The organism is Streptomyces sp. NRRL S-31 (genome assembly GCF_000718775.1).
GTDB lineage: Bacteria > Actinomycetota > Actinomycetes > Streptomycetales > Streptomycetaceae > Streptomyces.
Map to the genome: position 1 here is coordinate 1 of NZ_JOCB01000017.1, position 56,209 is coordinate 56,209.

The 56,209-nt window shown below is 73.7% G+C and carries 49 protein-coding genes and 2 pseudogenes (1 of these 51 cut by a window edge); 27 read left to right on the forward strand and 24 right to left on the reverse strand.

Features of this window, described 5'->3' with window-relative positions; genetic code table 11:
• Nucleotides 1-612: 612 nt before the first annotated feature.
• On the reverse strand, nt 613-1,572 hold the full coding sequence (locus IF37_RS0109550; RefSeq protein WP_253915711.1) for an urea transporter: 960 nt from the start codon (nt 1,570-1,572) through the stop codon (nt 613-615).
• A 333-nt stretch (nt 1,573-1,905) separates the two neighbouring features.
• Between IF37_RS0109550 and IF37_RS0109555 the strand changes: the two genes are divergently transcribed.
• Together IF37_RS0109555 and IF37_RS0109565 are read left to right on the forward strand one after the other, a co-directional pair.
• Complete coding sequence (locus tag IF37_RS0109555) at nt 1,906-2,292, forward strand: STAS domain-containing protein (protein WP_030739257.1); 387 nt, start codon at nt 1,906-1,908, stop codon at nt 2,290-2,292.
• A 342-nt stretch (nt 2,293-2,634) separates the two neighbouring features.
• The gene (locus IF37_RS0109565) at nt 2,635-3,108 is read left to right on the forward strand and encodes a GreA/GreB family elongation factor (protein ID WP_030739260.1); all 474 of its coding nucleotides are present in this window, start codon (nt 2,635-2,637) and stop codon (nt 3,106-3,108) included.
• A gap of 15 nt (nt 3,109-3,123) precedes the next feature.
• On the opposite strand, the gene IF37_RS0109570 is transcribed toward IF37_RS0109565, so the two are convergent.
• From IF37_RS0109570 to IF37_RS0109585, 4 genes are all read right to left on the reverse strand, one after another.
• Nucleotides 3,124-5,628 carry an ATP-dependent Clp protease ATP-binding subunit gene (locus IF37_RS0109570; RefSeq protein WP_030739262.1) on the reverse strand — a complete coding sequence of 835 codons (2,505 nt, stop codon included), beginning with the start codon at nt 5,626-5,628 and terminating at the stop codon, nt 3,124-3,126.
• Nucleotides 5,629-6,251: 623 nt separating this feature from the next.
• On the reverse strand, nt 6,252-6,620 hold the full coding sequence (locus tag IF37_RS0109575) for an NUDIX hydrolase (protein WP_030739265.1): 369 nt from the start codon (nt 6,618-6,620) through the stop codon (nt 6,252-6,254).
• A gap of 110 nt (nt 6,621-6,730) precedes the next feature.
• Nucleotides 6,731-7,612, reverse strand: a complete 882-nt coding sequence (locus tag IF37_RS0109580) for a diacylglycerol kinase family protein (protein WP_030739267.1) — start codon at nt 7,610-7,612, stop codon at nt 6,731-6,733.
• Between the two features lie 36 nt (nt 7,613-7,648).
• Entirely contained in the window at nt 7,649-9,241 is a 1,593-nt protein-coding gene (locus IF37_RS0109585; protein WP_030739268.1) for an FAD-binding oxidoreductase, read from the reverse strand.
• Between the two features lie 148 nt (nt 9,242-9,389).
• On the opposite strand from IF37_RS0109585, the gene IF37_RS0109590 reads away from it, so the two are divergent.
• The gene (locus IF37_RS0109590) at nt 9,390-9,989 is read left to right on the forward strand and encodes a TetR/AcrR family transcriptional regulator (RefSeq protein ID WP_030739270.1); all 600 of its coding nucleotides are present in this window, start codon (nt 9,390-9,392) and stop codon (nt 9,987-9,989) included.
• Nucleotides 9,986-11,569, forward strand: coding sequence for a glycerol-3-phosphate dehydrogenase/oxidase (locus IF37_RS0109595; RefSeq protein WP_030739273.1), 1,584 nt, complete (start codon nt 9,986-9,988; stop codon nt 11,567-11,569). Before IF37_RS0109590 ends, IF37_RS0109595 begins: the two co-directional genes overlap by 4 nt.
• Nucleotides 11,570-11,829: 260 nt before the next feature.
• On the opposite strand, the gene IF37_RS0109600 is transcribed toward IF37_RS0109595, so the two are convergent.
• The 3 genes and pseudogenes from IF37_RS0109600 to IF37_RS0109605 form a co-directional block, all read right to left on the reverse strand.
• Entirely contained in the window at nt 11,830-13,281 is a 1,452-nt protein-coding gene (locus IF37_RS0109600; RefSeq protein ID WP_030739276.1) for a WGR domain-containing protein, read from the reverse strand.
• 356 nt (nt 13,282-13,637) lie between these two features.
• Nucleotides 13,638-13,752: pseudogene (locus IF37_RS41825) on the reverse strand (TetR family transcriptional regulator); the annotation flags it as partial.
• 61 nt (nt 13,753-13,813) lie between these two features.
• Nucleotides 13,814-14,518 (reverse strand): SDR family oxidoreductase, encoded by a 705-nt coding sequence (locus tag IF37_RS0109605; protein ID WP_030739279.1) that lies wholly within the window; start codon nt 14,516-14,518, stop codon nt 13,814-13,816.
• 734 nt (nt 14,519-15,252) lie between these two features.
• Here IF37_RS0109605 and IF37_RS0109610 point away from each other — a divergent pair.
• Both IF37_RS0109610 and IF37_RS0109615 read left to right on the forward strand, forming a co-directional pair.
• Complete coding sequence (locus tag IF37_RS0109610) at nt 15,253-16,050, forward strand: SAM-dependent methyltransferase (protein WP_030739282.1); 798 nt, start codon at nt 15,253-15,255, stop codon at nt 16,048-16,050.
• A 317-nt stretch (nt 16,051-16,367) separates the two neighbouring features.
• A complete protein-coding gene (locus IF37_RS0109615; protein ID WP_030739285.1) occupies nt 16,368-17,846 on the forward strand; it encodes a glutamate-cysteine ligase family protein in 1,479 nt (492 codons plus the stop codon).
• Nucleotides 17,847-18,001: 155 nt separating this feature from the next.
• Here IF37_RS0109615 and IF37_RS0109620 read toward each other — a convergent pair whose 3' ends face one another.
• The gene (locus IF37_RS0109620; RefSeq protein WP_030739288.1) at nt 18,002-18,388 is read right to left on the reverse strand and encodes a helix-turn-helix domain-containing protein; all 387 of its coding nucleotides are present in this window, start codon (nt 18,386-18,388) and stop codon (nt 18,002-18,004) included.
• 128 nt (nt 18,389-18,516) lie between these two features.
• On the opposite strand from IF37_RS0109620, the gene IF37_RS0109625 reads away from it, so the two are divergent.
• Nucleotides 18,517-19,167, forward strand: coding sequence for an FMN-dependent NADH-azoreductase (locus IF37_RS0109625; RefSeq protein WP_030739290.1), 651 nt, complete (start codon nt 18,517-18,519; stop codon nt 19,165-19,167).
• 167 nt (nt 19,168-19,334) lie between these two features.
• On the opposite strand, the gene IF37_RS0109630 is transcribed toward IF37_RS0109625, so the two are convergent.
• Together IF37_RS0109630 and IF37_RS0109635 are read right to left on the reverse strand one after the other, a co-directional pair.
• Nucleotides 19,335-20,096, reverse strand: coding sequence for a cache domain-containing protein (locus IF37_RS0109630; RefSeq protein WP_030739293.1), 762 nt, complete (start codon nt 20,094-20,096; stop codon nt 19,335-19,337).
• A 37-nt stretch (nt 20,097-20,133) separates the two neighbouring features.
• Complete coding sequence (locus IF37_RS0109635; RefSeq protein WP_030739297.1) at nt 20,134-20,874, reverse strand: FadR/GntR family transcriptional regulator; 741 nt, start codon at nt 20,872-20,874, stop codon at nt 20,134-20,136.
• 110 nt (nt 20,875-20,984) lie between these two features.
• On the opposite strand from IF37_RS0109635, the gene IF37_RS0109640 reads away from it, so the two are divergent.
• From IF37_RS0109640 to IF37_RS0109670, 7 genes are all read left to right on the forward strand, one after another.
• On the forward strand, nt 20,985-22,016 hold the full coding sequence (locus IF37_RS0109640) for an ABC transporter ATP-binding protein (RefSeq protein ID WP_030739300.1): 1,032 nt from the start codon (nt 20,985-20,987) through the stop codon (nt 22,014-22,016).
• A gap of 62 nt (nt 22,017-22,078) precedes the next feature.
• Nucleotides 22,079-23,278: an ABC transporter substrate-binding protein gene (locus tag IF37_RS0109645; RefSeq protein WP_030739303.1), complete on the forward strand. Its 1,200-nt coding sequence runs from the start codon at nt 22,079-22,081 to the stop codon at nt 23,276-23,278.
• A 3-nt stretch (nt 23,279-23,281) separates the two neighbouring features.
• Nucleotides 23,282-24,175: an ABC transporter permease gene (locus IF37_RS0109650; RefSeq protein WP_037856129.1), complete on the forward strand. Its 894-nt coding sequence runs from the start codon at nt 23,282-23,284 to the stop codon at nt 24,173-24,175.
• An 11-nt stretch (nt 24,176-24,186) separates the two neighbouring features.
• The gene (locus tag IF37_RS0109655) at nt 24,187-25,002 is read left to right on the forward strand and encodes an ABC transporter permease (protein WP_030739310.1); all 816 of its coding nucleotides are present in this window, start codon (nt 24,187-24,189) and stop codon (nt 25,000-25,002) included.
• Between the two features lie 103 nt (nt 25,003-25,105).
• Nucleotides 25,106-25,786 carry a maleylpyruvate isomerase N-terminal domain-containing protein gene (locus tag IF37_RS0109660; protein ID WP_052845067.1) on the forward strand — a complete coding sequence of 227 codons (681 nt, stop codon included), beginning with the start codon at nt 25,106-25,108 and terminating at the stop codon, nt 25,784-25,786.
• Between the two features lie 105 nt (nt 25,787-25,891).
• Nucleotides 25,892-26,173, forward strand: coding sequence for a hypothetical protein (locus IF37_RS0109665; RefSeq protein ID WP_030739315.1), 282 nt, complete (start codon nt 25,892-25,894; stop codon nt 26,171-26,173).
• 90 nt (nt 26,174-26,263) lie between these two features.
• Complete coding sequence (locus tag IF37_RS0109670) at nt 26,264-27,145, forward strand: DMT family transporter (RefSeq protein ID WP_030739318.1); 882 nt, start codon at nt 26,264-26,266, stop codon at nt 27,143-27,145.
• A gap of 143 nt (nt 27,146-27,288) precedes the next feature.
• Here the strand turns inward: IF37_RS0109670 and IF37_RS0109675 are convergent, their stop codons facing one another.
• From IF37_RS0109675 to IF37_RS0109690, 4 genes are all read right to left on the reverse strand, one after another.
• Complete coding sequence (locus IF37_RS0109675; RefSeq protein ID WP_030739321.1) at nt 27,289-27,771, reverse strand: carboxymuconolactone decarboxylase family protein; 483 nt, start codon at nt 27,769-27,771, stop codon at nt 27,289-27,291.
• An 88-nt stretch (nt 27,772-27,859) separates the two neighbouring features.
• On the reverse strand, nt 27,860-28,201 hold the full coding sequence (locus tag IF37_RS0109680) for a helix-turn-helix domain-containing protein (protein ID WP_037856132.1): 342 nt from the start codon (nt 28,199-28,201) through the stop codon (nt 27,860-27,862).
• A gap of 172 nt (nt 28,202-28,373) precedes the next feature.
• Nucleotides 28,374-29,975, reverse strand: a complete 1,602-nt coding sequence (locus IF37_RS0109685) for an alpha/beta hydrolase (protein ID WP_253915712.1) — start codon at nt 29,973-29,975, stop codon at nt 28,374-28,376.
• Entirely contained in the window at nt 29,972-31,177 is a 1,206-nt protein-coding gene (locus tag IF37_RS0109690; RefSeq protein ID WP_030739328.1) for a serine hydrolase, read from the reverse strand. The genes IF37_RS0109685 and IF37_RS0109690 overlap by 4 nt, the downstream gene beginning before the upstream one ends.
• A gap of 284 nt (nt 31,178-31,461) precedes the next feature.
• Between IF37_RS0109690 and uppS the strand changes: the two genes are divergently transcribed.
• Entirely contained in the window at nt 31,462-32,259 is a 798-nt protein-coding gene (gene uppS / locus IF37_RS0109695; RefSeq protein ID WP_301540315.1) for a polyprenyl diphosphate synthase, read from the forward strand.
• Nucleotides 32,256-33,734 carry an oxygenase MpaB family protein gene (locus IF37_RS0109700; RefSeq protein WP_030739335.1) on the forward strand — a complete coding sequence of 493 codons (1,479 nt, stop codon included), beginning with the start codon at nt 32,256-32,258 and terminating at the stop codon, nt 33,732-33,734. The genes uppS and IF37_RS0109700 overlap by 4 nt, the downstream gene beginning before the upstream one ends.
• A 27-nt stretch (nt 33,735-33,761) precedes the next feature.
• Here the strand turns inward: IF37_RS0109700 and IF37_RS0109705 are convergent, their stop codons facing one another.
• The gene (locus IF37_RS0109705; protein ID WP_030739338.1) at nt 33,762-34,634 is read right to left on the reverse strand and encodes an SGNH/GDSL hydrolase family protein; all 873 of its coding nucleotides are present in this window, start codon (nt 34,632-34,634) and stop codon (nt 33,762-33,764) included.
• A gap of 349 nt (nt 34,635-34,983) precedes the next feature.
• On the opposite strand from IF37_RS0109705, the gene IF37_RS44840 reads away from it, so the two are divergent.
• Together IF37_RS44840 and IF37_RS0109715 are read left to right on the forward strand one after the other, a co-directional pair.
• The gene (locus IF37_RS44840) at nt 34,984-35,139 is read left to right on the forward strand and encodes a DUF6131 family protein (protein WP_173456762.1); all 156 of its coding nucleotides are present in this window, start codon (nt 34,984-34,986) and stop codon (nt 35,137-35,139) included.
• Between the two features lie 400 nt (nt 35,140-35,539).
• Nucleotides 35,540-40,645, forward strand: a complete 5,106-nt coding sequence (locus IF37_RS0109715) for a hypothetical protein (protein ID WP_216725835.1) — start codon at nt 35,540-35,542, stop codon at nt 40,643-40,645.
• A gap of 35 nt (nt 40,646-40,680) precedes the next feature.
• Here IF37_RS0109715 and IF37_RS45625 read toward each other — a convergent pair.
• Nucleotides 40,681-40,758: pseudogene (locus IF37_RS45625) on the reverse strand (DNA mismatch repair protein MutT); the annotation flags it as partial.
• Between the two features lie 178 nt (nt 40,759-40,936).
• On the opposite strand from IF37_RS45625, the gene IF37_RS0109720 reads away from it, so the two are divergent.
• Entirely contained in the window at nt 40,937-41,710 is a 774-nt protein-coding gene (locus tag IF37_RS0109720) for a polysaccharide deacetylase family protein (RefSeq protein ID WP_030739342.1), read from the forward strand.
• A 4-nt stretch (nt 41,711-41,714) separates the two neighbouring features.
• Here IF37_RS0109720 and IF37_RS0109725 read toward each other — a convergent pair whose 3' ends face one another.
• Nucleotides 41,715-42,596: a GNAT family N-acetyltransferase gene (locus tag IF37_RS0109725; RefSeq protein ID WP_030739344.1), complete on the reverse strand. Its 882-nt coding sequence runs from the start codon at nt 42,594-42,596 to the stop codon at nt 41,715-41,717.
• Between the two features lie 208 nt (nt 42,597-42,804).
• On the opposite strand from IF37_RS0109725, the gene IF37_RS0109730 reads away from it, so the two are divergent.
• The 4 genes from IF37_RS0109730 (at nt 42,805) to IF37_RS0109745 (ending at nt 47,073) form a co-directional block, all read left to right on the forward strand.
• Nucleotides 42,805-44,103 (forward strand): extracellular solute-binding protein, encoded by a 1,299-nt coding sequence (locus IF37_RS0109730; protein WP_030739345.1) that lies wholly within the window; start codon nt 42,805-42,807, stop codon nt 44,101-44,103.
• A 5-nt stretch (nt 44,104-44,108) separates the two neighbouring features.
• The gene (locus IF37_RS0109735; RefSeq protein WP_079165644.1) at nt 44,109-45,128 is read left to right on the forward strand and encodes a carbohydrate ABC transporter permease; all 1,020 of its coding nucleotides are present in this window, start codon (nt 44,109-44,111) and stop codon (nt 45,126-45,128) included.
• The gene (locus IF37_RS0109740) at nt 45,125-45,970 is read left to right on the forward strand and encodes a carbohydrate ABC transporter permease (RefSeq protein ID WP_030739349.1); all 846 of its coding nucleotides are present in this window, start codon (nt 45,125-45,127) and stop codon (nt 45,968-45,970) included. The genes IF37_RS0109735 and IF37_RS0109740 overlap by 4 nt, the downstream gene beginning before the upstream one ends.
• Before the next feature lie 92 nt (nt 45,971-46,062).
• Entirely contained in the window at nt 46,063-47,073 is a 1,011-nt protein-coding gene (locus tag IF37_RS0109745) for a phosphotransferase (RefSeq protein ID WP_030739351.1), read from the forward strand.
• A gap of 11 nt (nt 47,074-47,084) precedes the next feature.
• On the opposite strand, the gene IF37_RS0109750 is transcribed toward IF37_RS0109745, so the two are convergent.
• Complete coding sequence (locus IF37_RS0109750; RefSeq protein WP_030739353.1) at nt 47,085-47,975, reverse strand: SDR family oxidoreductase; 891 nt, start codon at nt 47,973-47,975, stop codon at nt 47,085-47,087.
• An 80-nt stretch (nt 47,976-48,055) separates the two neighbouring features.
• Nucleotides 48,056-48,238 (reverse strand): hypothetical protein, encoded by a 183-nt coding sequence (locus IF37_RS0109755; RefSeq protein ID WP_030739354.1) that lies wholly within the window; start codon nt 48,236-48,238, stop codon nt 48,056-48,058.
• 393 nt (nt 48,239-48,631) lie between these two features.
• Between IF37_RS0109755 and IF37_RS0109760 the strand changes: the two genes are divergently transcribed.
• The gene (locus IF37_RS0109760) at nt 48,632-49,033 is read left to right on the forward strand and encodes a VOC family protein (protein ID WP_030739357.1); all 402 of its coding nucleotides are present in this window, start codon (nt 48,632-48,634) and stop codon (nt 49,031-49,033) included.
• A 77-nt stretch (nt 49,034-49,110) separates the two neighbouring features.
• Nucleotides 49,111-49,839 carry a hypothetical protein gene (locus IF37_RS0109765; protein WP_253915713.1) on the forward strand — a complete coding sequence of 243 codons (729 nt, stop codon included), beginning with the start codon at nt 49,111-49,113 and terminating at the stop codon, nt 49,837-49,839.
• Nucleotides 49,840-49,866: 27 nt separating this feature from the next.
• Here the strand turns inward: IF37_RS0109765 and bla are convergent, their stop codons facing one another.
• Nucleotides 49,867-50,820 (reverse strand): class A beta-lactamase, encoded by a 954-nt coding sequence (gene bla, locus IF37_RS0109770; RefSeq protein ID WP_253915714.1) that lies wholly within the window; start codon nt 50,818-50,820, stop codon nt 49,867-49,869.
• A gap of 126 nt (nt 50,821-50,946) precedes the next feature.
• Here bla and IF37_RS0109775 point away from each other — a divergent pair, with 126 nt between their 5' ends.
• On the forward strand, nt 50,947-51,918 hold the full coding sequence (locus tag IF37_RS0109775) for a LysR family transcriptional regulator (protein WP_030739367.1): 972 nt from the start codon (nt 50,947-50,949) through the stop codon (nt 51,916-51,918).
• A complete protein-coding gene (locus IF37_RS0109780) occupies nt 51,915-52,850 on the forward strand; it encodes a serine hydrolase (protein WP_030739370.1) in 936 nt (311 codons plus the stop codon). The genes IF37_RS0109775 and IF37_RS0109780 overlap by 4 nt, the downstream gene beginning before the upstream one ends.
• Nucleotides 52,851-52,922: 72 nt before the next feature.
• Here the strand turns inward: IF37_RS0109780 and IF37_RS0109785 are convergent, their stop codons facing one another.
• From IF37_RS0109785 to katG, 3 genes are all read right to left on the reverse strand, one after another.
• On the reverse strand, nt 52,923-53,576 hold the full coding sequence (locus tag IF37_RS0109785) for a response regulator transcription factor (protein WP_030739373.1): 654 nt from the start codon (nt 53,574-53,576) through the stop codon (nt 52,923-52,925).
• Nucleotides 53,573-54,715 (reverse strand): sensor histidine kinase, encoded by a 1,143-nt coding sequence (locus IF37_RS0109790; protein WP_253915716.1) that lies wholly within the window; start codon nt 54,713-54,715, stop codon nt 53,573-53,575. Before IF37_RS0109790 ends, IF37_RS0109785 begins: the two co-directional genes overlap by 4 nt.
• A 346-nt stretch (nt 54,716-55,061) precedes the next feature.
• Nucleotides 55,062-56,209 carry the 3' portion of a catalase/peroxidase HPI gene (gene katG / locus IF37_RS0109795; protein WP_030739378.1) on the reverse strand. The gene runs 1,078 nt beyond the window's last position, so 1,148 of the gene's 2,226 nt are visible here — the last part of the coding sequence; its start codon lies off the right edge, out of view; the stop codon is at nt 55,062-55,064.

Here is a 56,209-nt window from a genome sequence, read left to right on the forward strand (position 1 = left end):
GGGCCGCGGCCCGGCCGCCCGGCGGCGCCACCCGGTCCGGCTCGGGGTTGCGTGCCCCGGGCACCCGTGTGCCCCGCCCATGCGCGGCCCGGCCGGCCGCCGCGTCCCGCGGGTCGCTCATCTTCCACTCCCCTGAACGGTCGGCTCCGCGCGGCAGCGCTCGCGATGGATGTGTGGTTGCGCAATCTAACAAACGTACGTCCCGGCCAGCCCGGATCCCTAGGGAATTCACAGGTGGAACGGTTGAGTGCGGGGGGCGCGCCCGCCGGGGGCGGGGCCCGCCTGGGGCGGGGAACGGTGGGGCGGGGGGATGGTGGGGCGGCGCGGCGACGGCGGAAAGGCGGGACGGCTGCGCGGCAAGACGGCGGCGCTGCCGGGCGACCGCGGGACGGCGAGACGGCGGAACGGCGGCGTGGCGGCGCGGCGGGAGATCGAGGCCGCGGGACAGCGGCACGGCGGGACTGCGGCGCGGCAGGACAGCGGGACGGCACGGCGGAACGGCGCGGCGGAACGGCACGGCGGGACGGCGCGGCGGAACGGCACGGCGGGACGGCGCGGCGGGACGGCACGGCGGAACGGCGAGGCGACGGTGGTGTGTCTGCCCCGGGGCCTCTACGCGGCCCGGGCGAGCGCGTCCGCCGCCCGGGTTCGGCCGGTCAGCCGGGGGAAGGAGCGGGCGGCGATCAGGAAGCCGAGCGTCGTCAGGACGAAGGGCCAGGTGAAGGCGTGGCCGCCGGAGGGGGCGAGCAGATGGGCGACGGCGGGCGTCACGGCGGTCGCGGTCGCGGCGCCGAGCAGTGCGTACAGCAGGGTGGCCGGGGTCGCCGCCAGGAACACGCCGCACAGGGCGAGGGCGACGAGCACCGCGTTGCAGCCCAGGGTGCCGTCGGCGATCCGGTCCGCCGGCGCGCCGAGCGCCCAGGCGGTGAGGATGCCGGTGGCGCTGCCGGCGCAGGCGACCAGCGCGGCGACCCGGCTCGCCAGCAGCAGGCCCAGGAGCAGTAGCGCCCCCACGTACCACTCGTCCAGGAGGAAGACCTGGGAGACGTTGCGGAAGAACGCCCGCCCCACCTCGCCCGGGTCCGGCGCGGTCGGGCCGGACGTCGCGCGGGGCAGCGCGGCCGGGCCGCCGCCGTGCGGCCTGATCCGCCGGAAGGCGGGCGCGGCGACCGTGACCACACCGGCCAGCAGGCAGTACGGCAGGGTCAGCGGCGGCAGTCCCCACAGCCGCAGCAGCCGGACCACGGCGGCGGTGGCGATGGTGGCCACGACGCAGCCCACGGCGGCGAGCAGCGCCGTGGACACCCGGCCCGCGCCCAGGAAGACCGCGCAGCACAGGGCGAGGAGGCTGGAGTTGCAGCCCTCGAGGCCCTGCTCGACCCGGTCACGGGAGACGTGCAGCAGCCGTGCCGTGCCGGTGCCGAGGGCGGCGCCTCCCAGGGCGTAGCCGCCGTACCGCCAGTCGGCCGTGGCCAGGGCGAGGCAGAAGACGGCGCCCGTGCGCGCGTCCGCCAGGAACATCACCTGGGCCGGACCGCGCAGCAGCCGCCACCCGGAGCCCGCGTCCCGCACCCGACGCCCCCACCGCACACCGCACGGCCGCCGCACGTCCCGCCCCCTCACACCGCGCACCCCATCCCACGATCTTCCGTATTGCGGGATACACCTTCCGGCATACGATAAGGCTTGTCGACACCGCCCGCCAGGGGCATCAAGGAGCGGGTCGGCTCCGCGCGCGACGGTCACCCGGACCGGGACGCGGGCGTGACTCCCGGCGGGGCCGACAGCCCAGCCACTTGGCATGCACCGGACATAAAGAGGAGCGCGGCGAGGCACGACCGGCATCGTCGGCGCGATCCGGGGCAATCGCCCGGTGAGGAAAGCCCTGGGCGAGGATCGGCGAGCGTGGACGAGGAACGCGTGGCAGACACGGCGGAGACGAACGAAGAGGCGGGACCGGACCGGCTGTCGGTCACCCGGTCCACCGTGGACGGGGTCACCATCGTCACGGTGACCGGCGAGGTGGACCACCACACCTCCGGCGCCCTGCGGGACGCCCTCGTCCCCGCGGACCCCGCCGCCGGGGCGCGCACGGTCGCCGACCTGAGCGGGGTGCCGTTCATGGATTCCAGCGGCATCAACGCGCTGATCGCCGGACAGCAGGCGCACGAGCCGCCGGGCTGGCTGCGGCTGGCCGGCCTGCAAAGGCCCGTCCTGCGCACCCTGGAGATCGTCGGCCTCACCCCGATCATCCCCTGCTACCCCGGCGTGCCGGACGCCCTGGCGGACTGAGGGCGGCCCGTGCGGGCCGCCGCGCACGTCAGGACTGCGGGCGCCGCCCGTGGTTGGCCGCGTGCTTGCGGCGCGACTTCTTCTTCCGGCGTCGCTTCGAGGACATGGGCACCTCCCTCCGCCGGGCCGTCGCGGTCGGAGCGGAACCGGCTCCGAAGATCAGGACATAAGCACACTATCCCGGCGTGCCCCTTCCGGCACCCCCGAGCGCCCCACCGCACACCCCGCGCGCACCACGCAAGCAATTGATCCGCTCATGAGAGCAATTGATCCGCTTATGATGCGCAATGCCGGACTCTCCGCCCCGTCCGGCTGCCCGTCGGCCGCGAAGGAGCAGACCCCATGACCGGTGACCCGGAGCCGATCAGCACGCAGGCCCGTCGTGCGCTGGAACAGGAACTGGCCGACCTGCGGGACGAGCGCCGGCTGGTCGCCGGCACCCTCCACGACTCCGCCTCCGTCGGCGACCAGGCCGACCAGGCCGACGAGTTGCGGCGCGTCGACCAGCTGGCCCGCCTGGACCGCCGGATCGAGGACATCACCGAACGGCTGCGCCAGGCGGAGACGGCCGGTCCCGCCCCCACCGACGAGGTCGGCGTGGGCAGCACGGTCACCGTCCGGTTCCCCGACGGCACGGCGGAGACGCTCCAGATCGCGGAGGTGGCCGAGGCCCTGGACCAGACGCTGGTCACCGCCGACAGTCCCCTCGGCCGCGCGCTGCTCGGGCGCCGGCCCGGGGACACCGTCCACTACGACACCCCGGACGGACCGGCGACGGCGGTCCTGGTGTCGATCGGCGAGGCTCCGCCGGCGTGACCGGCCCCGGAACCGTCACTCCGCCGGCGCGCCGGAACCCTTGCCGCGGACCGAGCAGTGCAGCGAGTCGTCCCGCACGTCGGCGACGATGGTGTCGCCGGGCTCGGCGTCGCCGCTGAGCAGCAGGGTGGCGATGCGGTTGTCCAGCTCCGTCTGGATCGTGCGGCGCAGCGGACGCGCCCCGAACTCCGGCTGGTGGCCGTGGGCGATGAGCAGCTTCTTCGCGGCCTCGCTGACCTCCAGGTCCATGCCCTGGGCTCGCACCTTGCGCTTGCTCCGGTCCAGCAGGTGGTCGACGATCCGCGCCAGGTCGTCCTCGGTCAGGCCGTGGAAGATGATGATGTCGTCGATCCGGTTGAGGAACTCGGGCAGGAACCGGGTGCGCAGTTCGTCCATCAACTCGCCCCTGAGGTCGGACACATCGCCCCGGTGGTCCAGGATGCGGCGCGCGCCGATGTTGGAGGTCATGATGACGACGCAGTGCCGGAAGTCGACGGTGCGGCCCTGGGCGTCGGTCAGCCGTCCGTCGTCCAGGATCTGGAGCAGGGTGTTGAAGACGTCGGGGTGGGCCTTCTCCACCTCGTCGAAGAGCACCACGCTGTAGGGGCGGCGGCGGACCTTCTCGGTGAGCTGGCCCGCCTCCTCGTAGCCGACGTATCCGGGAGGCGCGCCGACCAGCCGGGCCACGGTGTGCTTCTCCTGGAACTCGCTCATGTCGAAGCGGATCATGCGGTCCTCGTCGCCGAACAGCAGGGCGGCGAGGGTCTTGGCGAGTTCGGTCTTGCCGACGCCGGTCGGCCCGAGGAAGAGGAAGGACCCGACGGGACGGTTCGGGTCGCCCATGCCGGCGCGGTTGCGGCGTACGGCCTGGGAGACGGCGGTGACCGCCTCGTCCTGGCCGACGATCCGCTCGTGCATCTCCTCCTCCAGCCGCAGCAGCTTCTCCTTCTCGCTGGCGGTGAGCTGGGAGACCGGGATGCCGGTGCGGCGGGAGACGACGTCGGCGATGTCGGCGGCCGTGACGGAGACGACGCCCTCGCGGCGCTCCTCGATGCCGGCCAGCTCGCCCTCCGCCTCGGCGATCTCCCGCTTCAGCTCCGAGGCCTTCTCGAAGTCCTCGGCGGACACCGCCTGTTCGAGTTCCCGCCGCAGCTTGGCGATACGGTCCTCCCGGTCGACGATCTCGGTGGACCGCCCGGCGCTGCGCAATCGCACCCGGGCACCGGCCTGGTCCATCACGTCGATCGCCTTGTCGGGCAGGAACCGGTCGCTGATGTACCGGTCGGACAGCTCGGCCGCGGCGACCAACGCGGCGTCGTCGAAGCGGACCTGGTGGTGTGCCTCGTAGGCGTCGCGCAGCCCCTCCAGGATCTGCACCGTCTCCTCGACGCTGGGCTCGGGGACGAGCACCGGCTGGAAGCGGCGCTCCAGGGCGGCGTCCTTCTCGATGTGCTTGCGGTACTCGTCGATGGTCGTGGCGCCCACGACGTGCAACTCCCCGCGCGCGAGGGCGGGTTTGAGCATGTTGCCCGCGTCCATGGAGCCCTCGCCGGTGGCTCCGGCGCCGACGACCGTGTGCAGTTCGTCGATGAAGAGGATGATGTCGCCGCCGGCCGCCTGGACGTCCTCGATGACCTTCTTCAGCCGCTCCTCGAACTGGCCCCGGTACTGGGCACCGGCCACCATGCCCGACAGGTCCAGCACGACGACCCGCTTGTCCTTCAGGGTGTCGGGGACCTCGCCCGCCACGATGCGCTGGGCGAGCCCTTCCACGATCGCGGTCTTGCCGACACCGGGTTCGCCGATCAGCACGGGGTTGTTCTTGGAGCGCCGCGAGAGGATCTCGACGGTCTGCTCGATCTCCCCGGCCCGCCCGACCACCGGGTCGAGCTTGCCGGCCCTGGCCTCCTCCGTCAGGTCGCGGCCGAACTCGTCGAGGGTGGTGGCCGGCGTCCTGCGCTCGGCGGGGGGCTGCTCGCCGCGCGCCGCCGCCTGTTCGGTGAGGCCGGTCAGGCGCTTGGTGTCCAGGCCCTCGGCGCGCAGCATCCGGGCGGCGCCCGTGTCGCTGTCCCCGATCAGGGCGCTGAGGATGTGCTCGGGACCGATGTAGGACACGCCGGCCGCCTGGGACCGGGCCAGGGCGGCGCCGAGCGTCCGCTTGGCCGCCGGGGTGAGGCCCGGTTGCGCGGAGGGCTCGCCGGACTCGCGGGGCAGCACCTTGGCCAGCTCGGCGGCGAGGGTCTCGGGGTCCACGCCGACCTGGGCGAGCAGCCGGCGCGACGGGTCGACCTGGGTGGCCGCCCAGAGCAGGTGCTCGGTGTCGAGGTCGGAGGTGCCGTCCTCGACGGCCCGCCGGGCGGCCAGGTTGAGCAGTTCCCGCGACGATTCGGTCAGCAGCCGCCCGATGGGGACGCGCTGCACCGCTGGGGGCGATGACGCCGGCGACATACCGAAGAATCGGTTCAGCAGTTCACTGAAAGGGTCCGACGAACCGAACGGTGCACCGAACGACATCGACATGACAGCTCCTGGCGCGCGTGGGGGCGGCGTTCCGCGGCGGGCGTCCGCGAGCGGCGTCCGTGCGGGGGTGTCCGCGTGGAGCACCCCGAGGGGGTCGCGGGCCGGCGGCACGAGGGGTGACAAGACAAAGGCCCGCGAAGGGTCCGTAATCACTGAACCCCGGGGCGGACGGTGCCGCAAGCGGAGGGGGACGGCGGGAGAGCGCCGAGGCCGGTCGGGGACGGCACGGGGAGGAAGCGGGTCCCGTCGTGCCGTACGGCTCGGGGTCGGCCGGCTCGGTGCGGCCGGTCACCCTGTCCCGCTCCTCGACAGGTTCGGTGCGGCCGGTCGCCCTGTCCCGCTCCTCGGCAGTTCCTCACGGGCCCTCGTGCCGGGTGGGTCCTCGCCTCTCGAGACGCGGCTCGGCTCGGCTGCTCGGCTCGGGGATGGCGGCCGAGCCACGCCGGGCGGAGACGTGGTCCGGCAGGGCCCGGGCGCGAAGACCGGTTCGGCCGCGACCGGGGCGCGGGGGGCAGAGCGCACGCGTTTCCGGGCAGCCCGGCGCGTGCACCCGGCCCGTCCGTGTGTCACGGACGGGCCGGGCGGGGGCCGGAAGGCGAGGTGAGAACCTGCGGGCCGCCGGTTCAGACGGGTGTGTGTCCCCGGAGGTACCGGCGCACGCTGCCCGGCAGGGACGCGTCGGCGGTCTCCGCGAGCGGGGCCCAGCGCAGCCGGTCCGGCGCGAAGCGCCCCCCGTCGGACGGCGACTCGCTCAGCAGCTGGCACACCACGGCCGTCTCCTCCGCGGCCGCCCGCGGTTCCAGCGGCTCGGTGCCGTCGACCAGGTAGCCGGTCAGCTCGTAGACGACGCGGGCCGCGGTGGCCTGCGGCGTCTCGGCCGGTTGCGGGGTGCCCGAGGGCAGCCCCCAGCCGTCCGCCTCCGGTACCAGCAGCAGCCGCCCGTCGTACACGACGACCGCCCGCACCACTCCCTCGGCCTGCTCCGATGTCATATGTCCCCCTCCCGGACACCTGTTCCTACCCAGCCTCGATCGGGTGATGCGCCGGGCCGCGCACGAAAGCGCCCTGGGGCACGGGGACCGCGGCGCGGGGTCGCCGGAGTTCAGCAGAGCACCGGCAGGTCGCCGGGCCGGACCCGCAGGGTGACGGGCAGGGTGGCCTCCACCTCGCCGTCGGCGCCGTACGGCACGGGCCGGTCGGCCTCTATGCGCAGTTCCCGGCCGCGCAGGACGCGCACCTCGGGGCGGTGGACGTGGGCGCCGGTGCTCAGCTCGTTCATCAGGGTGAAGAACAGCCGGCGCGGGGCGTCGCGGATCAGCACGACGTCGAGCAGTCCGTCGTCGACCCGCGCGCCGGGGGCGATGAGCCGGCCGGAGCCGTAGTAGGGGGAGTTGGCGGCGACGACCGTGTAGCCGCGGTGGACGTGTTCCGCGCCGTCGACGGTGACCCGGTAGCCGGCGGCCCGCCAGGTGGTGACGGCGCGCAGGCCGCCCGCGTAGTAGGAGGCGGCGCCGCGCAGCAACCGGGCGTTGTTGGCGTGCCGGTTGGCCTCGGCGTCGACGCCGGCGTACACGCTGCCCAGGACCACGGTGCGCGGGTGGACGGCCGACTCGACCTCGATGGTGTCCACGGGCCGGGGCTCGGCGCTCAGCAGGATGCCGGCCAGGGCCTCGGGGTCGGCGGGCAGGTCCAGCGCGCGGGCGAAGTCGTTGCCGCGGCCGGCCGGTACGAGCCCCAGGACGGTACCGGTGCCGCTGAGCGCGCCGCCGATGCCGCCGGCCATGCCGTCGCCGCCCACGGCCAGCACGATCCGGCCGCGTTCGCCGGCCGCTCGGGCGATGTCCCGGGCGTGGGCGAGGCTGTGGCTGTACTCGGTCTCCAGCCCGGCACCGGCCGCGCGGAGCAGACGGGCCAGGTGGAGCAGGGTCGCCGCCCCCGTGGAGCCGCCCGCTGTGGGGTTGACGACGGCGGTGAACTGGCGCATCGGGATGCCTCCGGGGCAGGCGTCGGATCGGGTGGGTCAGTCGGTGGGCAGCAGGACGCCCGGATTGAGCAGGCCGTCCGGGTCCAGGCGGCGCTTGACGGCGCGCAGGGCCGCGACGCCGAGCGGGCCGGCCTCGCGGACGTACCAGTCGCGGTGGTCGGTGCCGACCCCGTGGTGGTGGGAGATGGTGCCGCCGGCGGCCAGCACCGCCTCGTTGGCGGCGTGCTTGGCGGGCGTCCAGTGGGCCACCGGGTCCTCGCCCTGGGCGCTGACGACGGTGAAGTACAGGGAGGCGCCGTTCTCGTAGACGTGGGAGATGTGGCACATCACCAGCGGCGGGGTGCCGGCCCGGGTGAGGGTGTCGGTCAGGGCGGTGCGGACGGCCGTGTACAGGTCGGGGACGCGGGACCAGAAGGCGGCGGTCTCCAGCGTCTCGGCGAAGGCGCCGACGTCCAGCAGGGCGTCGCGCAGGTAGGGCGCGGAGTAGCGGCCGTGCGCCCAGCGTTCGCCGGGTTCGGTGCCGACCGGGGTGCCGCCGCACTCCGTCAGGACGGCCGCCGCCCGCTCGCGGCGGTACGCCGTGTCCTCGGCCGTCCCCTCGTACCCGGTGATCGCCTGGCAACCGGCGCCGCCCTGCGCGAGACCGGCGCCGATCGCGTCGGGCTGGGCGAGGCCGATGAGCGTCTCGGTCTCGTCGGACAGGCGCAGCACGGTCGGCCGGGGCCCGTCCTGGGCGAGCCGGCGCAGTGCTGCGGTGCCCTCCTCGAAGGAGCCGAACCGCCAGCCCTCGTAGACCCGGACCGCGGGCAGCGGGCGGACGCGCACGGTGACGGAGGTGATGACGCCGAAGGCGCCCTCGGAGCCGAGGACGAGCTGGCGCAGGTCGGGACCGGCGGCCGAGCGGGGGGCGCGGCCGGTCTCCAGAGTGCCCTCGGGGGTGGCGAGGGTGAGGCCGAGCACCATCTCGTCGAAGCGGCCGTATCCGGCGGACGCCTGTCCGCTGGAGCGGGCGGCGGCGAAGCCGCCGATGGTGGCCCATTCGAAGGACTGCGGGAAGTGGCCCAGGGTGAAGCCGTGTTCGGCGAGCAGGGCCTCGGCCTCGGGGGCGCGCAGGCCGGGTTGGAGGACGGCGGTGCGGGAGACGGGGTCCAGGTCGAGCAGGCCGTTCATGCGGCGCAGGTCGAGGGCGATGAACGCGCCGCGCCGCGGGGCGAGTCCGCCGACCACCGAGGTGCCGCCGCCGAAGGGGACGACGGCCAGGCCGTGCCCGGCGCAGGCGCGCAGTACGGCGAGGACCTCGTCGTGCGTGGCGGGCAGGACGACGGCCTGGGGTACGTCCGTGACGTCGCCGGCGCGGATGCGCAGCAGGTCGGGGGTGGACTTGCCGCGGGTGTGCCGGATCCGGCTCCCGGGGTCCGTGCGGACGTGCCGTTCGCCGCCGACGGCCTCGGCGAGCGCCGCCAGGGCGGCGGGTCCCGCGGTGGTGGCGGGGAGCCTGAGGTCGTCCGGGCCGAGCGCCGGGGTGGTGCGCGGCTTGACGCCGAGCAGGTCGCGCAGCAGGCCGGTCACCGTGCCGGGGAGCGGAGCCGCCTTGGCCGGGTCGCCCCAGCCGTTCCACAGCATGTCCATTGAACGGTCGTCCTCACAGGTCGGTACGGGTCGGTACGGGTCGGCGTGGGTCGGCGTGGGTCGGTGTGGTCGGCACGCGCGGCTCGGCTGCGGTCCCTCCGGGGCCGGACCACTTCCGTCCCGCCCTCGGGGCGTTACACTGTGACACATGACGCCTATTCGTCACAACGGTTCGGACAGTGATCCCGTGCTCGACGCGGCACGCGACTGTGTGCTGGCCGTCGGCGTACGCCGCACCACCCTCGCCGACGTGGCCCGTCGCGCCGGTGTCTCCCGGATGACGCTGTACCGGCGCTGGCCGGACCTGCGGACCCTGGTGGGCGACCTGATGACCCGGGAGTGGATCGGCGTGGCCACCCGGGCCATACCGGAGCCCGCGCCCGGCGTCGACACCCGCGCCCGGATCGTGGACGGGTTGGTCGCCGGGGTCGAGGCGTTCCGGGCACACCCCCTTTTCGGCAAGATCGTCGACGTCGATCCGGAACTGCTGCTGCCGTACGTGCTCGACCGGCGCGGCGCCAGCCAGGAGGCGCTGCTGGCGCTGCTGGGCGACGCGCTGCGCGAGGGCCACGCGGACGGCTCCGTCCGCCCCGGCCACACCGAACGGCAGGCCCGCGCCCTGCTGCTGACCGTGCAGTCCTTCACCCTGTCCCTGCGCACGATGACCGACGAGGACGATCCGGAACTGGACTCCGCCGCGTTCCTCGGTGAACTGCGCACCCTTCTGGAGAGGACCCTGACGCCATGAGCCACACCGAGGCCGCACCCGGCTCGTCCCTCGACGCACACCGGCGCGGCCGGGAACTGGCCGAGGCCACGGACGGCCGGGTGGCCGACCTCCTGGTCGTCGGGCTCGGCGCCACGGGGGCGGGAGCCGCGCTGGACGCGGCGGCCCGCGGACTGGACGTCGTCGCGGTGGACGCCCACGACCTGGCCTTCGGCACCTCCCGCTGGAGTTCGAAGCTGATCCACGGCGGGCTGCGCTACCTGGCCTCCGCGCAGTTCGACGTCGCCCACGAGAGCGCGGTCGAACGCGGGGTGCTGATGACCCGCACGGCCCCGCACCTGGTGGCCGCCCAGCCGTTCGTGCTGCCGCTGACCCCGCTGGTGTCCCGGGCGCAGGCCTCGCTGGCGTGGGCCGGGTTCCGGGCCGGGGACGTGCTGCGGCTGGCCGCCCGCACCCCGCGTCAGGTGCTGCCCGCGCCGCGGCGGCTGTCGGGGACGGAGGCCCGGCACCTGGCGCCCTCGGTCCGCCCGGCCGGGCTGCGCGGCGGGCTGCTGTCCTGGGACGGCAAGGTGACCGACGACGCCCGTCTGGTGACCGCCCTCGCCCGGACGGCCGCCGCGCACGGCGCCCGGGTGCTGACCCGGATGCGCGCGCTGGAGGTGACCGGCGCGGGCGCCCGCGTCCGGGACGAACTCACCGGCGCGGAAGGCGAGATCAGGGCGCGTGCCGTGATCAACGCCGCCGGGGTGTGGGCGGGCACCCTCGTCGACGGCATCCGCGTGCGCCCGTCCCGGGGCACCCACCTGGTGCTGCGCTCGGAGCGGCTCGGCGCCCTGCCGGCCGGTCTGCACGTCCCGATCCCCGGGGAGACCAACCGCTTCGTGCTGGTCCTGCCCCAGGGGGACGGCCGGGTCTACGTCGGTCTCACCGACGAGCCGGTCGACGGCGGCATCCCGGACGTGCCGGACGTCCCCGAGACGGACATCGGCTTCCTGCTCGACGTGCTCGGCTCGGTGCTGGACACCCCTGTAGCCCGGGACGAGGTCGTCGGCGCCTTCGCCGGGCTGCGTCCCCTGCTGGACACCTCCGGGCACGACGGCCGGGACGGCGGGCCGGCCCGCACCTCCGACATCTCCCGCCGGCACGCGGTGCTCACCTCGCCCGACGGTGTCACCACCGTGGTCGGCGGCAAGCTCACCACCTACCGGCGGATGGCGCAGGACGCCGTGGACGCCGCGGCCGGGGCGGGGGGGCTGCGCACCGGCCCCTCCCCCACCGCCGCGCTGCCGCTGGCCGGTGCCGCGGGCCCCGGCCGGCTGCAAGCGCTGCCCGTGCCCCGCCGTCTCGTCCGGCGCTACGGCAGCGAGGCCGTGGCCGTGCACGCCCTCGCCGCCGGGGATCCCGCCCTGGCCGAGCCCGTCCTGCCCGGCCACCCCGTCACCCGGGCCGAACTGCTCTGGGCGGTCCGGCACGAGGGCGCGCTGGACGAGTCGGACCTGCTGGACCGCCGCACCCGGATCGGCCTGGTCCCGCAGGACCGCGCCGCGGCGCTCCCCGTGGCCCGGGAGATGCTGGAGCGGGCGGCGGCCGTACGTCCCTGATCCGGGCCGCTCCGACACGGGCCGAGGCCACACCGGCCCCGCCGGCCCGCTCCCACACCCGCTCCCCGGGGACGGCCGAGGCCACACCAGCCCCGCCAGCCCGCTCCCCGGGGACGGCCGAGGCCACACCAGCCCCGCCGCCACCCCACTCCCGCACCCGCCCCGGAGTCGGGCGGGGCCGCCGCCCGCGGCGAGGGCGCACCGCCCCTCGCCCGGCGACCGGACGCGCGGCCCCGTCGGAGCAGGCGCCGGATGTCGCCTCAGAGCAGGCGCCGGATGTCGCCGCGGACGCGGTAGAAGCCGCCCGCCGAGGGGTGCAGGGCGTCCACGACGTACCGAGCGCCGGGCTCCCGTATCGCGCGCGGGAACTGGACGTTCCAGGAGGTGTCGTAGCCGTCCGAGACTACGTGCACCCGCAGCCGGCCGCTCTCCTGGACGCACTCGACCACCACCGCCCCGGCGGGCGCACGGTCGACCGTGGCCACCGCGGCGACGGCCGTGGCCGGGGCGTACGTGGGCAGCGCGGCGGCGAGCTTGACGTCCCGCACCGCCGGCACGGTGCCCTGCTGGGCCGCGGAGACGGCCGCCTCGCCGGCGTCGACGCACACCAGGGAACCGTCGGTGGTGACCAGGTACAACCGCTCGTCGCGGTACTGCATCGACAGCGCCGAGCCGCTGCCCGTGCCGAGCTTCCACAGCCGCCGCCCTTCGCGGTCGAAGCAGTAGACCGAGGAGGCCGCGTCCCCGGCGAAGACGAACCGGCCGCCGGGCGAGGTGGCGCACGAGTACACCGGGCCGTCGCAGGCGTACGTCACCTCGATGGCGCCGGTGTCCTTCGACAGCCGCTGGACCACGCGGTGCGCGGTGCCCGCGTACACCGCGTCCCGCTCCTGCCACCCGAAGAGCACCCCGCCCTTGGTGGGGGTGTGCCACAACTCGCCGCCGCCGTCCGGCGCGTAGGCGGTCACGCCCCGGAGGTGCCCGTGGTAGACGGCCCGGTCGTCGGCGCGGACCATCCAGGCGTGCTCGCCCTGGCTGCGGCGGGACCACTGGTGTTCGTCCTCGTGGTCGATGACGGTGAGCCTGCCCTGGCGGTCGGAGACGTCCAGGACGCCCTCGTGGATGTCCAGCCAGAAGATGTCGACGTCGGCGGCGATGTCGTAGGCGGCGAAGGGCAGTTTGGAGGAGAGGTCGTAGACCGTGCCGTTGTCGCAGCCGGCGTAGATCCAGAAGTCGTCGGCGACCAGGCACTTGACGCCGTCCGGCAGGCTGAAGCGGGCCAGGACGGCGCCCTCGTGGTCCAGGGTGTACACGTCACCGGCCTGGTTCCCGACCCAGCAGCGCTCGTCGTCGACATGGATGCCGAACGCGGCGGAGCCGGTGCGGAACCGCCACAGCACCGGTGCAACGGCACGGGCGGTGGACGGGGCCGAACTGACCTGACGGCGGGTCACCGCACGGGGCGCGCGCTGCCCCCGGATGGCCGGCGCGTAGCCCTTGCGGACCTTCTCGCCGACCTTCCTCTCGGCGGCGGCCCGCGCCTTGTCCTCGGTCGCGAACGTCGTCGTCTGCGTCTGCCCGGCGGCGCCGATCCTGCCGTACCGCACCGTCACCACTCGGCCGTCGACCGTGACCTCGTAGAACTTGTGGGCGCCGCCGCCCTCCTGCGACAGCTCCAGGTACGTCGTCGACACCGCGGACACCGTGGACATGGCAGACCCCTCCCCCAGACGGACCCGCGGCCGTTCCGGCGGGCCTCCGACTGCTGATCACCGTAGGGGCACCCACTGACAATCGACCGCGGGAGCGGAGGTTGGACGGTCAGCGGCGGGCGGACGGCCGTGGGCGGGCGGGCCGGGCCACCGCCGGTCCCCTCGTCCGCCGTCCGGCCGCAGGGCGTCCATCCCGCCAGGGAGTCGGCGCGGACAGCCGAGGGCCGGCACGGCCGGGGAGCCCTCGCCCCCGACGCCGGCCTCCGTGGGGGCCCAGGTGTCCGGCGCGATGCGGATGGCTTCCGCAGCCCCGGGAACAGGCCGGCCCCTGGCTCGGCCGCCTCCGGCAGTGCCCGCCACCGGTCGGCGCACGTCCGCGAGCAGCGGGCTCACCGCGTCCTGCCTGGAGCGGAAGTAGCGGTGGACGGTCCGCAGCGCGACGCCCGCGTGGCGGGCGATCTCCTCGGCGGTGGCCGGCGGGCGGCCCCTGGGCGGCGAGCCGGACAGCGGAGCCCAGGTCTCGGGGACGGGCCTAGAGGGACAGCTGGGGGTAGAGCCCTGTGAGGTCCCCGGAGAGGGCCGCCTTGACCCGCCGGCTGACGTCGTCCGCCAGCACCTCGTGGGCCCCGGACTCGACGCCGTCGAGCGCGAGCGCGGCGACGTCCCAGGGCGCGGACTTGGGCGCGTCCACGTCGGCGGCCATCTCGGTGTCGATGTAGCCGACGTGCAGGCCGGTCACCCCGATGCCCCGCGGGGCCAGCTCCAGGCGCAGGGAGTTCGTCTGGGACCACAGGGCCGCCTTGGTGGCGCTGTAGGAGCCGGCGACACCGAGCCAGGAGAGCACGGAGTGGACGTTGAGGAGGTGCCCGCCGCCGTTCGCCTCGACGATCGGCACGAAGGCCCGGGTGACCAGCAGCGGTCCGAAGAAGTTGGTCTCGAACTCGCGGCGTACGTCGTCGAGGGGGGCGTCCAGGAAGGAGTGCGCGCCGAGCGAGACGCCGGCGTTGTTGACCAGGACGGTGACGTCCCGCGCCCGTGCCGCCGCGGCCTGGACGGACCGGGGGTCGGTGACCTCCAGCGCGAGGGGTACGGCGTCGGGGTGCGTGACGGCTCGCGGGTCACGGGCCGTCGCGTACACCTTGGCGGCGCCCCGGGCGTACAGCTCCTCCACCAGCGCCCCGCCCAGCCCGCGGCTGCCGCCGGTGACCAGTGCCACCGAGTTCTTGATCGACGTCATGTCCGCCTCCAGAGGAGAAACCGATCGGTTTACCATCACCGTAGACCGATCGGTTTCCCCGCGGCAAGCGCATGGCGTCCGGACTTTGGCAGGGGCTCGGGGAACGCGGCCACAGGTCCGGCGGGAGCGGGCCGCACCGGCGCCGGGACGCCGCTCGCCACCCGCCGCTCGCCATCCGCCGCTCGCCCGGACGGAGCGGGGCGTCCGGCCGGGGCGTCCGGCCGGCGTCCGACGGAACGGGGAACGGCCCGAGCGCATGGATTGCCGTTCCCCGCCCCGGCCGGTCGGCACGCCGCCGCTCGTGCGGCCGGGGCGGCGTGCCGGTCCATGGGGACGACCGGCGCGCGTACCGCACCACCGGTCCGGTTCCGACCCTCCGGCACCGGCCGGGCGGGGGCCAGCCGGGAGGAGCCGGCCGGGTGAGCCGTACGACGGCCCGCGCCCGCCTCGTCACCGGCCCGGCGCCGCCGGGACCACCGGGGCAGCCGGGACCACCTGGACCACTTGGACCACCGGGGCAGCCGAGGCAGCACGCCGAGCAACGGGGCCCCACCGGCACCCCGCGCTCACCGGCTCCCCCGTGCGCACGGCGGGCTCGGCCCGGTTCCCCGCCCCTCGCCCCGCCCCGGCCGCCCGCCTGCGGGAACTCGTGGCACGATGCGAGAAGTTGATGTGCGAAGCTGTGCCCGGTCGGTGCGGATCGAGGTCGTGCCGGCCGTGGAGAGGAGCTCAGCGTGACAGAGGCCGGCTTCGAGGCCGTGAACATCGACACCAGCAGACCGCACCCCGCCCGCATCTACGACTACCTCCTGGGCGGCAAGGACAACTACGAGGTGGACCAGGAGGCGGGCGACCGGCTCGCCGCCGCGGCGCCCGAGGCGCGGATCGGCGTGCGGGCCAACCGCGCGTTCCTCCAGCGCGCCGTCCGGTACGTCGTGGGCAGCGGGGTCCGGCAGATCCTGGACATCGGCACCGGTCTGCCCACGTCGCCGAACGTGCACGAGGTCGCGCAGCAGGTGGCGCCCGACGTCCGCGTGGCCTACGTCGACAACGACCCGATCGTCGCCGCGCATGGCAACGCCCTGCTCAGCCGGTCCGGTACGACCCGCATCGTCCTCGGCGACCTGCGCGATCCGCGGACCGTCCTGGACCACCCCGACGTCCGGCAGCTCATCGACTTCGAGCAGCCGGTCGCCCTGCTCCTCGTCGCCATCCTGCACTTCCTCTCCGAGGCGGACCGGCCCGCCGAGATCGTCGCCGCCCTGCGCGACGCGCTGCCCGCCGGCAGCTTCCTGGTGCTCTCGCACGCCACGGGCGACTTCGCCGACCGCTCGGACGCCCAGGCCGTCTACACCAACGCGACCGCGTCCCTGAACCTGCGCACCCGCGCCCAGGTGGAGCGGTTCTTCGACGGTTTCGAGCTGGTCGAACCGGGCCTGGCGCAGGTGCCCTTCTGGCGCCCGGACACCCCGCCGCCGCCCCGGTCCGACGAGATCGGCTTCTACGGCGGCGTGGCCCGCAGGACGCCCTGACCGGCCGGCCCACCGTACCGTCCCCGCGGTGCGGCGGGCCTCCCGCGTCCGCCCCCGTCCGCCCCGTCCGCCCTCGTACCGGTGGCCCGCTTCCACAGCGGCCTCCGCACCAGGCTCCCGCCTTGCTGCCGCCTGGCTTCCGCCGGCCCCCGCCGCGCTCCCACCGGATGCCCCTCGGTTCAAGGGGCGGGACGGCGGGACACACCGTCGTCCGGGATGCCGGAGCGCCCCGGCGACGGCGGCCGGCATGGTGGGGTCGCCGTCCGGGTGCGACGCTGGGAGGGAGAGGTGTCCGACGAGGGGACCCAGGAGGGCCGATGGGGCGTGACGTCCCGGCGCTCGTCTTCACCCGCGAGGACCGCCGCCGGTACCGGATCAAGATGCAGGAGTGCCTGGACGCGCTCGCGCAGATGCTGCGCGAGGCGCACTTCGAGTCGGAGCGGCCGCAGGTCGGCCTGGAGATCGAACTCAACCTGGTGGACGACGACGCCGAGCCGGCCATGCGCAACAGCGACGTGCTGGAGGCGATCTCCGACCCCGCCTGGTCCACCGAGCTGGGCCGGTTCAACCTGGAGATCAACGTCCCGCCCCGGCGGCTGATCGCGGGCGGTCCGGACGCCTGGGAGTCGGAGATCCGCGACGCGCTGAACCACGCCGAACAGCGGGCCGGGTCGGTCGGCACCCGGCTGATCATGATCGGGATCCTGCCGACGCTGCGGCAGGAGGACATCGGCGAGGACACGCTGTCGGAGAACCCCCGCTACCGGCTGCTCAACGACCAGGTCTTCGCCGCGCGCGGCGAGGACCTGCGCATCGAGATCGACGGCACCGACCGGCTGCGGACCTACGCGGACACGATCACCCCGGAGGCCGCGTGCACCAGCACGCAGTTCCATCTCCAGGTGTCGCCGGAGGAGTTCGCCGGCTACTGGAACGCGGCGCAGGCGATCGCCGGCGTCCAGGTCGCGCTCGCCGCCAACTCGCCCTTCCTGTTCGGCAAGGAGCTGTGGCACGAGACGCGCATCCCGCTGTTCGAGCAGGCCACCGACACCCGCCCGGAGGAGATCAAGGTGCAGGGGGTACGACCCCGCGTATGGTTCGGCGAACGGTGGATCACCAGCGTCTTCGATCTGTTCGAGGAGAACGTGCGCTACTTCCCCGCGCTCCTCCCGCTGTGCGACGAACAGGACCCGGCCGAGACGCTGGACCGCGGCGACGTCCCCGAACTGTCCGAACTCACCCTGCACAACGGCACGATCTACCGCTGGAACCGGCCGGTCTACGCCATCGCCCACGACCGGCCGCACATCAGGGTGGAGAACCGGGTGCTGCCCGCCGGCCCGACCGTCGCCGACACCCTCGCCAACGGCGCCTTCTACTACGGGCTCACCCGGGCCCTGGTGGAGGAGGACCGGCCGGTGTGGTCGCGGATGTCCTTCTCCGCCGCCCGGGACAATCTGCACGCCGCCGCCCGGCACGGCATCGACGCGCTGGTGTACTGGCCCGGGATGGGCGAGGTGCCGGTGCCCGAGCTGGTGCTGCGGCGGCTGCTGCCGCTGGCGCACCGGGGGCTGGAGCGCTCGGGCATGGACGCGGCATGGCGCGAGCCGCTGCTCGGCGTGATCGAGCAGCGCTGTGTGACGGCGCGCAACGGAGCGGTGTGGCAGAAGGAGATGTTCCGGCATCTGGCCGCCACCACGCACGCCGGGCGGCACGAGGCGCTGCGTCGGATGACCCAGGTGTACATCGACTACATGCACCTGAACGCCCCGGTGCACACCTGGCCGGTCGACTGAGTCGGCGCCGGCGGCGTGCGCGCCGCGTCCGCCCGGGCCACCGGGCGCGTCAGGGGGGGGTGTGCGGGACGGTCCGCGTCAGGCAGGTGTGGAGACGTTCCTCGTCAGGCGGATGGGCGGGACGGCCACGTCAGCGGATGCGCGGGACGGCCGCGTCAGGCGGACGTGCGGGACGGCCGTTCCAGGGAGGCCCCGGGGCAGGACGGCGCGTCCGGCAGGTGGACCTTCGCCCACTCCGCCAGTTCGCGCAGGGCGGGCTCCAGGGCCGCTCCGGCGTCGGTCAGCCGGTAGGACACGCGCAGCGGGGGGCCCTCGTCGACCTCGCGCAGGACGAGGCCGGCCGCGCCGAGTTCGGCGAGCCGGTCGGACAGCATGCGTTCACTGATGCCGGGGACGGCCCGCCGCAGATCGGCGAAGTACGCGGGCTGTTCCACCAGGACGGCCACGATCGGACCGCTCCACCGCTTGCCGAGCAGCTGGAAGACGCGGGTGATGCCAACGTCCACCCGCTTGCAGGCCGCGCTGTCGTGGTTGTCGTCCATGGCCCCAGGGTACTACTCCGCCGTAGGGTGGTGAAAAAAAGTAAGCTCGTATGCTAAAAATAGTCCAGTACGAAACATCAGCCCGAGCCGCGGCGCGGGCCGTCCCTCACCTTTTTCCGGAGTCATCCATGGCCACCCTGCTGCACATCGACTCGTCCCTGTTCCCGACCGAGGCGTCGTCCTCCCGCACCGTGACGGCGGCCTTCGCCAAGCACTGGCAGGAGGAGCACCCGGAGGGCACGGTCGTCTACCGCGACCTGGCGGCGCAGCCCGTCCCGCACATCACCGCCGACGCGCACCTCGCCGGCTTCGCCGACCCGGCCTCCCACACGCCGGAGCAGGCCGCCGCCTTCGCCGGGCGCCTGAAGCTGATCGAGGAGCTGGAGCAGGCCGACGCGGTGCTGATCGGCGCCCCGATGTACAACTACACGATCCCGTCGACCCTCAAGGCGTGGCTGGACAACGTGATCCTGTTCGGCCGCACCGCGGGCGAGAACCCCTCCGCCAAGGGCACCCCGGTCACCGTCGTCGCCAGCCGGGGCGGCTCCTACGCGCCGGGCACCCCGCGCGAGGGTTTCGAGTACGTGCAGAACTACCTCGAGGCCGCCCTCGGCAGCGGCCTCGGCCTGGACGTGGAGTTCATCGTCCCGGAGCTGACCATGGCGTCGCAGAACCCGGCGATGGCCGAGCTGGTCCCGCTGTACGAGGCCTCCCGTGACCGCGCCCTGGAGGACGCCGCCGTCAAGGCCCGCGAGCTCGCCAAGCGTCTCGCGGCCTGAGCACCACGCGGACCCGCACGGCACACCCCGGCGCCGAGCCCGCACGGCGGGCGCCGGTGCCGAGCCCGCACCGCGGACCCCGGACCACCCGCAGGGTGGTCCGGGGTCACGCGCGTTCCCGGGATGCCGTGCGGGCCCGCGCGTCTCCGGGGCATCGCGGGCCGTGCTCAGGCCAGGACCAGCACCAGGGGTACGCCCCCGCACGGCACCAGGCGCAGCCCGTCGTGGGCGCCGGGCCGCGCGTCGGCGAGGAGCGCGCCGAAGTCCGGGCCCCGGGTGAGGGAGCCGGCCGGCTGGGCGGGGTCGGCGGAGGCGGCCACCCGGCCGCGGGCGTTGACCAGCCGGGCCGGGCGGGACAGCCCGCACAGCAGCGGCAGGACCGCCGCCTCGAAGTGCCGCAGATACACATCGGCCGCCGCCACTCCGGCGAACCGCCCCTGGAACAGCACCGGTTCGGACAGCGTGAGGCTGTACTCGGCGGAGCAGAGGTAGTCCACGTACGGTCCGGCCACGGCCCGACGCCCGGTGTCGCGGGGCAGCGTGAACCAGTCCCAGTGGGTGTAGTCGGAGTAGGCCGACCGCTCGGGGTCGAGGTCGGCCAGGAGCGGACGCACGGCGCCGTCGGCACCCGACTGCCACCACTCCAGCCAGCCCGGCACATCGGCCAGCAGCCCCGGCGCCACGACGAAGCCGACGCCGGAGACGAGTTCCCCGCGGTCCAGCCGCAGGTGCAGTCCGGGGCGCAGCGCGGCGAGGTCGCGGCTGGCGGGCCGACGCCCCTCGGCGGCCACCCGGCGCAGCAGGGCCGCGGTGTCGGCGCGGGTGGCGGCGACCGCCTCGAAGACGGCCTCCAGCGCGCCGCCGACCTGAGCGGCGACCCGGGTCTCCGGCTCCGTGGCGACGGTGGCGCGTCCGGGGCTGACGCCCATGGTGTCCTCCAGCGGACGGGAACCGGACGCGGTGCGGTCAGAGGGTGAGGCGCAGGGCGGCGAGCCGCGCCACGGACTCCCTGACGCACCGCTCGGCCAGGGGACCGGCCGTTTCGTCGGCCCCATCCTGCACCGCGGCGATGACACGGCGGTGACGGTCCGCAACTTCTTCACGATATGCGTCCTCGGCCAGGACGAGGCAGACCAGGGCGCCCACCTCGCTCTGGAGGGCGACCTGTTCCCGGGTGAGCCGGGCGGACTGGGCGGCGGCGGCGAGTTCGACGTGGAAGCGGCCGTACAGCCGGCCGCGCGCCGCCGCGTCGTCGGCGCGCTCCAGCTCCCGCGCCGTGCGGAGCAGCGGCTGGAGGTCCTCGGGTCCGGTGCGCCGGGCGGCGAGCCTGGCGGCGGCACCGGACAGGGCGGCCCAGTGGTCGCCGAGGTCGCGCAGTTCCTCGGGGCTCCAGCCGCGCAGCCGGGCCCGGAGCCGGTCGTCGGCCGGGACCTCGGGCAGGGAGACGAAGCTGCCGCCGCCACGACCCCGGCGGGTGGTGACCAGCCCCTGCTGCCGCAGCGCCATGAGCGCCTCGCGCAGGGTGACCGTGGAGACACCGAGCCGTGCGGCGAGGTCGCTCTCGCCGGGGAGCTGCTCGCCGTCGGCGAGGAGGCCCAGCTCGATGGCGTCGCCTATGCGGCGGACGACCGCGTCCACGCGGGCCCGACTGTCCAGCGGGCTGAAGACGGCCCTGCGGGCGCCTGTGCCGGTCTCGTGCTGCCTCACGGCCACCACCTCGTGCGTTGACTCAAGCTTTACCCTAAGGGGCTCTTGAGCTGTGACCTATGAGTTCATAGGTTTGCGGTCAACGTTCAGCGCGCCAGAAAGGTTCCCCCATGGAGGGAAGTGCGATCCGGCTGGAGGGCCTGCGGAAGTCGTTCGGCGGGACCGCGGCCGTGGCCGGTGTCGATCTGGACGTCCGGGACGGCGAGTTCTTCTCGATACTCGGCCCGTCCGGCTCCGGCAAGACGACGGTGCTGCGGCTGGTCGCCGGGTTCGAGACCCCCGACCAGGGCCGGATCGAGCTGGCGGGGCAGGAGGTCACCGGCCTCGCCCCGTTCGAACGGGACGTGCACACCGTCTTCCAGGACTACGCCCTCTTCCCGCACATGACGGTCGAGCAGAACGTCGCGTACGGACTGCGGGTCCGCCGGGTGCCGAAGGCCGAACGGCTGGTCCGCGCCCGCGAGGCGCTCGCCGGGGTCCGTCTCGAAGGCTACGGCCCGCGGCGGCCCGCGCAGTTGTCCGGCGGGCAGCGCCAGCGCGTCGCGCTCGCCCGGGCCCTCGTCGGCCGCCCCCGCGTCCTGCTGCTGGACGAGCCGCTCGGCGCGCTCGACCTGAAGCTGCGCGAGCGGATGCAGGTCGAACTCAAGGCGCTCCAGCGGGAAGTGGGCATCACCTTCGTCCTCGTCACCCACGACCAGGAGGAGGCCCTGACGATGAGCGACCGGATCGCCGTCTTCGACCGGGGCCGCGTCGCCCAGGTCGGCACCCCGGCGGAGATCTACGAACGCCCGGCGACACCGTTCGTCGCCTCCTTCGTCGGCACCTCGAACCTCCTGGAGGGGGACGCGGCCCGGCGGATCACCGGAGCACCGGGCACGTACAACATCCGCCCGGAGAAGATCCGCGTCCTGAAGGAGTCCGCCGAGGCCGACGTACCGGAGCACGCCACCGCCACCGGCACCGTCGCGGAGGTCGTCTACCTCGGCGACGCCACCCGCTTCCTGGTCGACCTGGACGGCGGCGGCCGGCTCACCGCGCTCCAGCAGAACCTGGAGACCTCCTCGGCGGACGTGGCCGCCTACCGCGGCAGCCGGGTCCGCCTCCGGTGGCACCGCCGGCACGCCGTCCCGCTCCCCTCCTGACACCCGGCACCGTCCCCCCTGCCTGGCTCCCCTGACTCCCCCTGACTCCCTTGGAGAACGCCGTGCGTCACACCCGTACCCCGCGCACCGCGGCCATGTGCGCCGCCGCGCTGCTGCTCGCCTCCGCCTGCGATTCCGCGGGCTCCGGCGGCTCACCGGCCACCGGGCTCAACCCGCCCGACCTCAAGGCGCCGACGAAGCTCGGCAGGACGGAGGGCCGGGTCAACCTCATCGCCTGGGCCGGCTACGTCGAGGACGGCTCCGACGACCCCGGCGCGGACTGGGTCAGCGGCTTCGAGAAGCGGACGGGGTGCCAGGTCCGCTCCAAGGTCGCCGCCAGCTCGGACGAGATGGTCAAACTGATGAAGACCGGCGAGTACGACGCCGTGTCCGCCTCCGGCGACGCCTCCCTGCGTCTGATCGCCTCCGGTGACGCGGCCCCCGTCAACACCGCCCTCGTCCCCCACTACAAGGAGGTCTTCAGCGGGCTGAAGAACGGCGCCTGGAACTCCGTCGAGGGCCGGATGTACGGCATCCCGCACGGCCGGGGCGCCAACCTGCTGATGTACGACACCGCGAAGGTCTCGCCCGCGCCCACCTCCTGGTCCGCCGTCTTCAACGACGCCGACCGGTACAAAGGGCACGTCACCGCCTACGACTCGCCGATCTACATCGCCGACGCGGCCCTGTACCTGAAGGCCGCCCGGCCCGAGCTGGGGATCAAGGACCCGTACGCGCTGGACCAGCGGCAGTTCGATGCCGCCGTGGCGCTGCTGAAGAAGCAGAACGCGGACGTCGGCGAGTACTGGAGCGACTACCTGAAGGAGGTCTCCGCCTTCAAGAGCGGTGACTCGGTGATCGGTACGACCTGGCAGGTGATCGCCGGCCTCGCCGCCTCCGAGGGCGCGAAGGTCAAGACCCTGGTGCCGAAGGAGGGTTCGACCGGCTGGTCCGACACCTGGATGGTCTCCAGCAAGGCCGCGCACCCCAACTGCGCCTACAAATGGCTGGACTGGATCGTCTCCCCCGAGGTCAACGCCCAGGTCGCCGAGTACTTCGGGGAGGCCCCGGCCAACTCCCGGGCGTGCGCCCACACTCGTGACAAGAACTTCTGCACGGTCTACCACGCCGCCGACGAGAACTACTGGAAGAGGATCGCCTTCTGGAACACGCCCATCGAGCAGTGCCTCGACGGCCGCCGGGACGTGAAGTGCGTGCCGTACGCCCGGTGGGTGCGGGCCTGGACCGAGATCAAGGGCTGAGCCGTGCCGACCGCCCTGCCCTCCGGCGCCCGCCGGGGAACCGTCCGGCGGCTCGCCGCGGCCCTGCACCGCAGGCCCCGGCTGCGCCTGGCCCTCCTGCTCACCGCGCCGCTGCTCTGGCTCGCCGTGCTCTACCTCGGCTCGCTGGCGGTCCTGTTCCTCGCCGCCTTCTGGACGACGGACACCTTCACCTCCCAGGTGGTGAAGGTGTGGTCGACGGACAACTTCCACCAGCTGTTCACCACACCGGTCTACCGCCAGGTCATCCTGCGCAGTGTCGGCGTGGCCCTCGCGGTGACCGCGCTGTGCGCGCTGATCGCCTTCCCGGTCGCCTTCTACACCGCCCGGGTGGCCCGGCCGCGCCTGCGTCCGCTGCTCGTGGTGGCCATCCTCACCCCGCTGTGGGCGAGTTACCTGGTCAAGGTGTACGCCTGGCGGCTGATCCTGTCCGAGGGCGGACTCGCCGACTGGATGCTCGCGCCGTTCGGGCTGAGCGGCCCCGGCTACGGGCTGCCCGCCACGGTCCTCACCCTGACCTACCTCTGGCTGCCGTACATGATCCTGCCGGTCCACACCGCCCTCGAACGGCTCCCGGCCCACCTGCTCGACGCGTCCGCCGACCTCGGGGCCCGCGCGGGCCGCACCTTCCGCTCCGTCGTGCTGCCCCTGGTGCTGCCGTCGGTCGCCGCCGGTTCCGTCTTCACCTTCTCGCTCAGCCTCGGCGACTACATCACGGTGCAGATCGTCGGCGGCAAGACACAGCTCGTCGGCAACCTCGTGTACTCCAACATCGAACTCGACCTGCCCATGGCCGCCGCGCTCGCCACCGCGCCCGTGGCCGTGATCGTCCTGTACCTGCTGGCGATCCGCCGCACCGGCGCCCTCGACAGCCTGTAGGAAGGAGCGCCATGCATCTTGGCCGCACCGCGCGCATCGCCCTGCGGATCGGCGCCGGGCTCGGTTTCGCGGTGATCTACGCCCCGCTGCTGCTGGTCCTCGTCAACTCCCTCAACCCGGACCGCAGCGCGAGCTGGCCGCCGCCGGGACTGACCACCCGCTGGTGGTCGGTGGCGGCGCACAACCCCGGTGCCCGCGAGGCGCTGTGGGTCTCGGTGAAGGCGGGGCTCGGGGCCACCGCCATCGCACTGGTGCTCGGCACGCTCATCGCGTTCGCCGTGGCCCGGCACCGCTTCTACGGGCGGGACACGGTCTCCTTCGTCGTGGTGCTGCCGATCGCGCTGCCCGGCATCGTGACGGGCATCGCCCTCAACTCGGCCTTCGGCACGGTGCTGGAGCCGCTCGGGGTGGGCCTCGGCCTGTTCACCGTGATCGTCGGGCACGCCACGTTCTGCGTCGTGGTGGTCTTCAACAACGTGGTGGCCCGGCTGCGCCGTACGGCCGGCTCCTACGAGGAGGCGGCGCTCGACCTCGGCGCGACCACCTTCCGCGCCTTCGCGGACGTCACCTTCCCGCTGGTCCGCTCGGCGCTGCTGGCGGGCGGTCTGCTCGCCTTCGCCCTGTCCTTCGACGAGGTCGTGGTGACCACGTTCACCGCGGGACCCGGCGTCGTCACCCTGCCCCTCTGGATCTTCGACAACATGACCCGGCCCCGGCAGGCACCGGTGGTGAACGTCGTGGCCGCGGTCCTCGTGCTGCTGTCGGTGGTGCCGATCTACGTCGCCCAGCGGCTGTCCGCGGACACGGCGACGTCGAGCCGGGTGTGAGCCGGCCGGTCGCCGGTACCCGCGCCCGGGGCCGCCGGAGCGGGCGCCCACGACGCGTCGGCCGGGGACGGCCCGGACACCGCCCGGCGGAAAGGGGACAGGCATGACGACAGGGGACACGACAGCCCCGGCGCGGACCCTGAGCGCCGCCTACGGGGCGGCCTCGGCTGCCGTAGCGGGCCTCGGCGACGAGGAGTCGTGGCGGCCGACCGGCTGCACCGGCTGGGCGGTCCGCGACCTCGTCTTCCACTGCCTCGGGGACGCCCAGCGCGCCCTGGTGGCCCTGCACACCCCCACGGACGAGCCCGTCGACCGGGACGCCGTGACGTACTGGCGGGACTGGCGGCCGGACACCGCCGGGGCGGCGAACGGCCGGCGCTGGGCCCGGGTGAACGGCAGCATGTTCCTCGACTTCGGCCAGCTGAAGGAGCTGTACCTGGAGACGCTGGCGGCGACCGTGCGGGCGGCGCGGGAGGCCCGCCCCGAGCGCCGGGTGGCCACGCAGGGGCACGTGCTGACGGCCGGCGACCTGATCACCACGCTCGCGGTGGAGGCGACCGTCCACCACCTCGACCTGACCGTGGGGCTCCCGCACGCCCCGGACCCCTCGCCCGAGGGGCTGGCCGCCGTGCGCGCCACCCTGGACGGGCTGCTCGGCGGGTCGGCCCCGCCGGAGTGGAGCGACGCGCACTACGCGCGCGTGGGCACCGGCCGGGCCGCGCTCACCGGCGCCGAGCGTGCCGCCCTCGGCCCGTCGGCCGACCGGTTCCCGCTGTTCGGGTGAGCCCCCCGCCCGTCCCGCGGCCGGCACGCCCGACCCGGGGACACGCGCGCCCGGCGCCCGCGCGGTGCGGGGCGCACCGGCCGGAGGGATGGAAACCTGCGCCTCATGAACAACCCTCCCAGTGTCAACAGCTACGTCGACCGGGTCACGGCGGGTCCCGGCGGGGCGATGACCGACGAAGTCGGCGTCATCACCGGCGACCTCACCGTCGCGACCATCCTCCAGCCCGACGGCCACAGTGTGCGCGTCACCGTCCGGCACTCCGGCGGCGACACCTGGTACACCCTCTCCGGCAGCCCCGCCACGGTGCCGGCCGGCCGGCTCGCGGCGTACCACCGGGACCTGCTGGGCCGTATCCGGCGGGGTGGTGGGACCCGTGCCGGCTGAGCCGGCCGCACGGCACCACGGCGCCGCCTTCCGTAGGCTGAGGAGGTCCGTCCCTCCCCCGGGGAGGTCTGCCGCAGGCAGGAGACCGTCGTGATCGAACTGGCCGCGGTGTTCGCCGTCGCGGGCGCGGCGAGCAACGCCGTGGGCACCGCGTTCCAGCGCAAGGCGGCCTCGGCCAGCAGCCGCGGCGGGATCAGGCTGCTCGCGGAGCTGGTGCACCGCCCGTTCTGGGTGATCGGCATGGCCGGTGTCATCTGCGCCGCGCTGTTCCAGAGCCTGGCCCTGGTCAACGGTCCGCTCGCGCTGGTGCAGCCGCTGTTCATCCTGGAGCTGCCGTTCGCGCTGCTGGTCGCCGCCCCGCTGATGCACCGGCGGCTGCCGCACTGGGGCTGGTGGGGCGTCGGCGGCTGCGTGGCGGGCCTCGCCCTGCTGCTGGTCGCCGCCGCCCCGCACGGCGCGACCGACCAGGCGCCCCTCGCCCGGTGGATCTGGGCCCTGTGCCTGTGCGTGGGCGCGATGGCCGTAGCGGTGGCGCTGGCCGGGCGGGGACGCCCGCCGGCCCGGCGGGCCGCACTGCTGGCCGCCGCCTCCGCGATCGGCAACGCCCTCACCGCCGCCCTGCTGAAGTCGGCCAGCGGCACCTTCGCCGACCAGGGCTTCACGGCGTTCCTGCGGTCGTGGCAGACGTACGGCTTCGCGCTCGCCGGCGTCGCCGCCGTGCTGCTGCTGGAGAACGCCCTCCAGGCCGGCCCGCTGGCCGCCGCGCAGCCCGCGCTGACCATCGGCGACGCGGTGGTGAGCCTGACCCTCGGCATCACGCTCTTCGACGAACGGATCCGCACCGGCTGGTGGCTGGTGCCCGAGGCGCTCGGCGCCCTGCTGATCGTCGGGGGCGTGGCGGTCCTCAGCCGGGCCGTCGGGCGGATCATCGTGCTGCCGGTCCCGGCCGAGGAGGAGAACGTGGCCTCGTGAGGCCGCTCGGGGGCGGTGACCGGTGGCGGCCCATCCGACTCCGGGATCAGCGCGGGGCACCGGCCGGATCCGGCCCGGGGCGCCGCGCCGGAGCTGACTCGATCACCCGGATCACCGCCCCGCGGGCGCTCGCGCGGGGCCGCTCACTGCTCGGCGCGCACCGGGTGCCTGCTCATGATGGAGACGCGGTTGAACGCGTTGATGGTGACGGCCACCCAGACCACCGCGGCGATCTGGTCCTCGGTGAGGACGTCCCGCGCCGCCGCGTAGGCGGCGTCCTGGGCGGCGCCGTCGGCCGCCGTGGTGGTCGCCTCGGCCAGGGCCAGGGCGGCCCGCTCGGCGGGGGTGAACAGGTCGGCGTCGCGCCAGGCGGCCAGCACGCCGAGGCGCTGCGGGGTGTCGCCCGCCCGCAGCGCGGCGCGGGTGTGCACGTGCAGGCAGTAGGCGCAGCCGTTCAGCTGGGAGACACGGAGGTTGACCAGTTCCACCAGCACGCGGTCCAGGCCGGCCTCGGCGGCGGTCGCGCGGACCGCCTCGGACGTCTGCACCAGCGCGTGGTACGCCTTGGGGCTCTGCTTGTCGATGTAGATCCGCCGGGTGGCGCCGGCCGGAACGGGACTGGTCAACCTGGGCTCCTCCGCACTCCATTTTTGTTGAAAATGAAACTATCACGAGGTGCGAGGGAACCATGCCGAAGGGGCGCGCTCCAGCCGCTCAATCGGCGACCGTCTCGTGCGCCCCGGCGACGACGAGGTCGAGCAGACCCGGGAAGCGGGCGTCGAGGTCGGCACGGCGCAGCCGGTTCAACCGCCGGGCCCCCTCGTCGCGCTGACGGATGACCCCGGCCTCGCGCAGCACCTTGAAGTGGCCGCTCCGGGTGGACTTGCCGACCGGCAGCGCGAACGTCGCGCAGGCCAGCTCCCCCTCCGGTCCGGCGGCGGCGAGCCGGGCGACGACGGCCAGCCGGACCGGGCCGCCGAGGGCGGCGAGCACGGCGTCGATCCGCAGCTGGTCGCGGTCCGGGTGGACGAGCGGGGTGGCGGTACGGCTGGCCATGCCCCCAGGATACCCAAGCATGTTCGGGCCTCGCGAACATACGTTCGTCAACTCCGAACATGGTGCCCGGGAGGCACCCAGGGCCCCCTCGCGGACGCGGTCGGTCACCGGCGGGTGCCGCACGCCGGGCGCCGGGCGAGGTGGCCCCCGCCCGGCCGGGTCCGCCTCCGGCTCAGGCGGCGGGCCGGGCACAGGTGACGTCCCCGGCCGGCAGGCGGCCGGTGGCGAGGTAGGCGTTGACCGTGCCGTCCACGCACGGGCTGCCGAAGACGCCGTAGAGCGCGTGCTGGTCGGCGTCGCGCTGGGTCACCAGCCGGGAGCCGGGCCAGCCGCGGTGCACCTCGCGGGCGCCCCGGTAGGTGGTGCGCGGGTCGCCGGTGGCGTTGACGAGCAGGGCCGGCCGGCCGGCGCGGACCGCCGTCGGGGGTTCGCGCGGCGGGTCCCAGAACGCGCACGGGTTGATGTCGTGGGTGACGGGAGCGAACAGCCGGTCCCCCGTCCCGGCGCGGCGCAGGTCACGCCAGTACGTCTCCGGATCGCGGGGCGCGGCCACGTCCGCGCACAGGATGGCCGTCTGCACACTGCCGTAGGCGGAATCGTGCCCGGTCAGCAGGAACCCCAGGACCCCGGCGAGTGCCGGGGACGGGGTGGTCTCCCGGCCGCCGACGGCACGGCGCAGGTCCCGTACGCCCTCGGCGAGTTCGCCGTAGGCCGTGGGGTTGTCCTGCGAGAGGCCGTTGAAGACGATGACGGGCAGTACGTGTTCGTCCACCCGGTACGCGCCCAGCCGCAGCGGGGTGCGGGCGGCGGCCGACCGGACCTCCCGGACGGCGGCCAGCACGGCGCCGCGGGTGCGGCCGAGCCCGTAGGCCGCGTCGTGCGCGGCGGCCCAGTCCGCCCAGTCGGCCAGGGCGTGCCGGTTGGCCCGCTCCGTGCCCCGCAGCAGCCGCGGACTGTAGTCGGCGGGGTTGATCACGCCGTCCAGGACGACCCGGTCGGTCCGGCCGGGGAACATCGTCGCGTACACCTGGCCGAGGTAGGTGCCGTAGGAGTAGCCCAGGTAGGAGATCCTCCGCTCGCCCAGCGCCGCGCGGATCACGTCCATGTCGCGTGCGGTGTTCCGGGTGCCGGCGTACGGCAGCAGGTCACCGGCGTGGGCGCGGCAGCGGCGGGCGAGGTCGGCGGCGAAGGCGGTCATCCGGTCGAAGCCGGCGCGGCCGGTGCCGGCGCCGCGGACCATGCTGCCGGTGGGCCACCGGCAGTCGAGCGGGGTGCTGCGGCCGACGAAGCGGGGATCGACGCCCACCACGTCGTAGCGCGCGGCCACCTCCTTCATGGCGGCGCGCACGAAGGGCGGGTCGCCGACCGTCTGTCCGCCGGGACCGCCGCTGTTGAGCAGCAGCGCGCCGACGCGGTGCGCGGTGTCGGTGCCCTTGATCCGGGAGATGGCGACGGTGATCGTACGGCCGTCCGGGCGGGAGTAGTCCAGCGGGACCGAGATGTCGGCGCAGCGGGCGCCGGCCCGGTCGAGTTCCCTGCCGGTGGCGTCGTCGGGGCCGAGCACACAGCTCTTCCAGTGCGGTCGCTGGTGGTGGAAGCGGGCGAGGGGGTCGGCCGCCGGACGGGCCACGGCAGGCGCGGGGGCGGCTTCGGGCGCGGGGGCGGCGCCCAGGGACAGCGCGCCCGCCAGACCCAGGGCGACGGCCGCCGCGGCCCGTGCGGCGGGGCGGCGCGGACGGCCGGGGCCGCCACGGGAGGTGGAGCCGGTCATCATGCGGAGGTCCTTTCGGCAGGGGCGCCCTCGCAGAGGGCCTTGTCGACGACGTCGAGGAAGTCCAGTTCGGCCGGGAGCGTGGCGGGCACCTCGGTCAGGGCCACGGCGACGCCCCGGCCGCCGGGTCCGACGGCGACCAGCGCGCGGTGTCCGCCGGGCACGGTCCCGGCGTGGCCGAACCACCGGCCGCCGCACGACAGCGGTGAGGAGATCAGGCCGAGCCCGTAGCGGGCGCCGGGCCACAGCCGGTCGGGGTCGGCGGCCACCGTCCGCCGCATCTCGGCCAGTTGCGGCGCGGGCAGCAGCCGGCCGCCGAACAGCGCGGCGGCGAACCGGGTCAGGTCGGCCGGGGTGGAGACCAGGGCGCCGCCGACCCCGCCGAAGCTCGTGTTCCAGGCGGTGCCGTCGACGCGGCGGCCGTCGGCCGCGGTGAAGTAGCTGTGCGAGTGCGGCCCGCGGACGCGGGGGTCGTCGCCCGGCCAGTAGGTGTCGCGCAGGCCCAGCGGCTCGATGATCCGGCGGGTGATCTCCGTCTCCGGGCCGTGCCCGGTGACCCGGCGGACGATCAGCCCGGCGACGAGGTAGTTCGTGGTCGCGTAGTGCCAGGCCCGCCGCGGGCGCGGCAGCCGCAGGGCGCGGGCGATGAGCCGGCGCGGCTCGAAGTGGCGGTAGCGGACCCGCTCGGGGTGCTCCCACTCGGGTGCCTCAAGGTAGTCGGGCAGCCCGCTGGTGTGCCGAAGGAGCTGTCGTACGGTGATCCGCCGGCCGTCGTACCCACCCGCGCGGATCAGGCCCGGCAGGTAGCGCTCGACGGGGGCGTCCAGGGACAGCCGCCGTTCGGCGGCGAGTCGCAGCACGACGGTCGCGGTGAAGGTCTTGGTGACGCTGCCGACGCGCAGCCGGTCGGTGGCGTTCATGGGGCGTCCGCTGCGCAGCTCGGCCACGCCGTCGGTCACCGTCCAGCGGGCGCAGGCGGCGCCCGGGGCGGGCCCGGTGCCCAGGACGGCGGCGCCGGCGATCCGGTCGTGTGCCACCAACCGGTGCACGGACCGGCTCACCGCCGGGTGCGGGCCGCACCCGCGCGGCGCCTTCGGGGAGGGGTGCGCGACGGCGGCCGGGGTGGCGGCGGTCAGCAGGCAGACCGCGGTCACGACGGCGAGACCGGTACGGCGAAGTACGGGAATCGGTAAGGAGATCGCCATGTGACCTCACGCTAGGCACCGCGCGGGGCGCGCTCATTCCGGCAGGCAGGCGATTCGGTACGGGGGCCGGCCCCAGGCGGCCACGGGGGCCAGCCCCCGGGCCGTCGGCGGTTTGAACGGCGCGCGGGCGGGTGAGCGGGCGCTCGCACAGCAGTGCCAAGGGTGAACCGCGGGCGTTGCCCCGTCCGCGGAACCGGGGACTGACACCCTGCTGGAGGACCCGGCCCGGCACCGACACGGCCGGGGGTGACGGAGGGTCCGCTCGGTGCCGCTGGGGAGCAGGCATGACGGTTGAGGAAGTCGGGGACGGATCCGCCGCGCCCTCCGGGCCGCCGCCGGGCCGCCCGAGGGACGGGGAGCGACGACGGGCGCCGCGCCACGTGGCCTGTGTGATGGACGGCAACGGCCGCTGGGCGGCCCGGCGTTCGTTGCCCCGTACGTCGGGGCACCGGGCGGCGGAGACGACGGTGATCGACGTCATCGAGGCGGCGCGGACGGCCGGCGTGGAGTGGCTGAGTCTGTACGCGTTCTCCACCGAGAACTGGCGACGGCCCGGCACCGAGGTCGACTTCCTGATGCGGCTGGTCCGCCGCGTGGTGCGCAAGCACGCCCCGCTGCTGCACGCGCGCGGCATCCGCTGCCGGTTCCTCGGTGTGGCCGATCCGCGCATCCCGCCGCCGCTGGCCCGGGACTTCGCCGACCTGATGACGCTGACCGGCCGGAACCGGGGCATGACGCTGACCGTGGCGTTCGACCACGGCGGGCGGGGGGACATCGTGGCGGCGGCCCGGTCGCTGATCCGCGCCGGGGTGCCGGCCGAGGCCGTGGACGAGCGGTGCTTCGCCGACCATCTGCCCTTCCCGGACACGCCCGACGTGGACCTCGTCATCCGGACCTCCGGGGAGCAGCGCATCTCCAACTTCATGCTCTGGCAGGTGGCCTACGCGGAGTGGATCTTCCCACCGGTCCTCTGGCCCGACTTCCGCGCACCGCACTTCCTGGAGTGCCTGCACACCTATCAGCAGCGTCAGCGCCGCTTCGGCGGCCTGGCGCCCGACGCGAACGGAGAACCACGTACGTGACCGACACAGGCGGCAAGGAGCCCGGGGACGCCGGCGGCGGTCCGGGGGCCGATCGGCTCTTCGGCCCGGACAGCCAGTTCAACGCCTTCTTCGACGACCCGCGCTGGGCACCCGCCATCGTCCGGGCGACGGTGCTGGAGGCCGCGCACCCGCAGATCGGCGCGGCCCTGATCGACAACTCCACGTTCGTGGCCCACCCGTGGCGGCGGCTGCGCAACACGGTCGTCAGCCTCCAGCGCATGTTCGGGCCCGACGACCAGGTCAGGCACAGGGAGGCGGCACGGCTGAACCGGCTGCACGCGCGGCTGAACGGCACCGACGCGCACGACCGGCCCTACGACGCGATGGACCCCGTGGTCCGTGCCTGGGTGGTGGCGACCCTCTTCGAGAGCGGTGTCACGATGTGCCGGCTCAGCGGGCAGCCCCTGGAACCGGCCGCCGTCGAGCGGCTGTACGCCGAGTTCCAGGCCTATCTCACCGCCCTGGACGGCGATGCCCGCCATCTGCCGCCCACGGTACGGGAGTTCTGGCCCTACTTCGACCGGGTGGTGGCGGAGGAACTGGAGAACACGGAGGCGATGCGGGTCATCCTCTACCGGCTCTTCGACCATCTGCCCGCGCCACCGCTGCTGCACGGGGTGCCCACCCTGTGGGCGGCCGGCCGCGCGCTCGCCGGACCGCTCCTCGGCGCGATCACCGTGGCCTCCCTTCCGGAGCCCTTCCGCAGGCGGGCGGGACTGCCCGAGCTGCCCGGCGCCCAGACCCTGATGCAGGGCGCCTACCTGGGCGCCGGCCTGGCACGCTTCCTCCCCGCGGGCTGGATCCGCACCGATGCCATCGCCGCCCTGCTCACCCTCTCCCCCGACGGCGACGACCCCCGGAGCCGCTCGATGGGCGCGCTGGTGGACCGGATGAAGCGCGCCGGTGCCCTGGTCCGGCTGATCACCCCCCTGCCGCCGGAGCCGGGTCCCGGCCGGGCGGCGGACGCCCGGCGCAGCGCGGAGGAGTTCTTCGCCGAGGTGCTGGACCAGACCGGGGACGGCTTCGTGGACTGGCCCGACCTCGCCGCCATGGCCCGGGAGCTCGCCGGCCGTCTCGACCTGGACGAACCGGCGGAGACCCGGCTCTACGACGCCTTCGCCGGCTGGTGGCGGGAGCTCCAGGCGGCGCTGGACACCGACGGCGACGGCCGCGTCAGCTGCCGGGAGTACGCCGAGGCCGTGCCGTCGCTCGCCGGGCCCGCGCTGATCAGGGTGGCCGAGGTGCTCTTCGACGTCACCGACGCCGACGGCGACGAACGTGTCGACGCGCACGAGTACCGGGCGCTGTTCCGCCGGGCCTTCCGACGGGACCCGGGCGGCACGGGCGGCACCGACGGCACGTACACGCGCACGGCGTTCGTGCGGGACTTCCTGGCCTTCATGGCGGGCCGGGCGCGCGCGACGCCCTATGACCCGCTGTTCGCCGACGCGTGACCGCGGGCCGGGCGGGGCCGCGGCCGGTCAGCCGAGGCCGAGGGCGCCGAGGGCGTGTTCGGCCATGCGCCGCTCGCCGAGGGCGTTGGGGTGGACCGGGACGACGTTCTGCCCGAACAGCAACGGCTCGATCCACCGGGTGCCGGCCGCCTGGCACGCGTCGTGTCCGGTGGAGGCCGCGGCGAGGTCGACGTAGGAGGCCCCGGTCTCCTCGGCGGCACGCCGGACCACGGCGTTGAGGTGGGCCTGCAAGGAGTGCAGGTAGGGCACGTCGCCCGAGGCGATGGGCAGACGGGCGAAGCAGGACGGGTCGGCCGTCGCGGGCGTGATCCACGGGTAGCCCAGCACGGCCACCCGGGCCCGGGGCGCCTTGGCGCGGACGCCGCTGAGCGCGGTCTTCAGCGCGGGGTAGGTGGAGGCGTCGATCTGGTCGTCGAAGGACGTGCCGTACTTGTCCGCGCACGGGCTGCCCTTGCCGCCGCTGAGCACGCCCGCGGTGCCGCAGGCGAGCACGGCGTTGATGAAGGTGCCGTTGTCGTTGCCGCCGATCGTCAGGGTCACCAGGTCGGTGTCCGCGGTGACCGCGTCGGCCTGCGGGGCGACGCCGGGGTACTGCGACTCGGTGAAGTCCTTGGTCTGGGCGGCGCCGCAGGTCACGTCCGTCAGCCGCGCGCCGGTCCGGGCGGCGATGACGTGGGGGTAGTTCGCGGTGGAGCGCAGACAGAGCGGACTGCCGAGGTCGACGGGGAGGATACCGGAGGCGGCGCTGTAACTGTCGCCCAGGGCGGCGTAGTTCAGCGGTTCGGTGGCCTGGGCGGGGCCGGCGGTCAGACCGAGGGCCAGCGCGCCGACGGCCGCGGCGGTCGCGGCGAGGGCCCGGCGCAGGGCGGGCATGGGCATGACTCTCCCCTCTCGGGAGCACGGGACGGGACACGGGGACGTGCGGGCATGGCGGTGCCGCGGAAGTGCCGGAGCGGGGTGACGCGGCGGCTCGGACGAGCGGAGAACGTACGACGGATGAGCGAAGAGCGTGCGGAAGACGTACCACGGACGTGCGGCGGACCTGCGGAAGACCTGGCCGGCCACAGGATTACCGCGGGGTTCTACCGATAGGTAATGTGCGGCTGCCGATACGGCGAGTCAACATCGCGGACCGGACTCCGGGAAAATTCTTGCCTCCCGGCTGCGATTTCCGGCGCATCGGGGGAACCCGGAGGACAGGAGCACCACTACCGGCTGGAGGCACGTCATGATCGCCCTCGGCGTCATCCTGCTCATCATCGGCTTTCTCACGGGCATCTCGATCCTGTGGACCATCGGCGTGATCCTGCTGGTGGTGGGAGCCATCCTGTGGATCATGGGGTCCATGGGCCACGCGGTCGCCGGCCGTCGCCATTATTGGTAGCTCTGCCGGGACCTGAACCACGACAAGTGCCCCTCCCGTACCGCCCGTCCGGGCGGTACGGGAGGGGCCGGTGCGCGCGGGCCCGGCGCCCGCTTCGGCAGGGCCGCGGGCGCGGTCAGGCGCAGGCGCCACCGGGCCGGGCCCGGGTCACGTCGGAGACGCCGAGCGCGTCGGGACCGGTCTCCGGGCCTGAGGCCGGTGGCCCCCGAACCGTCGGGACCGGCCCGCCGCAGCATGGTGGTGCCGTTCCGGCCGACGGCGTCGAGCAGCCAGGTGTCCTGCGGACTGGGTGCGGGCTGAGCAGGTATTGACCCGGTATCGGCATATCGCTGCACGGTTGACGACGCACCGCTACGGTGAGCCGTGCGGCCACCGATAGGACGACGCCACCGAGGAATACATGAACGAGTCCGTTGCCCCGGATGCTGCTGTTCGGTCCGAGGGCGAGACGGCGTCTGGACCCGTTGCCGCTCCCCAGGATGCGACCGACGGAGGCGCCACCGCAGCAGCCGGTGAAAATGGGCGGGGGTCCAGCACCTACGCGACGGGCGGCGGCGGCGTCTCGTTCGCGCATCGCGTCGCGGCTGTCTATCTCGCCGGCATGCTGACCGGCGCACGACGGGCGGAGGCATCTGAGCTGCCGGTCCGGACGGTGTCGTTCCAAACCGGCCCGGCGCATCCGGTGGATGACCTTCTCGTCGAGTGTGGCGACGAGTCAGGCGAGGTCAGCCTTGCCGTGGCATGCCGCGCAACGCCGGACTTCGTCCCGAGCCATGACGAGACGGTGAAGCTCGTCGGGTCGTTGCTCTCCGAAGTCGAGAAGTTCGACACGGACACGCACCAGGTCGCCGTCGCGACCGCCGGCCGGGCCAATCAGTGGGACAACCTCGCAAAGCTCTGCGACATCGCGCGGGCCCATGCCGACCCGGAGTCGTTCCAAGCGTCCATGGACGTCGATCGCCGATGGTCGAAGCCGGTGCGTGAGCGGCAGAAGCATTTCCTGAAGGTGGTCGAGAAGGCCGTCGAAGACGGCACATCACCGAAAGAGGTCCTACGGCTGGCGTGGCGGCTGCTTGGCCGTCTGCACATCCTCGGTTTCGCGGTACAGAGCCCGGACGAAGGTGACCGCGCGGCGGTCGCAGCGTCGTTGGGCAGCGTGGCCTCAGCTGTCACCGACGGAGTGGCGGTCCGCAACCTGCTCGAGGTCGAGGCGACCCGCTATGACGCGACGGGCGCCGTGGTGGACCTCAAGGTGCTGCGCCGTGACATTCACATGGTCTTGGACTCGGCCGCGACTCGAAGCCGGCAGGCGTGGTCGGTGCTCGCCGAACAACGCAAGCTGGCTGTTGCCCGTGTGCGGACCACCATCGGTGATGAGTCGTCCGGCGGGCCGGTCGAGATCTCGTTCACCGACCGCCGCGAGCAACTCGCCGGGGTCCTGAGCGAGGCAGGCACTCGTGTCTCGGCTCTGCTGGTATCCGGTGAGTCGGGCATCGGCAAGAGCGCGCTGACGCTGTCGGCTGTCGCGGAGTTGGAAGCCACGGACCCCACCGGGTTCCAGGGCGTGGTGGTGAACTTCCGCGGCCTGCCGCAGTCGAGCTTGGAACTGCGGACTGCGCTCGGGATGTCACTGGAGGATGTACTCGCGGAGATGTCGGCACCGTCTCGAGTCCTGGTCATCGACGCGGCCGACGCTGCTCTGGAGCGGTCTGCCGGCCTGTTGACCGACCTGGTGCTGGCAGCGGCCGCGGCGGGTGTCGGACTCGTTGTGGTGACCTCTGACGTGGCACGGGCTTTCGTTCGGGAACAGGTGGAGCTGGGGTTCGCGAAGTACATTTCGTCCTTCGAGATGCGGCCCTTGGGCGATGAGGACATCTCCGTCGTCTCGGACCGCTTTCCGCTTCTGCGCACGGTCCTGCGAGATCTGCCCGCGAACTCGCTGCTGAGAAGGCCCGTCGTACTGGACCTTTTGGCTCGGACCGGGGCAGAGCCGGAAAGCTCACTGGGTGAGTGGGAATGCCTTGATCTGGTGTGGAGCCGGATTGTTCGCGGTGACGGGCGGCCCGGTGTCGGATCGGCGGAGGCACGCGAACAGACATTGCTCGCAGTAGCCGCAGAGACCATGAAGCTGCCGGAGGGCCGTCGACCCGGCGCGGGCGTCGATGCCGCGGCGGTCGACGCGCTGCGTCGGGACCATCTGCTCGCACCACCGAGCCGGTATCGGCGTCATCCGGAATTCGCACATGACGAAGTCCGGCGGTACGCAACCGCCATCCTTCTCATCCGCGGTCAGAGCCCCACCGAGTTGCTGCGGTCAGCGGGAGCGCCTCGGTGGGCGCTGTCGGCCGCCATTCTCGCGTGCGAGGGACTGCTGAAGGCACCGGACGCTCGGCCCGTCCGGAGGTTCATCGAGCTGACCTCGCAGTTCGAGGTGTTCGCGGCAGCACGCGGACCCCGCTGGGCTGATGTTCCGGTGGAGGCGGTACTGGAGACACCGTTCGGGTACAAGTGCCTGAAGTCAGCGTGTACGGACCAGTCGGTCGGCCTGGTGCTCGGCGACGTAGTTCGAGTTGTTCGGCAGCGGCACAAGGTCAACGGGTTGGTCGACCATCTGGTCACGAGCCCCGTTGTGCAGCTCCTCCTCGATGACAAAGAGCCGTGGGGCGTGTCGAAGGAGTCGTTCGGACTGCTCGCGGACTGGCTGCAAGCACTGTCCCTGGCGGACGTTCCGGCCGGCAACGAACTACGCATCAGGCTCCGGGACCGTCTCCTTTCCTACTGGAACTCATACCCGCGACGCGGATCCGGCGGGGAGACACCGCCTGTGTGGATGCCGCAGCGTCGGCGACGCCGACGCGAGCTGGATCACCACCTGACGAAGGAAGAGTTCGTCGAAACGTTGGCCCTGCTCGGTCCGGACATCGATGATGCCGTCGAAGCGTGCCTTCGGGCTGTCGCGGACGACGCGCCGGCATATTTGGCTCCGGCCGCGGACTCGCCACTGAGCGCCCGAGCCCTGGCCCAGAAGAACCCGGAACTACTGGCGACGTTGATGACGGCCTACTACGTCGACGACGAGCCGAGCCGGTACCGAGCCGAAGGTGTCCGGGGACATCAGGGCCGGTGGACAGGTTTCGGACCACCGTTCTTCCAGTACTATTTCGGTGGATTCTGGCAGCTGTTCCGGACAGCGCCGTTGCCGACATCGGTGCGGGTGCTGAACGACATCCTGAACAGCGGTGCGCGGGCGCGCGTAGCGACACTGTCGCGGCTTGGTTCGCCTGACGCGTTCGCCGGGACCGTCCACGCCCGGAACGAGAGCGTCGATGGCGCTCCACAGAGCGAAGAAGGTGAAGACCGCGGCGCGGTCCTGAACCTTGACGGCACCCCCCGCCTGTACGTCGGCGACAGTCATGTGTGGAGCTGGTACCGGGGCACGTCAGTCGGCCCGTACTCGGCCATGAGCGCACTCCAGGCGATGGAGCGCCTTGCCGACGCGTGGTTGAGCCACGGTGTGCCACCGAGGGTGCTCGTCGAGGCTCTCTTGAACGGCTGCGAGAACCTGGCGATGCCGGGAATGCTGTTCGGCCTGCTGGTGCGCCACATTGAGGAAGTCGGCAACGAGCTCGACCCCTTCCTCGCCGAACCTGTCGTATGGGAGTTGGAGTTCCGACGCAGGACGGGCGAGTACGTAGGGCTGCGCGCAGCGACCGAAGGGCTCACACACCTGGAGCGTCGCCAGTGGACGCCGCGCGAGGTGGCCATGTGGCTGATGATGCACGGAGGGAAGGAGCGTGCCCAGGCGCTGAAGAAGGTCGCCGACAAGCTTGTCGAGAACGGCGAACGGCTGAGCGTCAGCCACGAGAGTACGAGGAACTGGGCCGCCAGCCTTGACCCGGAGCAATATCGAGTCAGGCGGCTTGGGGACGAGGTTTACATCGAGGTCGAACCACCGTTTGAGTTGCAAGCCGCGCAAGAAGCGCGTGCGGCTCACCAGGAGGTCGTGCAGACCAGCCTGCGCCTCCAGAATCGGTACTGGGCGTCGGCCAAGCATGACACCGAGTACAGGCCACCCTCGTCGGAGGAGATCGCTGCCGACCTGGCGGCAGGACGTGCCCTGGTCGAAGCCGATGAGGACCTGATGCCGAACCGGCCTGTAGACGTTGTTGCCCACGTCGTCCGAGCGGCCGTCGAACGAGCCTGCGCCGGTGATGTGGAGGCCCTGGGCTGCGAAGCGCGGTTCGCGACTGAGCTCGTCCTCGGCATCGCATCGTCGTTCCAGGACGCCGAGGATCGCAGTCACGAGGACCAGTACTTCGACCTCGGTGCCGATCGAGCCGTGGCTCAAGCCCTCCCAGCGTTCCTCACACCCGCACTGGCCGCACCGCTGGAGGGGGCCGGTGGCTCGACCGACGATGTCGCGCAGGCTGGTCTTTCGATGGCGGCCAAGGCGTCCTGGGAGACTCGGCTGTACCTGGCGCGTGGAAGCGATGTCGTCTGGAGGTCTCCATGCCGCTTCGATCCTTGCATCCACCTGACCGCGTTGAACTGGTTGCTTGAGACCGCCCGTGGCGCAGAGATCGGTCCGTGGGATCGGGCAGGACAGCGACGGCTGCGTGTCCGGATTGGCGGCGACGTCACCGAACGGCTTCAGGAACTGCCTGGTGACTCCGTTGACATCGCGGTTCTGGACGCGGCCATTCGCGGACTCGGGGTGGCGGCCTCGACGGACCACTGTCGCACTGACGACGCAGCCGCGCTCCTCGCCGCGTTTCTCGACGTCGAGCGACGCGCCATGGTTGCCCAGCAGAAGGCGGGTTGGACCGCGGACGACCGAGGGATGCACACCCTCGTTGCCGCACGGGCGCTGCTCGAAGGCTTCGCGAAGAACGGTGACGCCGGACCAGTGCTCGAGCACCTCGACGTCTTGCGCGTGGAAGCAGGACTGATGGCGAATTTCCTCCACGGCCTTGCCGCAGTAGGCGCAGAGAACGAACGCCTGGCTGAAGCTGCCCGAGGTGTCTGGCCGTTGTTGCTGCGCCATGCCATTGGCTACCTGAGTGACGGCTCGTCGAGCCCCTACCGTGACCGTCATTGGGGCGACTGGGCTGCCGCTTCCTTGCTGCCGGACCCTCTTCCATGGACGCAGGACCTGTACAACGAGATCGTCGGTGTACCCGTCGACTGGGTCCGCGCCGAGGACCTCGTCGAGTTGATCGACGACTGGCTGCCGACCGCTCGTGGGACGGCCAAGTCGGTCGACGCGCTCATCGGGATCCTGCGGAAGCTCCCGGAGGAACTCCAGGCTACCCGTGGCGTGTACTGGGTTTCCGACCTCTGCGTTCAAGACGGACGTGTCACGGTCAAGCAGTCGTGGCTCTCGGACAGCTGGCTCAAGGAGATTCGCGGGACGGCCGAGGAAATCGGTGAATTGGACGAGTGGCAGATGCTTGTCGACTCCCTGGTCGTCGCCGGGAATGAGGGGCTGGCGCCGCACAGCAGGTGATTCCCCAGGGACCGGTCAGACCTCTCGTGAGACGCGATGTGGGCGGCCTTGGGAGACTCGGGCTTCACGGTGAGGCCCGTCTCCTCGTAGAGCTCGCGGACTGCGGTTTCCGTTGTGCCGGGGTCTCGGTGCCGCCGGGTGCCCGGCGCGTGTTCCGGCCCGGCGGCGGGTCAACTGTCCCGGTAGGGACTCGGAATTGTCCGTGATCCGTAACAGGCGGATCCCGCGCGTGCCCGCCGCCGTCCTGCCAGGTGCAACGGAGTACACCGACACACCAGGGGCGGGACGGACATGGCGCGGCATGGCGGGCGAGGATGGTACGGCCGGATGGTCGCGGCGGCGGTGGGGGTCACCGCGGTGGCGGCGGCCACCTCGGTGTGGACCGCGCAGGCCGGCCAGAGCGGCGGCGGACCGGCCGCGCCGGGCGGCTCCGCCCGGCCCGGCGCGTCACAGGCGGCGCCCGTGTCCGAGACCATCGTGCACGCCTCCGACCGGGGCGCGCACGCGGTCAACATCACCATCGACGACGGCCCGGACCCGGTGTGGACGCCGCAGGTGCTCCGACTCCTGCGGGACAACGGCGTGAAGGCGACGTTCTGCATGGTCGGCCCGCAGGCGCAGGCGCACCCGGATCTGGTCAGGCAGGTGGTGGCCGCCGGGCACCGGCTGTGCGACCACACGGTGACGCACGACACCACCATGGACAAGAAGTCCGAGGCCTACCAGTCGCAGCAGATCCTCGACGCGGAACGGCAGATCACCAAGGCGTCCGGGGGCGTGCGGCCGCTGTACTACCGGGCACCGGGCGGTGCGTTCACGCCGTACAGCCGGAAGCTGGCGGCCTCGCACGGGATGCGGCCGCTGGGCTGGAACGTCGATTCGAAAGACTTCGAGCGGCCGGGCAGCGACGCCATCATCGCCACCGTGAAGAGCCAGTTGGCCAACGGTCCCACCCTCCTCTTCCACGACGCGGGCGGCGACCGCTCCCAGACGGTGGAAGCGCTGCGCACCCTGCTGCCCTGGCTGAAGCAGCAGGGGTACTCCTTCGGCTTCCCGGTACGCTGAGGGGTCAGGCGGTTCGCGGTGCCGCGTGCCCGAGGTCGTACGCGGTGAACTCGGTGACCGGGAGGAACCCGATGCGCCGGTAGAGGGCGTTACTGGTGGGGTTGGTGACGTCCGCGAACAGCACGACGTCCATGGCGCCCGCGGCCAGCGCGGCCCGGCACACCTCGACGGTCACGGCGCCCGCGTAGCCGCGTCCGCGCAGGTGGGGCGGGGTGTAGACGGGGGCCACCCGAACCTGTCCGGCGACCATCGGGGTGACGCCCGCCATGGCGGCCGGGGTGCCGTCCGGGGTTTCCCAGAAGGTGAAGTCCCGCGTGGCGAACGGGGTTTCGGGCCATGAGCGGGCGTCAGCGGGGAAGGTCTCCCCGACGGCCGCGGCGAACTCCCTGCACCAGAGCATCAGTTGCCCGTGGTCCCGCGCGTCCGCCGTACGGCCCCGGCCCGCCGGCGGCGGGTCCGGCGGGACGGGCGTGCCGAGGCGGTACAGGCGCGTCCGCTCCCCGCGGGGCGACGGCGTCGCGCCCGTGTGCCGCCGCCAGGCGTCCGCGAACGCCGTGGCGGTGCCGTGCTCGGCCCGGACGCCGGGGACGGTGTGCCCGAGGGCGGCGAGACGGGCGGCGAGGGCGTCCGCCTCCTCGGGGGTGAGGGGCGTGAGGTTCAGCGGGCCGGGCGGTCTGCGGCACAGGACGGCACGGACCTCGCCCGACCGCTCCAGATGACCGAGGAGGGGAGCCCCGGCGCCGTGCGCGCCGGGGCCGCGGGTGCGCAGTGCCTCGGTCGCCGTCAGCACCGTGGTGTGCGGGACCGGGCGCGAGCGCAGGAAGTCCCCGGCACGGGCGAGGAATCGGTCGAGGTCTTCGGTGAGATGCCAGCCGTCCGAGCGCATACCGCATCCTCTCCCGCCCGGCCCGGGCACGGCATCCGCTTTTGATCACCCCTTTGTACCGCTCCCGCGTTGCACCGCGTGCGTCCGCCGGTCACAGAGTGGTTGAGACCTCTTGTGGGCGTGTTCACACAGCCTCTAGCCTCCGAGGCGTTGTGCACAGCGAAACCATCATTGCGCACCTTGCAACGCCTCGTCGGAGGAGCACTGCATGAAGCTGTCCGTCCGTTTTGTTGGGTTCACCGCGCTCGCCGTCGCCCTGGCCGGCGCCTGCGCGCCCCAGACCTCCGGCACGTCCTCCTCCGGCAAGGACGACAAGACCGGCACCCTGCGGGTCTGGCTCTTCCAGGAGGTGGACAACCAGCCCAAGCAGCGGGTCGTCGACACGGTCGTCAGCGCCTTCGAGAAGGCGCACCAGGGCACCGACGTCAGCGTCGAGTACATCCCGGTGGAGACCCGCGCCCAGCGCATCAAGGCCGCCTTCAACGACCCGAAGTCCGCGCCCGACGTCATCGAGTACGGCAACACGGACACCGCCGGCTACGTGAAGGACGGCGGACTCGCCGACGTCACCCGGGACTTCGCCACCTGGAGCGAGGCGAAGGACACCGACCCGACCGCCCGGCAGTCGGTCACCGTGGACGGCAAGGTCTACGGTGCGCCGTACTTCGTCGGCATCCGCGCGCTGTACTACCGCACCGACGTCTTCCGTGAACTCGGCCTCGCCGTACCGAAGTCGCAGGCCGAGCTGGTCTCCACCGCCAAGCGCGTCCACGCGGCCAGGCCCGACCTGTACGGCCTCGCCGTCGGGGGCGCCTACACCTACGGGGCGATGCCCTTCCTGTGGGCCAACGGCGGCGACCTGGCCACCGGCAAGGGCGGTTCGTACGCCTCCGCCGTCGACGGCCCCGCCGCCCGCAAGGGCATCAGCGCGTACACCTCCCTCTTCGGCGACGACAACTGTCCGGCCGCCAAGTGCGCGGGCATGAACGGCAACGACACGGTGACCGCCTTCGCGGCCGGCAAGGCGGCCATGGCCATCGGCGGCAACTTCAGCCGCGCCGCGGTGGACACGGGGAAGGCCAAGGGCAAGTACGCGGTGGTCCCGCTGCCGGGGGTCGAGGCCGGATCGATCGCGCCGGCCTTCGCGGGCGGCAACAACATCGGCGTCCTGAAGAGCACCTCGCACCGCACGCTCGCCGTCGACCTGATGAAGCGGCTCGCCTCCAAGGAGACGCAGGGACGGCTCTTCGAGGCCATGGGCTTCCTGCCGACCTTCACGGACGTACGGGACCGGGCCGCCGCCGAGGAGCCGTTCGCGAAGCCGTTCGTCGACACGCTCGCCGCCGGAACGAGGTTCGTACCGGTCTCGCCCGCCTGGTCCCAGATCGACTCCTCGCTGGTGCTGCCGACCATGTTCCAGCAGATCGCCAGCGGCAAGAAGGACGTGGCGGGCGCCTCCGCGGAAGCGGCAAAGAAGATGAACGACGCGTTCGGGTCCGCGGGGTGACCCGGATGTCGGACGCGGCGCCCGCCCCCCGGGCGGACGGACCGGTGGCCGTCGCCGGGCACCCCGGGGCGGGACCGGCCGGAGCCGACCCGCGGAAGACGGCCCGGCGCACCGCACCCCCGCCCGGGGCACCCCGCAGGGGACCTGGCCGGCACGGCGGCTGGACCCCCTGGCTCTACCTCGCTCCCGCACTGGTCGTCCTCGGCGGACTGCTGGTCTACCCCGTCTACCAGCTGGGTCTGATCTCGTTCCTCCAGTACACGCAGGCCCAGGTGAGCGGCGGGGAACCGACCGGCTTCCGGGGCCTGGACAACTACCGTGAGCTGTTCGCCGACGACCAGTTCTGGCAGGTGCTGCTGGCGACGGTCGGCTTCGCGGCGGCCTGTGTGGCCGCCACGCTGGCGGTGGGCTGCGCGCTCGCCGTCCTGCTCACCCGGGTGCGCGCCCTGCCGCGGCTCGCCCTCATGCTGGCCGCGCTGGGCGCGTGGGCGACACCGACGATCACCGGCTCGACGGTCTGGCTGTTCCTCTTCGACCCCGACTTCGGCCCGGTCGACCGGCTGCTGGGGCTCGGCGACTTCTCCTGGACGTACGGCCGGTACAGCGGGTTCCTGCTGGTCCTGCTCGAAGTGGTGTGGTGCTCCTTCCCGTTCGTGATGGTCACCGTCTACGCCGGTATCCGCGCCGTGCCGAGCGAGGTGCTGGAGGCCGCCGCGCTGGACGGCGCCTCCCAGTGGCGGATCTGGCGCTCGGTGCTGACGCCGATGCTGCGCCCGATCCTGGTCATCGTCACCGTCCAGTCGGTGATCTGGGACTTCAAGGTCTTCACCCAGATCTACGTGATGACGGGCGGGGGCGGCATCGCCGGCCAGAACCTGGTCCTGAACGTCTACGCCTACCAGAAGGCGTTCGCGTCCTCGCAGTACAGCCTCGGCTCGGCGATCGGCGTCGTGATGCTGCTGATGCTGCTGGCCGTCACGCTCGGCTACCTGCGGCTGCTGCGACGCCAGGGGGAGGAACTGTGACTTCCGTACGTGCTCTGCTACGGCGCCCCTGGCGGCTGGCCGCCGAGGTGACCGCGCTGCTGGTCGCCGCCGTCGTCGCCTTCCCCCTCTACTGGATGCTGCTCAGCGCCGTCAGACCGGCCGGGGAGATCGAGTCCACCGAGCCACGGCCCTGGACGTCGTCCCCCTCGCTGGACTCCTTCCGGCGCGTACTCCAACAGCACGAGTTCGGACGGTACTTCGTCAACAGCCTGGTCGTGGCGGTGAGCGTGGTGATCGTCTCCGGGCTGATCGCCTTCCTCGCCGCGACGGCGGTGACCCGCTTCCGGTTCCGCTTCCGGACCACCCTGCTGATCATGTTCCTGGTGGCCCAGATGGTGCCGGTGGAGGCGCTCACCATCCCCCTGTTCTTCCAGATGCGGGACCTGGGGCTGCTGAACACGCTGGGCTCGCTGGTCCTGCCGCACATCGCCTTCTCGCTGCCGTTCGCGGTCTGGATGCTGCGGGGGTTCGTCAAGGCCGTGCCGGAGTCTTTGGAGGAGGCCGCGTACCTCGACGGGGCGAGCCGCGCGCGGTTCCTGTGGCGGATCCTGCTCCCGCTCGTCCTGCCGGGCCTGGTGGCCACGAGCGTGTTCTCCTTCATCTCCGCCTGGAACGACTTCCTGTTCGCCAAGTCGTTCATCATCAGCGACACCTCGCAGTCGACCCTGCCGATGGCCCTGCTGGTGTTCTACAAGCCCGACGAGCCCGACTGGGGCGGGGTCATGGCGGCGTCCACCGCGATGACGATCCCGGTCCTGGTGTTCTTCGTGCTGGTCCAGCGGCGGCTGGTCTCCGGACTGGGCGGAGCGGTGAAGGACTGACCTCCGGCCCCGGTCACCGAGGCGGGCGGTGCCGTGGGCGCGCGTGGGAAAATCGCTGGCCGGTCCGCCGGCCGCGCTGCTGGGATGGGGGGATGCGAGACGACGGCGCGGCGGTCGTGGACCGGGGGCGGTATCCGGACGCGGTGACCCCGTGGGAGCGGGAGTCATGGCGGGCCGCGGCCCTGGACTGGGTCGGCGGCCTGCTCGCCGCGCGCGGCCTCGTCGTGGACGGCGCCCCGTGGGTGCGGCTGCGTCCGTGGTCGGTGCTGATGCGGGTGCCCCTCGCGGGGCGGGCGCCCGTCTGGTTCAAGGCGAGTCCGCCGTCCGGCGCGTTCGAGGGTCCGCTGACCGCCGCCCTGGCCCGCTGGGTGCCGGGGCAGGTGCTGTGTCCGCTGGCCGTCGACGCCGGACGCGGCTGGATGCTGCTGCCCGACGGGGGCGAGTCGTTCCGGACCGTGCTCGACCGGGAGCCGGTCGGGCCGCGCGAGTGGGAGGCGCTGCTGCGCCAGTACGCGGGCCTGCAGTACGACCTGGTCCCGCACGCGGACGAGATCGAGCGCCTCGGGGTGCCGGCCGCCCGGACCGCCGATCTGCCCGAGGTGTTCGAGGGGCTGGTCGCCGTCAACCGCGCGCTCGGCCCGGACGAGCGCGCCCGGCTGGAGGGCCTGCGGCCCCGGCTCGCGGACTGGTGTGCCGAACTCGCCGCCGTCGGCGTCCCGGACACGCTCGACCACGCCGATCTGCACGACGGCCAGCTGTTCCGGCCGGCGCCGGGCCGGTTCACCTTCTTCGACTGGGGCGACGCCGCCGTCTCCCATCCGTTCGCCGGTCTGCGGGTCACCGCCGAGCGGGCCCGCGACCGCTACGGCCCGCGGGTGCTGCCCCGGCTGCTCGACGCGTATCTGGAGCCCTGGACGGGGACCGGCCGCACGTCGGCGGAGCTGCGGCGCGCGGCGGACCTCGCCTGGCGGCTGAGTTCGCTCGGGCGGGCCGCCGCCTGGGGCCGGATGTTCCCCGACGCGTCCGGCGCCCGGCCGGGCGCCGTGGAGGGCGCCCGGTCGCTGCTGGAACTGCTGGCCGAGCCGCCGCGCGCGGCCGGCTGAACGGCCGACGGTCAGGGCAGGGGGGTGCCGCCGGTCACGTTGAGGATCTCGGCGGTGACGAAACTCGCCTCGGGCGAGGCCAGGTAGACGTAGGCGGGGGCCAGCTCGGCGGGCTGGGCCGGACGGCCGAGCGGGCTCTGCTTGCCGAACTCCGCCGTGTCGGGGAGGGTCGAGGGGATGAGCGGGGTCCACACCGGCCCCGGCGCCACCGCGTTGACCCGGACACCGCGCTCGGCGAGCATCTGGGCCAGGCCCTGGGTGAAGGTGACGATCGCGCCCTTGGTCATGGCGTAGTCCAGCAGGTGCGGGCTGGGCTGGTACGCCTGCACCGACGTGGTGTTGATGACGCAGCCGCCGGCCGGGATGTGCGGCAGCGCGTTCTTGGTCAGCCAGAACATGCCGTACAGGTTCGTCCGCATCACCCGGTCGAACTGCTCGGTGCTGATCGCCTCGATGCCGTCCGGCTGGGACATCTGGTAGGCGGCGTTGTTGACGAGGACGTCGATGCGGCCGAACTCGTCGACCGCGCGCTCGATCAGCGCGCGGCACTCGCCCTCCTCCCTGATGTCGCAGGAGACGGCGACCGCCTTTCGGCCCGCTTCCTCGACCAGGCGGGAGGTCTCGCGGGCCTCGTCCTCCTCCTCGGCGAGGTGGGTGAAGAGCACGTCGGCGCCCTCGCGGGCGAAGGCGAGCGCCACCGCCCGTCCGATGCCGGAGTCCCCTCCCGTGATCACGGTCTTGCGGCCGTCGAGCCGGCCGGTGCCGCGGTAGGACTCCTCGCCGTGGTCGGGCGGCGGGTCCATCGGGCCGGTCCAGCCCGGATGCGGCTGGTCCTGGGAGGGGAAGTCGGGGCGGGGGTGCTGGGTGACCGGGTTGGGCCGGTCTCCTTGCCGGTCCGTCACGGTGGCCTCCTGCGTCTGGAAGGGAAGCGGACAGCCGACCGGGTTCCCGCCGAGCGCCGGGCGAAAAGCGTCCGCGCCGGTCAGACCGTGGACGCGTCCCGACCGGTGGCGCGCAGCCGGTCCCTGCGGGCGAGGTTGTAGAGCCGCAGCAGGTGCTTGGCCACGGCGCAGGGCGCGGCGTCGGCGTGGCACTGGCGGCACGTCCGCAGGTGCTGCTCGTGGGTGAGGCGCGCGTCTTCCAACGCGTCGTTGACAGAAGACATGGACATCTCCGGGCCGGGCGCGGTCGGGAACGGCGCCGAGTCGACTGACTGGTACAACCGGAGCAAGGTGATCATGTTACTGGCGGTACTGGGAAACTCGTACTGCCGACGCCTCCGTGGCCGCGCCCCGGCGCCCGGCGTCCGCCCCCCGCGCACCCCGCCACCGGCCTGTCCCCGCCCGGCGGCCCGGCCGTGCCGGCCGTCGGCCCCGCACCCGCGCGGGGCGGCCAACTCGTCTGTGTACCCGAGGGTTTGACGGTGACGGGCGGACGCGTGCCCACCGGCAGCCGTCGGCGCCGAGCGGTTAGGATCGGTGTACGGCATCGCGTGCCGGTCACCGGCCGGGTGAGGCATGGAGGTGCCCGTGAGATTGCCCTCGGAGGCATTCCACCCATGTCAGTCGAGTTGAACCACACCATCGTGCACGCCCGGGACAACCGGGAGTCCGCCGAGTTCCTGGCCCGTGTCCTGGGCCTGGCGGCCGGCCCCGAGTGGGGGCCGTTCGTCCCCCTCGCCACGGCCAACGGCGTCACCCTGGACTTCGCCACGATCCCGGCGGAGTCGATCGTCGCGCAGCACTACGCCTTCCTCGTCTCCGACGAGGAGTTCGACGCGGCCTTCGCCCGCATCCGGCAGGCCGGGATCACCTACTGGGCCGACCCGCACGGCGAGCAGCCGGGCGAGATCAACCACCACCACGGCGGCCGGGGCCTGTACTTCAAGGACCCGGCCGGACACGGCATGGAGATCATCACCCGCCCGTACGGCAGCCACCCGGGGCCGGCCGGGTCCTGACGGAGGGGCGGGCCGGGCCACCGGCCCCGGCCCGCCCCGGACGGCCGTCCCCGGCGGGCACCCGGCACACTGTGGGGGTGAACGACTTCCCCCTCGTCGACCGGGCGCCCGCTCCGCGGTGGTACGGGCGCCTGCGGGTGCGGACCGACGACCTCTCCCCCGCCGACTGGCTGGTCCCGCGCGGGTCGCACACGGCCGCCCTCGGCTCGGTGGCGGGCGTCGCGGCACCGGGCTTCGCCGCCTACGCACGGATCCTGCACCCGGCCCGGCTCGACGAGCGGCCGGTGCGCTGGTCCACGGTGGCCACCGCCCTGGGCACCCGGGTGACACCGGTCACCCGCTGGCACGAGGTCGTCGGGACGGACCGGGACGGCGCCCACCGCACCGGCCTCGAACTGCCCGGCGTGTGGGACGAGTCCCCCGACGAGGGTCCGACCCCGCCGGACGTCGCCCGGGCGCTGCTGCCCGTGCTGTCCCGGCACACCGCGACCCCGCGGGAGTGCTGGTTCGGGCTGTGGAGCGGGTACGGGCGCTGGGACTGGGAGCGGTGCCCGACGTTCCTGACGCCGGGTCGCGACGAGATCCTGCTGGCCGGCCGGCTGGCCGACGCCGTCTCCCCGGTGACCCTGGACGAGTTCACCGAGCTGCCCGACCTGTGGTGGCCCGCGGACCGCGCCTGGTGCCTGGGCGGGGACGTGGACCTGGCCAGCACCTATGTGGGCGGCTCCCCCGAACTGATCGCCGATCTGCTGGCCGCAGCGGACCTGGAGGCGCACCCGGTGGCCCAGGGCGACCCCGTCGGCTGACCGTCCCGGGCGACGGACGGACGGGTGTCACTCGCCGGGGGCGAGGGTGCGGGCCACGATCGACGCCGCGTCCGCGATCAGCGCCTCGTCCACCGGGGCGTCCGGCATGGTCTTGCTCGACAGGACGGCCAGCACGACGGGCGTCTGCCGGGTCGTCCAGGCCACACCGACGTCGTTGGCGGTCGCATAGGAGCCGGTGCCGGTCTTGTCCGCCACGACCCACTCCCGCGGCAGCCCCGCACGGAACCGGCGCCCGCTGGTGGTGTTGCCCTTCAGCCAGCCGACGAACCGCTCGCGGTCGGCGCCGGCCAGCGCGCCGCCCAGGGCCAGCCGCTCCAGGACCGAGGCGATCGCCTGCGGGGTCGTGGTGTCGAGCAGTTCCCCGGGAACCGCCGCGTTCAGCTCCGGCTCCCACCGGTCGAGCCGGCTCACCTCGTCGCCGAGCGACCGGAAGAACCGCGTGAGACCGGCCGGACCGTCGATCTCGCGCAGCAGCAGGTTGCCGGCCGCGTTGTCGCTGTACTGGATCGCCGCCGCGCACACGTCGGCGACGGTCATACCGGTCGCCTGGTGCTTGTCGGTCTCCGGTGAGTTGGCCATGCTGTCGTGCGGCGGGTAGTGCAGCACCCGGTCCATGGGCGCGCGGCCGCCCTGGTCGCGGAGGACCGCCGCGGCGGCGAACGCCTTGAACGTGGAGCACATGGCGAACCGCTCCCCCGCCCGGTGGGCCACCGTCCGTCCGGTGCGCGCGTTGAGCGCGTACACACCGAGGCGGGCGCCGTAGCGCCGTTCCAGTTCGGCCAGTTCGGCCTGTCCGGCGCGTGCCCGGGCGTCCGGGGCGGCGGTGGCGGCCGGTGCGGTGAGCGCCGTGGCGGCCACCGCGGCGCCGGTGACCGCGAGACCGGCCTTGATCAGGCCGCGGCGCGGCAGCGGGGCGGGGCGGTCGGCGCCGGGCATGGGCATGGGCATGGGCATGGGCATGGGCAGGATCCTCCGAGTCGTACGGGAGCGGCGTCGGGCTTCGACGAGGACAGCGAAACAGCCCGGTCCCACCCATGTCCAAGAGGGAACTTTCACCTGTCCATGCCTTATTGATATGACTGCCGGGTGGATCTCCTGGCACACCTCGAAGCGTTCGTGGCGACGGCCGACGAGGCGGGCTTCTCCCGGGCGGCCGACCGGCTCGGGATCGCCCAGCCGCTGCTCAGCCGCCGGATCAAGACGCTGGAGGAGCACTTCGGCGGCTCGCTGTTCGACCGTTCCCGGCGGCAGATCGCCACCACCGAGCTGGGCGTGCTGCTGCTGCCCCACGCCCGGGACGTGCTCGACCGGGCCCAGCGGCTGCGGCAGGCCGCCCACTCGGCCCGGCGGTCGCGGGTGCGTGCCGTCGGCGTGCCCGCGGACTGCGCCCCGGCCGCGCTGGCCCGCGCCATCCGCGCCGGCACCGAGCGCGGCATCACCCTCGGCATGCGCGAACTGCCGCCTCCGGCACGGGCGTTGGGACTGACGGACGGTTCACTCGCGTACGCGCTGGTGCGGGCCGCTCCGGAACGGGCCGCGCTGCGGGTGCCGTTGGGCCTCGCGTCCGCCCCGTCGGCGGACGACGGCGGGGCCGCACGGCGTACGGTCCACCTCGACGATCTGCGGCCGCGCCGGAGCCGTGGCGCCGCGCCTCCCGCCCCGCCGCCCCTGCTGCTCCTGGCCGAGGAGCGGGTGCCCGAGTTCGAGGACCGGCTGACGCGGGCCGCCGCCCGCGCCGGGCTGCCCGCGGGACGCGTCCGGCCGGCCGGGCCGGCGGCGACCGCGCTCGCGGAAACACTGGCCGGGCACGCGCTGCTGCTGTGCGCCGAGCCGTACGCCCGGCAGCACGGTGCCCACTGGACACCGCTGACCGACCGCGCGCTGCACCGGGGGTACGACGTCGGCGCCGCCCCGGGCCCGCACGGCGCGGCGGACGTGCCGGACTGGCTGGCCGCGCTGCTCGCGGCGGCGGTGGGCGCCGTACCGCGAAGGCGCGGCGGCCCGGGGCCCGGGGCCGCGAGCGAGGACGTCACCGCGCGGCTGGCGGCACACGGATGAGCGCGGCACCGGCGCACCACCCGGTGTACACCGGCGGCCACGGCGCCCTCCTCGGCGTCGCCGAGTCCATCGCCGCCGACTGGGCGGCGCTCGGCGTCCGCGGCTCCTTCCTCGCCCGCAACCTCGACACGGGTGAGCAGCTCGGCTTCGACGCCGACGAGCCGGCGCCGCTGGCCTCGGTGGCGAAGGTCCCGTTCGCGCTGGTGGTGCTGGACCGGATCGCGTCCGGGGAACTCGACCCGGCACACCCCGTCACCGTGCACCCGGGGACGAGCAGCGTCGGCCCCACCGGGCTGGCCGCCTTCCGGCACCCGGCCACCGTGGCCGTCGGCGACCTGCTCCTGCTGATGCTGTCGGTGAGCGACAACGCCGCCGCGGACGCCCTGTTCGGCCTGGTGCCGGCGGCGGAGGCCGATGCCCGGCTGCGCGCCTGGGGCTGTGCCGGAATCCGGATACGGCACCGGATGAACCACCTCTACGAGTGCGCGGCCGGCGCCGCCGGCAACGACTTCTCGCTCGCGCTGGAGCTGGCCGTCCGTGACGAGCGGACGGGCCGGCACACCATCGAGACGCTGGACCCGGCCCACGCCAACGCCGGCTCGGCCGCGGCGCTCGTCGCTCTGCTGGAGCGCGTGTGGCGGGACGGGATCGCCACTCCTGCGGCGACGGCGGAGCTGCGCCGGCTGATGGGGCTCCAGGTCTTCACACACCGGCTGGCGAGCGAGCTGCGCGCGGACACGCTGCGGTGGAGCGGGAAGACCGGGACGTTCCTGCACCTGCGGCACGAGATCGGGGTGGTCGAGGCGGAGTCCGGGGACCGGGTGGCGATGGCGGCGCTGACCCGTGCGGACCGCCGCGCCGCGCTCGCCGCCGACATCGACCTGGCGATCGGGGCCGCGGGGCGGGGGGCGTTCGAGGCGCTGCGGGGGTGAGGGGCCGTCGCCGCCCGGGCGGGCGCCGGTCCGTCGTGGCCGCCCGGGCCGCCGGGGCGCCCGCGCGTCCCTTCAGGGCAGCAGGCGTTGTTCCTTCGCCACCGCCACGGCGCCGGCCCGGGTGTCGACGCCCAGCTTGTCGTAGATCCGGCGGAGATGCGTCTTGACGGTGGCCTCGCTGATGTAGAGGGCGCGGGCGATGGCGTGGTTGGGCAGGCCGCGCGAGAGGTGGGCGAGGATGTCCCGTTCCCGGGGGGTGAGGGTGGGACGGGGGTCGCGCAGCCGGGACATGACCCGGTCGGCGACCGGGGGCGAGAGCGCCGGGCGGCCCTGGGCGGCGGCGTGGATCGCCGTGAAGAGGTCCTCGGCGCGCTCGGCCTTCAGCAGGTAGCCGGTGGCGCCCGCCTCGACGGCGCGGGTGACGTCGGCGTCGGTGTCGTACGTGGTGAGGACCAGGACGTGCGGGGCGGGCCGCTCGGCGCGCAGCCGGCGGGTGGTCTCGACGCCGTCGATGCCGTCGCCGAGTTGCAGGTCCATCAGGACGACGTCCGGGGCGGTCCGGCGGGCGAGGGCGAGTGCCTCCTCGCCGCTGCCCGCCTCGCCGACGACCTCGATGTCCGGCGCGCTGTGCAGCAGCGCCAGCAGCCCGGCGCGTACGACCGCGTGGTCGTCGCAGACGAGGATGCGCACCGGTGTCCGCGCGGCCGTCCCGGGCGGGTGGGTCATCTCGGCTCCAAGGGGATCGCCGCCGACAGGGCGGTGCCCTCGCCCGGTGCCGACTCGATGGTGAGGGTGCCGCCCAGCTGGCGCAGGCGGGCGCGGATGGCGGGCAGGCCATGGCCGCGCGACTCCGTCGCGGCGGTCGCCGGCGCGGGGGCCGTGCGCGGGTCGAAGCCGCGGCCGTCGTCCGTGACGTCCAGGACGAGTCGGTCGTCCAGGCAGGTCAGGGTGAGGGTGGCGGTGGTGGCCGCCGCGTGTTCGCGGACGTTGGCGAGGGCGCCCTGGGCGATGCGCAGCAGGGCGGACTCCACGGGGCCGGGCAGCGGCTCGGGCGGGCTGCCCTCGGTGTGCACCCGGACGGTGAGCGCCGTTGTCGTCTCGCGTTCGGCGACGGCGCCCAGGGCCTGGAGCAGCCCCCCGCCCTCCGCCAGATCGGCCGGGGTCAGATCGTGGACGAAGCGGCGGGCCTCGGCGAGGCTGCGCTCGGCGATCGCCGCCGCCGTGCGGACGTGGTCCCGGGCCGTGCCGGGCTCGGTGTCCCACAGGCGGTCGGCCGCCTGGAGCAGCATCCGCTGGCTGGACAGGCCCTGGGCGAGGGTGTCGTGGATCTCCCGGGCGAGCCGTTCGCGCTCGGCGAGGGTGCCCTCGCGGCGCTCGGTGGCGGCGAGGTCGCGGCGGGTGCGGACCAGGTCGTCGATGAGGGCGTCCCGGCGGGCCGCCTGGCGCTGCATGACGACGAACACGGTGGTGGCGACGGCGGCCACGGCGGGCGGGGCCAGCAGCACGTTCGGGTCCGCCCAGCCGGCCAGGCTGAGCTGGGTGGCGACCGCGAGCGCGGTCAGCAGCGCCACCAGCCAGATCGCGGCGCGCGACGGGAGGGTGCGCAGGCCGGTGTAGAAGAGCGGGACCGCGCACCAGGCGAAGCTCGGCGCCAGGACGACCAGCAGCGCCCAGGCCGCCACGACCAGGCCGAGCCAGGTGAGCCGGCGCGGGGTGGGGCGGGTGCCGAGGGCGGGGCCGAGGACGTAGAGCGCGGCCAGCAGCGCGGACAGGGCGATCACCCAGGGGGTGTGCGGTCCGTCGGCGTGCCGGGCCAGGTAGCGGGCGACGGACGCGGACAGCAGCACGAAGAACGCCGTGTGCATGACGACGGTGAGGGCGCGGGTGTCGTCGCGTTCGGGCACGGCCACCGCCGGCACCTCCCTCGACTCCGCGCTGAACTGGGCAAACACCCTCCATTGTGCCCGTGCGCGGTGGAGGCGGGGTCATCCGATCGGATGACCCCGGGCCTCCGGTGCGCGTGTCACCCGCAGGCCGGGTCCGCACGGGACGCGTGCCGCTGACGCGGGGGGGCCGTACGCCCCCGGCCGCCGGCGCGGACGGGGACGGCCGGTTGCCGGGAGAACGGAAACGTCCGGGCCCGCCCTCGGGGGGCGGACCCGGACGTGCCGGTCAGCGGGTCGAACCGGTCACCGACCGACGGTCACCGGGTCAGACGAGGTCGAACCGGTCCGCGTCCATGACCTTGTGCCACGCGGCGACGAAGTCCCGCACGAACTTCTCCTTCGCGTCGTCGCTGGCGTAGACCTCGGCGAGGGCGCGCAGCTCGGAGTTGGAGCCGAAGACGAGGTCGGCCCGGCTGCCGGCCCACTTCACCTCGCCGGTGCTCGCGTCCCGGCCCTCGAAGGTGGTCTGGTCCTCGGAGGTCGCCTTCCACGCCGTGCCCATGTCGAGCAGGTTGACGAAGAAGTCGTTGGTGAGGACGCCGGGCGTCTTGGTGAGGACGCCGAGCTGCGACTGCTGGTAGGTGGCGCCGAGGACGCGCAGACCGCCGACGAGCGCGGTCATCTCCGGGGCGCTGAGGTTCAGCAGGTTCGCCTTGTCCAGCAGCAGGTATTCGGCCGGCAGGCGGTTGCCCTTGCCGAGGTAGTTGCGGAAGCCGTCCGCGGTCGGCTCCAGCGCCTCGAAGGACTCGGCGTCGGTGTGCTCCTCGGTCGCGTCCACGCGGCCCGGGGTGAAGGGCACCCGGATCTCGAAGCCGCCCTCCTTGGCGGCCTTCTCCACTGCGGCGGCACCGCCGAGGACGATGAGGTCGGCCAGGGAGACCTTCTTCGCCCCCGAGGAGGCGTTGAAGTCCTGCTGGACGCCCTCGAGGACGCGCAGCACCTGGGCCAGCTCGTCGGGCTCGTTGACCTCCCAGCCGCGCTGCGGGGCCAGGCGGATGCGGGCGCCGTTGGCGCCGCCGCGCTTGTCGCTGCCGCGGAAGGTGGAGGCCGAGGCCCAGGCGGTGGTGACCAGCTGGGCGACGGACAGACCCGACTCGAGCAGCTTGGTCTTGAGGGTGGCGACGTCGCCGTCGTCGATCAGCTCGCCCTCGCGCTCCGGCAGCGGGTCCTGCCACAGCAGGGTCTCCTGCGGGACCTCCGGGCCGAGGTAGAGCGACTTCGGGCCCATGTCACGGTGGGTGAGCTTGTACCAGGCGCGGGCGAAGGCGTCCTTGAACTCGTCCGGGTTCTCGTAGAACCGGCGGGCGATCGGCTCGTAGATCGGGTCGAAGCGCAGCGCCAGGTCGGTGGTGAGCATCCGCGGGCGGTGCTTCTTCGTCGAGTCGTGGGCGTCGGGGATGATCTCCGGCGCGT

Excerpts from the sequence above, each read along its gene's own strand:
- IF37_RS0109565 (WP_030739260.1), top strand. The coding sequence starts at position 2,635 with ATGACCGGTGACCCGGAGCCGATCAGCACGCAGGCCCGTCGTGCGCTG.
- IF37_RS0109570 (WP_030739262.1), bottom strand. The coding sequence starts at position 5,628 with ATGTCGATGTCGTTCGGTGCACCGTTCGGTTCGTCGGACCCTTTCAGT.
- IF37_RS0109575 (WP_030739265.1), bottom strand. The coding sequence starts at position 6,620 with ATGACATCGGAGCAGGCCGAGGGAGTGGTGCGGGCGGTCGTCGTGTAC.
- IF37_RS0109580 (WP_030739267.1), bottom strand. The coding sequence starts at position 7,612 with ATGCGCCAGTTCACCGCCGTCGTCAACCCCACAGCGGGCGGCTCCACG.
- IF37_RS0109585 (WP_030739268.1), bottom strand. The coding sequence starts at position 9,241 with ATGGACATGCTGTGGAACGGCTGGGGCGACCCGGCCAAGGCGGCTCCG.
- IF37_RS0109590 (WP_030739270.1), top strand. The coding sequence starts at position 9,390 with ATGACGCCTATTCGTCACAACGGTTCGGACAGTGATCCCGTGCTCGAC.
- IF37_RS0109595 (WP_030739273.1), top strand. The coding sequence starts at position 9,986 with ATGAGCCACACCGAGGCCGCACCCGGCTCGTCCCTCGACGCACACCGG.
- IF37_RS0109600 (WP_030739276.1), bottom strand. The coding sequence starts at position 13,281 with ATGTCCACGGTGTCCGCGGTGTCGACGACGTACCTGGAGCTGTCGCAG.
- IF37_RS0109605 (WP_030739279.1), bottom strand. The coding sequence starts at position 14,518 with ATGACGTCGATCAAGAACTCGGTGGCACTGGTCACCGGCGGCAGCCGC.
- IF37_RS0109615 (WP_030739285.1), top strand. The coding sequence starts at position 16,368 with ATGGGGCGTGACGTCCCGGCGCTCGTCTTCACCCGCGAGGACCGCCGC.
- IF37_RS0109620 (WP_030739288.1), bottom strand. The coding sequence starts at position 18,388 with ATGGACGACAACCACGACAGCGCGGCCTGCAAGCGGGTGGACGTTGGC.
- IF37_RS0109625 (WP_030739290.1), top strand. The coding sequence starts at position 18,517 with ATGGCCACCCTGCTGCACATCGACTCGTCCCTGTTCCCGACCGAGGCG.
- IF37_RS0109630 (WP_030739293.1), bottom strand. The coding sequence starts at position 20,096 with ATGGGCGTCAGCCCCGGACGCGCCACCGTCGCCACGGAGCCGGAGACC.
- IF37_RS0109640 (WP_030739300.1), top strand. The coding sequence starts at position 20,985 with ATGGAGGGAAGTGCGATCCGGCTGGAGGGCCTGCGGAAGTCGTTCGGC.
- IF37_RS0109655 (WP_030739310.1), top strand. The coding sequence starts at position 24,187 with ATGCATCTTGGCCGCACCGCGCGCATCGCCCTGCGGATCGGCGCCGGG.
- IF37_RS0109660 (WP_052845067.1), top strand. The coding sequence starts at position 25,106 with ATGACGACAGGGGACACGACAGCCCCGGCGCGGACCCTGAGCGCCGCC.
- IF37_RS0109665 (WP_030739315.1), top strand. The coding sequence starts at position 25,892 with ATGAACAACCCTCCCAGTGTCAACAGCTACGTCGACCGGGTCACGGCG.
- IF37_RS0109680 (WP_037856132.1), bottom strand. The coding sequence starts at position 28,201 with ATGGCCAGCCGTACCGCCACCCCGCTCGTCCACCCGGACCGCGACCAG.
- IF37_RS0109685 (WP_253915712.1), bottom strand. The coding sequence starts at position 29,975 with ATGATGACCGGCTCCACCTCCCGTGGCGGCCCCGGCCGTCCGCGCCGC.
- IF37_RS0109690 (WP_030739328.1), bottom strand. The coding sequence starts at position 31,177 with ATGGCGATCTCCTTACCGATTCCCGTACTTCGCCGTACCGGTCTCGCC.
- uppS (WP_301540315.1), top strand. The coding sequence starts at position 31,462 with ATGACGGTTGAGGAAGTCGGGGACGGATCCGCCGCGCCCTCCGGGCCG.
- IF37_RS0109705 (WP_030739338.1), bottom strand. The coding sequence starts at position 34,634 with ATGCCCATGCCCGCCCTGCGCCGGGCCCTCGCCGCGACCGCCGCGGCC.
- IF37_RS44840 (WP_173456762.1), top strand. The coding sequence starts at position 34,984 with ATGATCGCCCTCGGCGTCATCCTGCTCATCATCGGCTTTCTCACGGGC.
- IF37_RS0109715 (WP_216725835.1), top strand. The coding sequence starts at position 35,540 with ATGAACGAGTCCGTTGCCCCGGATGCTGCTGTTCGGTCCGAGGGCGAG.
- IF37_RS0109720 (WP_030739342.1), top strand. The coding sequence starts at position 40,937 with ATGGCGCGGCATGGCGGGCGAGGATGGTACGGCCGGATGGTCGCGGCG.
- IF37_RS0109725 (WP_030739344.1), bottom strand. The coding sequence starts at position 42,596 with ATGCGCTCGGACGGCTGGCATCTCACCGAAGACCTCGACCGATTCCTC.
- IF37_RS0109730 (WP_030739345.1), top strand. The coding sequence starts at position 42,805 with ATGAAGCTGTCCGTCCGTTTTGTTGGGTTCACCGCGCTCGCCGTCGCC.
- IF37_RS0109735 (WP_079165644.1), top strand. The coding sequence starts at position 44,109 with ATGTCGGACGCGGCGCCCGCCCCCCGGGCGGACGGACCGGTGGCCGTC.
- IF37_RS0109745 (WP_030739351.1), top strand. The coding sequence starts at position 46,063 with ATGCGAGACGACGGCGCGGCGGTCGTGGACCGGGGGCGGTATCCGGAC.
- IF37_RS0109755 (WP_030739354.1), bottom strand. The coding sequence starts at position 48,238 with ATGTCTTCTGTCAACGACGCGTTGGAAGACGCGCGCCTCACCCACGAG.
- IF37_RS0109760 (WP_030739357.1), top strand. The coding sequence starts at position 48,632 with ATGTCAGTCGAGTTGAACCACACCATCGTGCACGCCCGGGACAACCGG.
- bla (WP_253915714.1), bottom strand. The coding sequence starts at position 50,820 with ATGCCCATGCCCATGCCCATGCCCATGCCCGGCGCCGACCGCCCCGCC.
- IF37_RS0109780 (WP_030739370.1), top strand. The coding sequence starts at position 51,915 with ATGAGCGCGGCACCGGCGCACCACCCGGTGTACACCGGCGGCCACGGC.
- IF37_RS0109785 (WP_030739373.1), bottom strand. The coding sequence starts at position 53,576 with ATGACCCACCCGCCCGGGACGGCCGCGCGGACACCGGTGCGCATCCTC.
- IF37_RS0109790 (WP_253915716.1), bottom strand. The coding sequence starts at position 54,715 with ATGCACACGGCGTTCTTCGTGCTGCTGTCCGCGTCCGTCGCCCGCTAC.